The following is a 41,489-nucleotide window of genomic DNA, read 5'->3' as shown; positions in this document are numbered from 1 at the left end:
CCACCGTTACCAGTGATGCCCTTGGAGATTGAGGATAGGTTTGGACACTAGCCTAGAGAAGTTACCTCCTCACTCACAACATGCGACATCGTGTCGCGCCCACAAAATCATCTGCATATCTCACTAAGGTAAGGGATTGCGCGCTGTCCCGTTTACACATCTTCTCCCCATTGGGGTATCGGATATTAAGAGTTTCTGCAAACTTTTTGATGTGATTTTCCAGACCGTGGAGGGCAATATTTGCCAGTAGCGGAGAAATCACTCCACCTTGCGGCGTTCCCTCAGATGTGGCAGTAAATGCTCCTTGGTCTATTACCCCAGATTTCAGCCAAGCTTTAATTTGCTGCCTGACCTTTCCTTTGATGTTCAACTTTTGGAGCAAGGCTTCATGGTTGATGCGGTCAAAGCACTTGGCTATATCTGCATCTAGTACAAATTTAGCTTTATCCTTGATGGCATTTTTTATTTGCCATACCGCATCGTGGCATGACCTTCCTGGTCTAAAACCATAGGAACTTGGCTCGAAAACCGCTTCCCATTCTGGTTGTAGGGCGGTTTTTATAACCGCTTGCAAGGCTCGGTCGTACATTGTTGGTATTCCTAATGGTCGCTTCTCATCTCTTCCGGGTTTTGGTATCCATATCCTACGAGTGGGGCGGGATTTTCCGGTTAATTTGAGTTGACTTGCTAGCTCAAAACGTGCTGCTGGGGATAAGGATTTTACCCCGTCCACTCCTGCGGTTTTCTTGCCAGTATTGTCTTGTGTTACCCGTCGTACCGATAAGACCCTATTAGACCAAGACCTCATCAACGTCTTTTGGAGCTTACGAACTAGCTTGACATCCCCGCGACGTGAAGCAGCGTAGATTCGCTTGTGTAACTTAAAGACGTACCTTTCGGCATTGTGCCAATTGATAGCCTTCCATCCCTCTGTATTCAGTTGTGAATCAGATTTAGGTTTATTCATCACTACTCGTGACTCTAGCTTTCACACATTGCGGCTCACGTCTGCTTATCCCGGTAATTACACCATCCCTTTTCAGGCATTACCCGTCGTTTCGGGTTGGGCATTTGCTTCTTGAACCATCCCACCTATCCATTGCATCTGGTTTGACTACCTACCTTATCAATCGACCTTGATAAGGAGCGTTGGAAGGTTACTTCGTTCCTACTATCCATTTGTTTTGAGTCTTTAGGGCGTGTCTCTCCACCGGGGTTCTTGGTAGTGCGATATCTCGGTTCTAAGAAACGGATATACCTTTTCCCTTGTTGGCTATTTCCAACCCAGGAGTTAGATTTCTCTATTAGCTTATATCCCCTGGCTAATCCTTTCGATGGCTCATCGACACTTCGTTTGTTCTACCCATAGAACTCTTGCTTGCAGTAAGTGCTTTCAGCTATTACCACTTGTTCCTGCTTTCACCCCCGCTTTACAAATTTGATGGTCAGTCTCCTCTGTAGGGGCTACCTTTAATTGGTAGTTTGTGTGCTTTCAACCCCGCACCTGGGCGGTAGGATTTGGTGTTTTCTGGATTAGGTTATGATGTCGGTGTGACCCTCCATTTCCCTTTCTTCCCCTAGCTGTCTTCGCTTTTGCTTGGCTAGGTTTCCTCACCTACATGGATAGTAAGTTGTCATCAGTGGAGGATTAAAGTGCGAACTCTACCCTTTTGGGTTACTCCACTGAAGCCTGGAATCTTCCTATTAGGTTTCTCCAGAACGAATCGCACTTAGATTGGATTACGCAACGCGCCAGTTTCTTGGCGTGTTCTTCACGTTGCCGACTTATTTTGAGGTGTACTCGTCCTAATCGATTAATTGCTTTCTTTCGGTTGGCAGAGCCTTTCTTTTTGCGAGAAACACGGCGTTGTCGAAACTTCAACTGTTTCTCGCTTGTTCGATAAAACTTGGGATTCGGTTCAGTACGACGGTCAGAGTCTGTATAAAACTCTTTCAAGCCAACGTCCAATCCAACTGTTTTACCTGCTGGTGCTGCATCTACTTTGTTGTCGGCGCTGATTGCAAATTGAACGTAGTAACCATCAGCGCGATGTATCAAAGGAACTCGTTTAATCTGATCGATTTGGTAGAAATTGAGATCCCACGTTCCTTTTAGTTTGAGCTTGCCAATTCCCTTTTTATCGGTAAATGTGATTTGCTTCCGAGTTTCTGAGAGTTTCCAGCCGCTGACTTTATACTCAACTGAGCGACGGTTTTTCTTAAAAGTCGGATAGCCTTTCTTTCCAGGAACTGCTTTTTTGCAGTTGTCGTAGAATCGCGCAATTGCAGAATACGCTCTTTCCACAGAAGCTTGGCAGGCACTAGAGTTCAAGTCTTTAACAAAGGCAAACTCTTCTCTGAGCGCAGTGCTGTGACGGTACAAGTCTTTCTGTCCTACTCCTCGGTTGTCGATCCAGAAACGGACGCACTTATTCCGAACGAATTGAGCAGTTCTGATTGCTTCGTCTATTGCTGCGTACTGATTTAGTTTGCCGATCGCTACGCCTCTAATCGCCAATTAATTGGACAAACGTGGACTCAGCATACAAAAGAAAACCTTGGCACCTCAAAAGTGGTCATTCTTTTTGGCATACCTGCTGGCATCACAGGATAGAGGCTATTGATATTGTTCTGTGAAGACCCGCCTCAATGGGGCGTTTCTTGGGGATAAATCCCCCTCGGATTTCTCCGGTAATGTTTTCCTCGTCAATGTTAGCGAGGCTTGTCGTGCCGGAAACACTTCCTTAGCTAAATAGAGATGTTTAATCTCCGGCGACATAGCTATAAGCCCGAAAGCACTCGTAGGTGTCGTGACCTTACTAACGTAGCCTAGTTAAAGACTTAGACTGGCTATCTCGTCCACTTTTGAAAGAGTGTTTAGCGGATAGCTTTGAACTCTAGAACGAACATCTTACGTGGGAACTCGCTACGTTAAAAGTTTAACACAAAGCCGTCCTAGAAGGACGGGGCTTTAAACCCAAGTTTTTGGTAAGGTGGATAAGTGCTATCAGCGGTAGGTCTACAAACGGCGCGAGAGATCCGCCAGACGCAGTAAAGTTAAAAGCTTCCTGCTCTCTCGGCATCGAACCGCTGCCCAATACGAGTCTCAAGTTCAGCAGTTTTTGATTCAGACTCAAAACTAAAAACTCTTTTACTGCCATCAGCCACATTCATCGGCTGTAGCTTGTTCGGCCGCAGTCCCCTAATTGCCCCATGCTCGATCGTAATTTATGTCTTCAAATTCTCCCTCTTCTTGGCACACCGTAGCAATTGACAAAACTCTCGAAAAGCTCAGCAGCAACAAAGACGCGGGCTTGAGCAGCCAACAGGTGTCAGAACGCTTGCAGCAATACGGCCCCAACGAACTAGAAGAAACAGGAGGCCGCAGTTCTTGGTCGATTTTTGTCGATCAGTTCACCAACATCATGTTGTTGATGCTGATGGGTGTGGCCGTGATTTCTGGATTCTTAGACATCAAATCAAATACTTTTCCCAAAGATGCGATCGCCATTTTTGCGATCGTCATACTCAACGGCATTCTCGGCTATTTCCAAGAACAAAGTGCCGAAAAAGCCCTCGCAGCCCTCAAAAACCTCGCTTCCCCCCTAGTTCGAGTCCTGCGAGACGGCAAAACTTCGGAAATAGCAGCCAAGGAACTCGTACCCGGAGACGTGATGCTGTTGGAGGCTGGGGTAAAAATAGCAGCAGACGGACGCTTGATCGAATCGAACAATTTACAAGTTAGAGAATCTGCTTTGACGGGAGAAGCGATCGCAGCTACCAAGCAAGCAGAGCTAGAACTTCCCGAAGATGCTTCCTTGGGCGATCGGCTTAACCTAATTTTTCAGGGTACAGAAGTTGTTCAGGGACGGGCCAAGGCGATCGTCACCAACACCGGAATGCAAACTGAACTAGGCAAAATTGCTGCCATGCTTCAGTCAGTAGAAACCGAACCGACTCCCCTGCAACAGCGGATGGGACAGTTGGGAAATGTTCTAGTTTCCGGCGCCCTAGGCTTAGTGGCAATTGTCGTCATCGGCGGCATGATTACCTTAGACAACGGCAGTATTGGGTTCGATACCAGCAGATTTGAAGATTTGTTAGAAGTTTCTCTCAGCATGGCAGTTGCTGTGGTTCCCGAAGGACTCGCCGCCGTCGTGACAGTTACTTTGGCACTCGGAACTAGGCGAATGGTGAAGCGAAACGCCTTGATTCGCAAACTTCCGGCTGTCGAAACTTTGGGTTCAGTTACTACTATTTGTTCCGACAAAACAGGTACTCTGACTCAAAATAAAATGGTAGTGCAGCTAGTGTCTACGGGTGACTGCACGATCGGCGTTGCAGGCGATGGCTATGCCCCGATCGGAGATTTTATCGATCGCCATACCTCGACCCAAATTACTAATTTAGAGGAATATCCAGAACTCGAATCTTTATTAATTGCCTGTGCAGTTTGCAACGACGCAGTATTGCAGCACGAACAGCAAGAATGGAAGATTTTAGGCGATCCCACGGAGGGAGCTCTGCTATCTTTAGCGGGAAAAGCAGGCATTTATAGGGAAAAACAATCTCAATTGCTGCCGCGCGCGGCCGAGTTTCCTTTTTCTTCCGAACGCAAGCGGATGAGCGTGATTTGCGAAGTTCCCGGACATTCCGGACATTCGGGATTTCCGGCAGAACCAGGACAGCAGCAGAATTATTTGATGCTGACTAAAGGTTCTCCCGAGTTGACTTTGGAGCGGTGTCAAGGCATTATAGTCGGCGATCGAGTACAACCTTTAAACCAGGAAATTCGCGATCGCATCCTCGCCGAAAACAACAACATGGCCAGCGCAGGTTTGCGAGTCCTGGGATTTGCATACAAAATCTGGGAAAACTTGCCGCCCTCCGGTTCCGAGGAAACCAGCGAACAACAGATGGTGTGGCTGGGACTCGTCAGTATGCTGGACGCCCCGCGCCCGGAAGTGCGGGAAGCTGTGGCGAAGTGCCGCGATGCAGGGATTCGAGTGGTGATGATTACCGGAGATCACCAGTTGACGGCAAAAGCGATCGCTTATGATTTAGGTATTGCGACAGAGGGCGATCGAGTTCTCACCGGTCAAGAATTAGAAAAGCTCAGCCAAGAACAACTCAAACAACAAGTCGAGCACGTCAGCGTTTACGCCCGCGTCTCCCCGGAACACAAATTGCGGATTGTCCAAGCTTTGCAAAGTTTAGGCAAATTTGTCGCGATGACCGGCGACGGAGTTAACGACGCCCCCGCCTTGAAACAAGCCGATATCGGCATCGCCATGGGGATTACCGGCACCGATGTCAGCAAAGAAGCTAGCGATATGGTGCTTCTCGACGACAACTTCGCAACTATTGTCGCCGCCGCCGAAGAAGGGCGAGTCGTTTATACCAACATTCGCCGGTTTATTAAGTACATTTTGGGAAGTAACATCGGCGAAGTTTTGACAATTGCGGCCGCACCTTTATTGGGTTTGGGAGGAGTACCGCTGACGCCGCTGCAAATTTTGTGGATGAACTTAGTCACAGACGGCGTTCCAGCTTTAGCGTTGGCCGTGGAACCTGCCGAACCGAACGTGATGAAAAAGCCTCCTTTCAGTCCGCGAGAAAGCATTTTTGCGCGGGGTTTGGGTTCTTACATGATTCGGATCGGGATTATCTTTGCAATTTTGACGATCGCGATGATGTCCTGGGCTTACGGATATACTCACACTCCCGGACACGGCGATCCTGATGCTTGGAAAACAATGGTGTTTACAACTCTGTGTTTGGCGCAAATGGGTCACGCGATCGCCATTCGGTCTAACACTCAGCTTACTATTGAGTTAAACCCCTTGACTAATGTTTTTGTGTGGGGAGCTGTAATTGTGACTACTGCTTTGCAATTGATGCTAATTTACGTTCCGCCACTGAGAGCATTTTTCGGGACTCACTATTTGACGCCGTTTGAATTGCTGATTTGCTTCGGTTTCAGCGCCCTAATGTTTGTCTGGATTGAAATGGAAAAACTGTTTGTGCGCTTGTACAAAGCTCGTAAATAGTGTTAACGGCTGACGGATAATGAGCGATTTCTCATTATTCGTTAGACCGCTGGCATTGGGCAAGATTCTCAACATCATCAAGTGATAGCAAGCGCAACGATCCGCAGCGAAAATCGTAAAAGAGATTCACTGTTACCAACCAGTAAGGTGCGCAATGCGCACCCTACAATAACGAATAACGAATAACTGTTACCAACCAGTAAGGTGCGCAATGCGCACCCTACAATNNTGTTACCAACCAGTAAGGTGCGCAATGCGCACCCTACAATAATGAATAACGAATAACTGTTACCAACCAGTAAGGTGCGCAATGCGCACCCTACAATAACGAATAACCAATAACTAATAACCAATAACTAATAACCAATAACTAATATTATGTATTTGAAAACGCTGCACCTACGGCAGTTTCGGAACTACTACGATCAAAAAGTAGCGTTTGACGCTCCCAAAACCATATTACTAGGAAATAACGCCCAAGGAAAATCTAACTTGTTAGAAGCGGTAGAGTTGCTTTCCACCTTAAAAAGCCACAGAGTATCGCGCGATCGCGATTTAATCCTCGACTCAAAGCCGATCGCCCAAATAGATGCTACACTCGAACGTCAAACCGGAGCGATCGACCTAGCCTTAACACTGCGCTCCGGGGCGCGCCGCAGCCTGAAGCTCAACGGCGAACCGCTGCGCCGCCATTTAGACTTCTTGAGCGTTCTCAATGTAGTACAATTTTCTTGTTTAGATTTGGACTTAGTGCGCGGGGGGCCAGAAGGAAGGCGCAATTGGATCGATCGGCTAGTCATCCAACTAGAGCCGATTTACGCTCACATTTTGCACCAGTACAACCAAATTTTGCGCCAGCGAAACGCTCTGTTAAAACGTTCTAGAGCAGTCAGGAAAGCAGAATTTTCGGAAAGTTTGGACACAATGCGATTTCTGGAAGCAGAAAATCCCGAACCGGAAAATACAGAAGACTCACCAATTCCCAACTCCCAATCCCCGAATTCCAGTTCAGAATTAGCGTTGTGGGATGCTCAGTTGGCGACAGCGGGTGCTCGCGTGATCCGCAGGCGCGATCGAGTTTTGGAACGATTGATGCCATTAGCTCGAAATTGGCACGGTTCAATTAGCGGTTCCACAGAAATTTTAGATGTTAAATACGATGCTAATATTGAAGTAAGCTCGGAATTAATCGGTCAAGACAATCTCGAAGGAGTGCGGCAAGCATTTTTAGAGAAAATTCAAAAAAGGGCGATCGCAGAACAGTTTCAAGGAACCACCTTAGTCGGCCCCCACCGCGACGACATTACATTTACAATTAACAACACTCCAGCGCGTCAGTACGCCTCCCAAGGTCAGCAGCGAACTCTTGTACTAGCATTAAAATTAGCCGAATTGCAGCTTATTGAAGAAGTCGTCGGCGAAGCACCTTTACTGTTGCTCGACGACGTACTTGCAGAACTGGATTTGAGCCGCCAAAATCAACTTTTAGAAACAATTCAAGAACGATTTCAAACTCTAATTACTACAACTCACCTAGGTGCTTTTGACAGTCAGTGGCTGCGCCAAACTCAAATTCTCTCCGTCGTTTCCGGGAAAATTAATCAATTTTAGATTTGAGAATTGATATTTATAAATCATATTATGTCCGCTCAATTACCCTAATAAAAACAGTTTGTAGTGAGGACTTTAGTCCTCTCTTGGATGCGGACTAAAGTCCTCACTACAAACCAATTTGATTGTGGTCATTCGCTCGGATATGATATCAATCTATGTGAGATTGACAAATATTACTTTTCATGGTATTGCTGGAAAAATAATGAAAATTTGACATGATTAGCTCAATTCAAGATAGGATAAAGGTTAATTTTGATTGCCGCTTTCGCTTCCAATTTTCTAACCCTTATGAAGCATTACATTTCCCGTCTGTTAGCCCTGGTATTAGTTGTTGTCATCGGCGTAGCAGGCTGTACCAATGTTCCTGCCACCCTCACCGGAGACTACAGCAAAGACACCTTAGCATTAGTCAACAGCTTGAGAACAGCGCTTACTTTGCCAGAGGGCGCGCCGGAAAAAGCAGCCGCTCAAGCCGCTGCTCGCACAAGTATCAATGATTTTTTCGCAGCATACCGCCGCGATCCCGCTCTTACCAAGCTGGCATCTTTCACGACAATGCGGACGGCATTAAACTCTTTGGCTGGACATTACAGTTCCTATCCCAACCGTCCAGTTCCTGAAAAGTTGAAAAAACGTCTTGAGTCAGAATTTCAGCAAGTAGAAGCTGCTCTAACCAGAGGAGCTTAATCTCAAATATTAGGGATAAAAGATAATTTGAAGAATTCATCTTTCATCCTTGATATTTGAGTGTTAACAATTTTTAGTAGAAATATCAACTGCTTTTAGCGCCCAGTGTACCCAGGCGCTTTTTTGCTGGATTTTGCTGTAGCTGTAGGGTGCGGATCCATCGACAACCCATAAATAAAAATCGACAACCGAGCGAGCGACGCACCTTTGCTTACAGGGTTGAACTAATACCATTTATAAAAATTTATGTTAGAAAAAAAGTTGGGAGTTTGTTTCCACCGACTCACGTGTAAGGTGCGTCGCCGTGAGATTACCGATTGAATGCAAGCGATATTTAAGGCGACGCACCCTACGAATGCTGCATTTACTGAAAAAATACTGAAACATTGAACTGAATATGATACCAAATCCGGATTTTTTACCTTTTTACTCTTTAGTCCGCGCAGGCGGACATCGTTTGTATAGCAGCGGTTTCAACCGCGCCCGTCTTATCCTTATTTTATCGCACGCGATATAAATAGCCGGCAGACAAAATTTGCATTGTGCGATCGACTTGTGCCATAACTAGGTCAGTCGATTTTAGATTTTAGATTTTAGATTTTAGATTGACTCCACCGATTAATCTGGGAGATTTAACAGGAGTCTAAAATTTGGGATCTCCACAACTTAAGTCGGGGGCTTGTACCCGTGTTTGGGCGGGGTTAACCTAAAAAAAGTAGAAAATTTGTAGCTGTGCGTCTGGGCGATCGCCAAAAATGCGATCGCCACCCAATTTCAACTAAAAAACCCGATTCAATTATCCCATGAAAATTGCACCAACTCGCATCGCGAACTTTCAACACCAGCGACGCTGTTTAAGTGCGGTAACTGCTGTTTTAACCAGTAGCTTCATCAGCCAGCTTGTTTTGCCCTTTATCGAAAATCAACCAGCTTTTGCCGCAACATCAGCCTATTGTCAATTATCCAAAGAGCAAGTAAATCAAAAAGAAGACTTGCGCCGCGCCGCCCTGTCAGGAAAACCAGAATCCCAGCAAGCATATTTTGCCGTTTTGAGCAAACACGCGCAGGAAATCGCAGAATGCCGCCAAAAAACTTGGCCCGAAACCCAAGCAGTTTGGCTGCGTTTGTATCCCTGCGATGTCAGGCCTGGAGAGCTCGATCGCGTATTAGACAAAGTTGTCAACAAAGGCTACAATCAAGTCTACGTGGAAGTGTTTTATGACGGTCAAGTGCTGCTCCCAGCCGCTGACAATCCGACTGTTTGGCCTTCGGTTTTGCGAAATCGCGGCTACGAAAAGTATGATTTGTTGGAAAAGGCGATCGCCAAAGGCAAACAGCGAGGGTTAAAAGTATACGCCTGGTTGTTTACCATGAACTTTGGCTATACCTATTCTCAGCGTTCCGACAGACAGCAAACCCTCGCCGTCAACGGTAAAAATCAGACAAGTTTAACAGTAATACAAGACGCTGGTTTAGACGACCAAACCGGAGAAAGTCACGCCACCCACGCCTTTATCGACCCCTACAATCCGCAAGCAAAGCAAGACTATAGTTTGTTAGTAAATCAAATAGTCAAGCGCAAGCCGCAAGGAATGTTATTCGACTACATTCGTTATGTGCGGGGCGTCGGGCCAGCTTCAGTTGCTACCAAAGTTCAAGACTTGTGGATTTACGGCACAGCATCGCAGCAAATGCTTTTGCAGCGGGCTAACAATCAACAAGGGCGAGATTTAATTCAGCGATATTTGACTAAGGGATTTATCAATACTAATGACGTTCAAGCAGTAGTCAAACAGTATCCGACAGAGCAAGAACCTCTTTGGCAGGGACGAATTCCGCGACCAATACCAGTAGCAACTCCAGCTTCTAGAAGGGGGAATGCCGCATCAAAAGCAGCTTCAATAACTCCCGCTACAAAATCGCCAAACCCTGCAACTCCCACACCAAAACCGACACCAACACCGCCGCTTCCCGATACCGGCCTTCTGCAAAAAGACCTCTGGCAACTAAGCGTTGCTCACGCAGTCCAAGGAATTTTAGATTTTTTTGGAATGGCAACTCAACCAGCTCAAAGGATGGGGATTCCTGTAGGAGCGGTGTTTTTTCCTAATGGAAATGAAAAGATAAATCAAGGGGGATTTGATTCGAGATTGCAGCCTTGGGACAGGTTTCCGGCTGGGGTGGAATTTCACGCGATGTCTTACGGCAATTGTGGGAATGTAAGCTGTATTGTCCCACAGGTGCAGCGGACGTTGAGTTTAGCACCTCGGGGAGCAAAAATCATTCCGGCGATCGCCGGAGACTGGGGAAAATCTCTGAAAAATCGTCCGTCTTTAGAGATTCAAATGCGGGCAATTCGTGCTGCAACACCGCAAATTAATGCGGTGAGTCATTTTTCTTTTGGCTGGCAAGAACCGGAGGATGAAAGGGCGCGGCAAACTTGCCGGATGTAGTGGAATTATTTGTAGAGACGCAATTCGTAGCGTCTCTATAAAGTAGCCTTTGGGAAGGAAGCTAACTGTTGAACAAACTCTTGATGTGCGTCACTGTTTAATCCGGCTTGAAGAGTTGCGATCCTCTTCGAGGGCTTCGCTAACGCACTTGGTATATCTCCATCTAGAAGTGCTGAGGCTGCCAGCCACAATCCCGGAAAAATTATGCTGCGGATAATTCCTTCAGCATCCGGTAGAAGAGCCATATATTCTTCTTCCTGCAAGGAAAACCAATCGATCCGGCGATTCATTATACCATTTTTTTAAAGTTATGACAGACTTGAGAAAACAGGGAAAGTCTATAATTTTCAATGTCTTGTCGCCCTCAATCTCTATCGGATCTTTAGAAAAATGGTATTACTTGCCAAACCAGATATTCTTTGACTCCATTGCGGCGGTAAACTCGCTTTTTGTCGCGCAGATCGATCGTCGCGGTACTAGCCGCAATTTCGGCAACAAATTCCGGCGCGCCTTCGATGTAGCCATCATCGCTGAGGCGAGTTTGACCGCCATGTCGGAGCAATACAGCATCGGGTTGGGGTTCGTTATCCGTGTTGAGACGCACGGTGACGAAACTTATGAAACAGATAAATTTAGTAGTCTATTTTACCGAACCCCGGTGCAGGTAAAAGCGGCCCAGTAAAAAGGGTGAGAGAAAGGCTTTGATTCTTGACAAAATTTATCTAAATTTCTGAGAGCTTTATAAACTTGGTCAGCAATTTGGGCGATTTTTTTGTACTCTTCATCCAGTTGCTGATAAATCGCACAATCTACTCGATAGGTATCTCGCTTTATTTTGGCTTTTTTACGGATTTGATCTATTTCTTTAAGTTTCTGTTTCAAAAGTTCTGTGAGCTGGGTTTTGTAACTAGCAGCTAAGGTATTGCCCGCAAGCGATCGCAATTTAATTTGAGCTTCTCTAATAGCTTCGAGACGATTCTTTCCCTGCTGCCATTCTTGATAGTAAAAAATCGAAAAAAGCGCTGTTGCTAAATCATCTACAGCCCAAAGTGTACTGATAACACTTCTGGCTCCCCCCGACAAAAAAGCAGTTGAAAAAGTGAGGATATCACCAGTAATTTCACTCACACCCAATCCAGTTTCGCAGCAGGAAAGAAATACATCCGACAACTGAGGGAGACGCCATGCAGGAGTCATTAGCTGACCTAAAGTAATGCAGCCATCTCCTAAAATTAATGTCGATTCTAAAGGATTGTCAAAGCGTGACTGGGCGTGGTGGCTAGAGTGGAGGATTTGCACGGTTTGCGCTAGTTCTCGATAGTTACTAACCGTTGCTTGACCGCGACCTTTTAAACGTCGATCGTCCGGGATGTTATAAAGAACTGCCAGTTGCTCTCCTTCAAAGCTGGCGCAAGGCAAGTCGCCCGTCGCATCTTCAATAGTGCCACATTTAAGGTTATTGCCTAATGAAGGGCGTTGCTGGCAGAATTCTAGGACTTGACAACTCGGTGCGTAACGAATCAGAAACTTATCTACCAAATATCGATTGTCTCCAATGGGCAGTGCAGCGAAGGGGATTTGGTGAAGGGCAAAATGAGGAACTATAATCAGTTCAGAAATTCCTTCTAAATGCCACAAAATCAGGTCATTCAAATTTAACTGTTTGGCGATTTCAGCTAGCATCCCAACTAACTGTTCTTTCCAAGAATCTTTATCCTTAACATATTGTCCTAACCAATTTTGGAAAATCCATCCGTGCAAAGCCTCAAATCCTAACTCAGCGCAACTTTGCAGGGTAATCTCGTTTTGCCGCACGACGAAGATAAAGGTGTCGCTAACAGTGGTGTAAAAGCTAATAATTGCAGTGGTGGGTTTGTCGATAAGCTGCTGGATGGATGGGAATTTGAGAGGATTAACTCGAATTTGACCGGCAAGCACTGGATCTAGGCGGCGGAGTTGTTCCCAAATTAGGAGTTTTTCAGCTTCAAGATCAGCTATTATTTGATTGTAAGCTGCTAGGGCTGCACGGCTGTTATCAAGTTTGCTATTATCAAAGTCGTTGCTAGGTTGATTGCGCCCTCGTTCCTTGTCAATTTGCTGCTGTAGCTGTTCAAAATCTTGTAAATACTGTTGAATTTCAGCAGGAATTTCTGCACTTGAGTAGAGATCATTGCTTGCCATCAAGTCTACGAGGCGTTTAGAGCGCGATCGCTCTACATATTCAAGGGCTTTATCTAACTGCTTATTATTGATGCAAGCTTGCACGATGTTTGCGTAAATGTCGATCGCCTCTTCCATAATTTCTTGGCGGCGAAATTCGGAAGTTGCCCAAGTACGGCTGGTTTCTACGGCTTCGATCGCGATACCGTATCCCTCAATGGCTAATTTCCAATCTCCAGCTACAAACGATACATTTCCTAGAGTTGTGCCAGCCTTCAGACAATCAACTGGGAAAGCAGTTGGCGTGAAGACTTCCATTGCTTTTCGATAACAGGCGATCGCCTTTTCGTTTAACGCTAGCATGAAGTAGGCACTACCAAGATTCATTTGAGCCATAGCCCACTCTCTAGGAAACTCATCCGGGTTAAAGACTTGTAAAGCAGCTTGATGGGCGGCAATAGCCATTTCTAAATTCTCATTTCGATCGCCCTCAAGTCGATGCACGTAAGCGTTGCCCAGATTCGTCTGCACTCCTGCCCAATCTGCGGGAAAAGCGTCTTGAGTGTAAACTTGCAATGCTGCTTTGTTAGCTGCGATCGCCTTCTCAACATTTTCTACCGGATCGCCATGAAGTCGGTGGCGGTAAGCAGAGGCAAGATTCATTTGAGTTTGCGCCCAAAGTTCCGGGAAATCTTCGCGGGTGCGGAATAACAGGGCATTTTCATAACAGGCGATCGCTTGTTCCAAGTTTTGGGCCTTGTCGCCGCAAATGCGATCGCGGTAAATAATACCCAGATTGTTTTGAAGTTGAGCCCATGATTTCGGATTTGCTTCGCGGGTGTCAACTTCCATTGCTGCAAAACAAGCGGTTCTTGCCAATTCTGCATTCTCTAATTGATCTCCGCGAATTCGGTTGCCATAAGCAAGAGCCAAAGTATTTTGAATTGCTGCCCATTTTTCGGGAAATGCTTCGCGGGTATATACTTGTAGGGCATTTTGACAGCAGGCGATCGATCGTTCTTGATTCTCGGCCCAATCTCCTTTAAAGCGGCGGTGATAAGCATTGCCAAAAAACATCTGACAAAGTGCCCATCCTTCTAGAGTAGATTCGCGGGTTAAGACAGTAGCAGCAATTTCATAACCTGTAATCGCAATCTCTAAATTATTAGCTTGATTTCCTTTTTTAAATTCATGGATGCACAGGCTTAAGCCTATAATGCTAGCAGCGAGTGCTTTTTTATCTTCTGGTGGCACTTCAGATAGTATCGCAGACGAGCGAGATCGCAACACCTTAATAAAGTGTTCGTCGAGTTGAGCTTGATTAGCTTCAAGCACGACGTTAACTTCTGGCATTCCCGTGAAAAAATGCTTGTCGAGTCTATCTGCATTGGTTTCAACCAATCTGTTAACGGTATCGAGTCTATCTGAGTTTGTTTCCACCAATCTGTCAGCGGTGTCGAGTCTATTTGAGTTTGTTTCCACCAATCTGTCAGCGGTGTCGAGTCTATTTGAGTTTGTTTCCACCAATCGATCGACAGTTGGGAAATTCCTTTCACTTTCATGAAAATTCCTTTCACTTTCATTAAGAGCTTTGAATAATTGAAACAATAAACGATCGCGAGTTTCCTTTTGGATGGCATCCCACTGTTCGGGAAATTTATCTTGGGTAAAAACATTGGCAGCAACTTCGTAGCCTGCCTTAGCAATCTTCCAGTTGTTCTCTTCATCACCTTTATCAAAATGTTGAACCAGCCTGCTAAAACTGAGAATTGCGGCTGCTATATTGATTTCTTCGGCTGGCCCCAATTCAGATAAAAATAATTTTATAGTGTTTAATCTTTCTACTAAACTGTCGTTCAGTTGCTCTAGGTTATCTTCCAGAAGTTGGTAGAAGGCTTGCGGATTAGTCTCGCTTTCGACAACTGTTTGCAAAGCTCGATCGAGAAACTGCCCAAATGAAGTTATTTGCTGGATTTGAACATCTTGCAGTAGGCCTACAATCAAAGGAGAGCCGGAGCGATCGGCATATTCTCTAGCTTTTTCGCGCTCTCCACAGGCAAGGCAAAGCGTTACTATTTGTAGGTAAGTAAAATTTGTTTCGGGAATTTCTTGATGTAAATATTCAGAATTACCCCAGCGGTCGAGCGTCTCTACAGCTTCAATAACCGTCGCAAAACATTGAAAAGCTTCCGCCTTTTTTCCAGCAGCCAATGTTAGCTTGCCCAACTCAAGTCCGGTGTCGGTGCACTCTCTAGGGAACGAATCAGGAGTAAAGACAGTTAATGCTGCTTCAAAACAGGTTAAAGCGTTAGCAATTTGTCCTATTTTGCGGTAAGCTTTGCCCAAATCAGACTGGGTATTAGCCCATCTTTCTGGATAGGTTTCGGGAGTATAAATTTGTAAGGCTGCTTGGTAAGCCGCGATCGCCCGTTCCAGATTCTGCGTTTTATCCCCTAAAATCCTTTCGCTATAAGCAGTGCCGAGGTGCCATTGACTGCTAGCCCAATCGGCATCAGTGCGAACTTTTAAGGCAACTTGATAACAGGCGATCGCTTTCTCGAAATTTTGCGCTCGATCTCCTTCAACTCGGCGAGTGTAAGCAACTGCGAGATTATTTTGCAGTGTTCCCCAAAGTTCAGGAGCTCGATCGCGACTAACAACCTGCAAGGCTCCTTCAAAACAGGCGATCGCCTTTTCTAGATTCTCAGTTTGATCTCCGACGATTCTGTCTCTGTAAATATTACCGAGATTATTTTGCACCATCGCCCACTCTTGGGGAGAAGTATCGCGAGTGGAAATTTGCAAAGCATTGGTGCAAGCGGTGAGGGCTTTTTCAAGGTTTTCGGAGCGATCGCCCCTCCTCCGATGGCGGTATGCTGGAGCTAAATCAGTTTGGATTTGCACCCACACTTGTGGGTCAGCCTCATAAGTTAAAATTTTGGCAGATCCTTCCAAACCTGCGATCGCAATTTCCAGGTTAATTGCCCTATTGCCCAGTGGAAACAGCCAGAGCATTTTGCAGAAAGATATCAGAAAAAGTGCGATCGGTTTTTTTAGTTTTTGCTGGGTTCTCAGGAGCGTACAATCTATCCAGAGGCGAAATTGCAGCAAAAAATATTCATTCAGTTTGTCTGAGTTAATTGCTAGTATCTGGTAAGCTGTTTGTTCGTCCCCTTTTAATAAAATTGCTCGCAATACTTCCCACAATAAAGCCGGAGCTTTAACAAAAGTGCCTGTTACTGGCGACCCATCTGTTTCTATGTAAGAACTGTATAAAAAATCAGCCAAATCAATTAAAAATTCAGCACTATAAAACTCCCTCTGTCCTACCAGAATTGTAGCTACCATTTCCATCATTTCCACCAAACCAACATCTACCAAATCCGGGTGCTTCCTTAAAATCTTCAGTTCCTTACCGCGAGGACATTTGAGAAGCGCTTGAATCAGCTTGAAATAAGCTGTCTGACGTTTTGTCGTTTGGGGAGCTTTCTTCGGGCCGAATCCTTTTGCCATATTCTTTACAGGTTACGAAGGGGAGACTACATATATACATCAGCCATCCGCTCCAAAATTACGCAGCATCTCTCCATATTTCTGCTAACTTTTCCAGCAGTGCTTCGGCTAAATCTTGTAAATCAGTGTCGGCGCTATCGGCACTTTCACGAGTAAACTCCCCTCCTGCGGTACTCCCGGCTAACATCTCTCCCCCTGCGTACCGCCACTCGTACTCCTCGCAAGTTCGATAAATACGCTCTAATTGGGCAACAATATTGCTCTGCGATTGAGTTTGGATCGTGGAGCGCACCTTTACCGCCACTGGATCGTCTGTTTCTAAGAAGGCGATCGCTTCTTCTAAACGAGTAATCTGTTCAATTAAAGCGTCAATCGGCATCAGTTCTGCTACCGCGAGTTGTTGCGGTGGATTTGAGCTATCTAAGCTGGGAGCAAATCCCAATAGTTGCACGGAGTCAAGGCGATCGCTAAATTGTACTCCCACATATCCAATCCGATTTTCTATTACTTCTTCGGGTAAGAAGATGCTTGTTTCACCAGGTAAAACTGGGCGGCATTCTAGGGAGCCAATGCCAGGAATTAGCAAATCCGCGATATTAGCTAGCGCTGTTTTTACTTGATTGAAGCTATCAGAAGCTTCCAAATCGGTTTCAATTTGCAGCCATTTTAAATAGCTGTGAACTGCGTAAACTGCCAGTGCATTCAAGTAAACTCGTTTTCCTTTTTGGACTGTACTTTGAACGGCAGCCAACTGTCGCGCCATTTCGTGAGCTTTTAATTCTAGCGGTACTGTTAATAGAGGGAGTTCTGCAATGTTCATGGTTTTGGTTCCTGCTCATATCCTAGAGTGCGGGCTATTTCTTGCAACGAAGGTTCACATTTTCTATCCCAGTGAGAATTCAGAGTTGTGTACTTAACGTTTAACTCTTTTGCTAAGTCTTTAAACTTGTCCGGGGGTTCTTTTAACACTCTTCTCATGCTGAGAAATTGGCAGTTGCACTCCGGGTAAGAGCGAGGGTAGCTATTTTTTAGCTTGCCTTCTGGATCTTGCTCTATGTAAAGTTCTAGTTGGAGACCAATTCGCTGAGTGGTTTCTTTCTGAGCGTTTTCGATCGCGCCATCCAACCCGCTGAGCGTAAAATCGGGTAATAGTTCGAGCCGAGTTGTTTCCCCAGCATCTATCGCAATCGGAGCATCTAAACTAATAGGAGCATCTTTGTCAGGAGAATACAAATCTTTAATTCGCCAACCCAGATAACCGTTAATCCAGTTAACCAAACTTTTTGAAACAGAAGGCGGGCGCGGCTCAAATTTAGCAATCTCGCGACTAACCCATTCAAAAGTACGATTGAGGGCTTCAGGATAATCTGGATGAGATGACTTTTTGAGTCCTGGTAGTTGTTGAATTTCCAATAAGAGCTTGTGCATGGCCGCTCGCCATTTTCTACTGTTAGCTGAATTTTGACGTACCTCTGCTATTAGAGCGCTTAACCGTCGATCTAGGTCATCCATGCGACTTTTTTGAGGAGCAAGTTAGTTTGTTTATTAGCTATGAAAATTCGCGATCGTGCGAAAATCCTAAGCTATTTTCTCATATGGTTGAGTTCCTTGTGTGCGTAAATTCTTGCCGGGAGGAGGGAAGAGGCTATTTCCGCGCGAATTATTGCAACTAAAGCAGGCTAAACGCAGGTTGGAGAGCGCGTTAGATCCGCCTAAGCTTTTCGGGAGTAAGTGTTCGATGGTTCTTTCAGATTTCTGCATCGGTTTGTCGCACCAGTGGCAGTGATTTCCGTACAGTTCCAGAAGTTGGCGTCTCTTAGTGCGTCTTGAAGCTGGGGACATAAAGCTTTGGGAGCCTCACGGCTGTTACGTGTTCATTTACGTATCAGCTCCCTGCTAAAAATTTACGCAGCCATAATTTACAGGACGGTTAAGAGTTCTCAAACCTTGATGGACAAAGCTTTTAGCTCAGTCAACCCCTCATGGCTATAAGTAAGCTCAAGCTTTTAATCCACGTCAATCGGCTGTCTAATCGGCTCTGAAGGTGGTAAAGGTTTTTGTGACTGTGCTTTCAAAATTCCTTTGCCAATACCCCAAGTTTCTCAAGCTGACATAGCTGTAAGCGATAATTAAATCGTTAACAGCAAATCCTACAGTGCATGACTTCCAAATTTATTAAAAAATCTGCAATTCAAATCTTGATAATTATCGGATCGATCGCACTTATCTCACTTTTCTCTGAAATCCGACAAACTGCGAATTCAAATTCGTTAGCCCAAATCCCCCGTTTTGGCAATCCTCCGCCCAACCTCCTGAAACCTCCGAAACCCCAAATACTTCCTTCTGGCGCCCCAACTCCGTCTCCCAAACCTCCCGAACAACCTTTAGTATTCGCACCGCCGGCGCAATTTCGCAGCCAAATTGTTTATAAAGCAAGTATCAGCGACTCAAAAGTTATTGCCCTGACTTTTGACGATGGCCCAACTGCGGAAACTTTGCAAATATTAAAAATATTGCAGAAACATAAGGCGGTAGCTACGTTTTTCTGTTTGGGTGCAAATTTGCGAGAAAATCCAGAAATTGCGAAGCGAGTTGTGCAAGCCGGAAATGCGATCGGCAATCATACTTGGCATCATTTCTATCACAATGTTACGGAAAAAACAGCAGCGGATGAAATAGATAATACTGGCGTTCATATTTATCGATCGACTGGCGCGAAGAGTTTGTTGTTTCGTCCCCCCGGCGGGCGCTTGAATAACGGTTTTGCGGATTATGCTAAAAAGAAAAATTATGTGGTGGTGATGTGGTCGATCGATCCTAAGGACTTTTCGCAACCTCCGGCGGCTGTTATAGCCCGCAGCGTGCTGTCTCAAGCGACATCGGGGGCGATCGTATTGTTGCACGACGGCGGGGGCGATCGCCAGCAAACAGTCGAGGCCGTATCGGCAATTATTCCCAAACTCAAACAGCAGGGATACCGTTTTGTAACCGTGCCACAATTGCTGCAAATGCAAGCATCCCAAAAACAGCAAACTGCCGACCAAAAACCTAAATAAATTTGATATAATATTCTCCTCTGACTCCATAGCATTAATTTATGGTACAAAAACTTCAAGCAAGAGAAATCAACCTCCGCTATTTAATCGATAACTTCGGCTTACAGCGAGTTCGGAAAGATGATTTCTTCCCAGAATGGCAAGAAATCTTGCCAGAAGTAACTGATTTCGAGAAACAATTGCTCGATCGCGTGCAAGAAATCTACTACAACTTGGTAGACTCCCCGCCCGTGTTGGAAAATGCAGTCAAGCTAACAATTGTCAGCCCGATTCTATTTATTGCCGGTCTGTACGAGTCTCCTTTTCAATTCAAAGCTGAAAAGTCTATCGCGATTCAAGAAGAAGACGAAGGCAGAATCATCGAAGGCAGAATAGATATTCTGATTATGAAAGACAACTTTTGGGTGACAGTAATTGAATCCAAACAACTTTCATTTTCAACTGACGAAGCACTTGCCCAACTACTGACATATATGCTGGCAGATCCCAATCCCGAAACTCCTACTTTTGGGATGGTTTCCACAGGTGCTAACTTTACTTTTGTCAAGCTAGTCAGAGGGGAAATTCCTCAGTATGCCTTATCTCCCGAATTTATAATCCGCAATCCCGGCAATGAATTGTACCGCGTTTTGCAGATTTTAAAACGGCTGAGCCAACTGCCACAATAGCCATAAAAATTATTTTGAGTTATCATTTAAAAATGACAATATCTCAGCTCGTATCCTAAAAAAACCATCAAATTGGTTTGTAGTGAGGACTTTAGTCCGCATCAATCAGAGGACTAAAGTCCTCACTACAAACGGTTTTTATGATGGGTAATTAACCGGACATGATATAATATCTCAAATTTATAAATTCTGCGAGCATGGTAAATTACTGGATAGTCGGCGCTGTAGCAATAGCTTCTGTCTTTTGGGCAGAAATCATCCGAGACTTTTATCACGTCGCGTCTCATTATGTGCCGCCTTTGCAAAAGCTGCACAATTGGCATCACCGGGTTTTCCGCCCGAATTTGACCCCCGTCAGCGAGACAATTTACAAGCAAGCACACTGGCGTCACGATGTGCCCGAAGCTGCGGCAATGATGGTTTTGGGCTTGTTGCTGTGGGTTTTAGCTTATTTTGCGTTGCCGGAATATCACTGGGGCGCAGCAGCGGGTTGTATTTATACTTTAAGCTTTTTGTTGAGCGCGATCGCCCGCGCGTGTGGCATCAAAGGCGCAGACGAGTTAACCGACATCACCCACCAACCCGGAAACTTCCAAACTATCCCCGGTAACTGGTTCGTGAATAAACCTTACCACTGGAAGCATCATTTCGACAATCAAAATGCTTACTATTGCGGTACTTTCACCTTAATAGATAAACTTATGGGTACAGCACTTTCACTCAAAGGCAAAACTGTCGCCGTCACCGGCGCATCGGGAACATTGGGGCGTTTGCTTCTCAAACACCTGCACAAAGCTGGTGCAAAAGTTATCGCCCTTTCTTCTGGAAATGAGGAAATTACTGTGAATGTAGACGGCGAGATTTTGCCTGTAAAAACCGTAACTTGGCGCGCTGGCGAAGAGGCAGATTTAGCTAAATTGTTAGAAAAAATCGATATTCTCGTCATCAATCACGGGATTAACGTACAGAAAGAAAGAACCGGAGAGGCGATCGCAAATTCCTACGAAATTAACACTTTTTCTGCGTGGCGGCTGATGGAACTATTTTTCTTAACAGTTCGCACTAACGAAAATATAGCTTGCAAAGAAGTCTGGATCAACACTTCCGAAGCCGAAGTAATTCCCGCCGTCAGTCCCCTGTACGAACTCAGCAAACGCGCCCTGGGAGATTTAGTCACTCTGCGGCGGCTGGATGCGCCCTGTATCGTCCGCAAACTGATTTTAGGGCCGTTCAAAAGTAATTTAAACCCGATCGGCATTATGTCTCCTGACTGGGTAGCGCAGCAAATTGTCAAACAAGCTAAAGCCGATGTCCGCAATATCATTGTGACAATCAATCCTTTAACTTTGATAGTTTTCCCAGTTAAAGAATTCTTTGTTTCTCTGTATTTCCAAATTTTCAGCCGCAAGGCGATTTTAGAAATTAAAGAAGCGACGGAAAAATCCAGCGTTGAAGCAAAAATTAATTGATATCGGAATGGCGCATCTATTTGTAGGGTGCGCGCAGCGCACTTTACAAAATGTTAGCAAGGCAAACTGTTAGATAAGCATGGTTCAAAGTCTGTTACAAGGCTGCTAATGTCGAGCCCCTAAATTAAATTGTCCGATCGCAAAATTCATAGCTAGCGACGATCGCAACAAAAAATTCACAGAATCTTTACAATTTATCTGGGAATTCCCAGAGAATCTTTATAAATTTGTCTTGACAGAATAGTAATTCTGCTAAACAATTAAAAATTAAAGTCATTGAGCATTGCAGCAGTAACAGGCGAGCGAGCGACTGCGGCAAAGCCAAGGTGAAAAGTTTAAGTAGGGGTTGTGTTTGTTGGAATGCTTGTCGGGCGAAAATCGCGATCGTCCGTCAGGTACTGTTTCAAATTGAAAAAGTCGATCGACTCGGGTTAAATAGTTAGAAATACTGTAGGGTGAGTTCGCGTCCGGCATACAAGATCGGCGAAAAATTGACTCAACCGACACCAGTCTAGTACACTCGATCGACCGGAAGCGATCGGAGTTCAAGTTTGCAGTTCGATCGATCGCAGCAAATATCCGTGACTCGCTATTTTTTTAGCCAAAAACAGTCAATTTACTCCATTAGGGACAGCTACCATGAACAACCAAAGACTCAACAAAATATTCGGAATTATTAGCGGAACTATATTGACAATCGCGGCTGGATTAGTTACCGAAATCCCCAAAGCACAAGCAGCAGTTCTCACCTACAACTTCACGGCGAGCACAACCGGATGGACTACAGGTAATTACAGCGGTTTCTTTAAGTTTGACAACTCATCCCTCACGGGCATCGGCGAAGAAATTGTTCCTATATCAGAAGGCATTTTTAATTTTGTCGATGCTGAAAACAAGCCGGATTCTTACAATCTTAAGTCGGCAAAAAAATCAAATTTTCAAGGCGGGGTTGGCTTTTGGGCAGCTCCTGGCCTAGAATTTGTAGAGATTGCTGCATACCTGCTCGACGGGAATTTTTTGGGACTTTCTTTTGGGCGATCGACTAATAGTAATTTCTCTACTACGTCACTAATAAATAGTTTTCGCCATCGGTACGAAAGGAGGTACTTCGATATAATACTTGTAGATTACCTTTCCGACAGTCTGTATTTGACGATCGATCCTTATACTGATGCTATTTACGGCCGTCTTAATGAATCGCTCAATCACTTTGCCACTGTTAACAGACCTTATCAAGGTACAGTGACTTATACAGGCCCAGCCAGAGCAGTTGGTGAAATAGCTGCCGAAGCAGTTCCCGAACCGATGACTGTTGCTGGTACGGCTTTAGCATTTGCAGGTTTTGCAGCACTCAAACGCAAGAAAAACCAACAGCAATTATCTCAATCTTTGGGCGATGTAGAGAATTAAAATCCCGCAGTGCTGGCCACTAGGCTGTTAGCTTTAATGCCAAATATTTCTCAATAATTTGTCCTGCCCATCGACCCATATTGACATTATCGCTCGGTTGATAAAAACGGATTTGCGAGATGCCATCATTGGGTTCAGGAGTGCCAATAGCCTCGATGAAGAATACTGCATGATGATTTTGGCACTGTCGATTGTTAACAGAGTGTATCCTGCCAAAATGCTCGAAGAGAAATCGCACGGAAACAGCATCCAAATCTGTTTCTTCTTTCAGTTATCGAATTGCGGCTGCTTCCCGTGATTCACCTTGGTGTACTCCACCACCCGGTAAGTTATAAAAACTATTGTTTTCTTCGACAATTAAAATACCTGCGTTGGTTTTAACTATGGCTGTGGCCCTGTGTCAGATGTTAATTTGCATTTGGTATAACTTAGAAAGTTGACAATCTAGATCGCCCGCACATTTGAAAAAAAAGCAAAGGGCAGATATTTTACCTGCCCTACAATAGTTGTTAGAAATGTCTAAAATCGATCGCAATTAATTACTAACCTCAGCCATTTCAATCACGCGGCCGTCATAATCCTTAACCAAGAAATTAAGCGGCTTTTCCCGGCGAATTTTATAACTAATCCCGCGAGTTTGCACTCTCATCAATAGCTGATCCAAACAATCGCGATCGAAACAAACATGACGTTCGCGATTTTTTTCCCCTACACCAGCCCCGCTAATAATGTGCAGTTGGGTATTTTTCATCAACTGATACCACAAACCCTCGGGACTCGCCATCGTTTGAGAACTCGTTCCCCTCCCGACATTCGGCGACAAATACAGCGGATCGATACCAGTTGTTCCCAAGGTTTGCTCGTAATTGTAGTAGTAATGCAGCGGCACTTCTGCTACGGGGAGGCTTAGCATACCTTCATAGAACTCCCTGGCTTGTGCGAGATCCGATACCATCACCGTGTGTACCTTGGGAGCACTGGTGAGAAACATCCACATCGCCCCCGCATAGGCGGCCAGCAGCATCACCATGATCCCTTGAGTCGAAAACAGGCCGTCCAAAGCGGGCAAAAAAGAGCTCAAGTACAAAGGCCCAAGTCTAAAAGCAATAAAACTAACTGCTAGAGTCATGAATTATAAGAAAGGGTAAACAACGAAATTTATCAAGATTGCGGTCGCGATCGCCCGCGAGACTTAAACTATTAGGCATCTAATATAGCAAAAACTAGCGGTTAGGCCCGCGCCAGATGAAAGTCTTTGTCTACGGCACTCTCAAACCGGGGGAGTGCAACTATCTGCGCTACTGCGAGGGAAAGGTTGTGGATGCTTTGCCCGCGATCGCCCGCGGTCAACTTTTTGCACTGCCGATCGGCTATCCTGCAATGGTGGCCGGAGAGGGCACTGTCTGCGGTTTTCTGCTCTGTTTCGCAAATTCCGCTATTTTGGACGATTTAGACAGGCTTGAAGACTATCATCCGCTGCGGGAACCGACGGAAAACGAATATCAGCGGGAAGAAATCGAAATCTGCGATCGACACCTCAAACCCTTGGGCACGGCTTGGGCATACTTTATGTTACCCGATCGCGTTCGTGCTCTAAGAGGCATCTGGCTGCCCGATGGGACGTGGGAAAATCGGTTTTTGACAAAATAAGATAAAACGGTCGTTTTCTTATTCTTCAACCCGCGCACCATCCGGGTTTTGTGTGTATCGACGCGGTTTCAACCGCCCGGTCTTCCGATCGCATATTGGGATCGAACCTGTAACCGTAATCCCGAACAGTTTGAATAAAATTTGGCACAGTGGCATCGACTTTAGCCATTTTCTTGCGAATCTGGCCGATATGCACCTCCACAACTCGCTCTTCGGATGTGCAATTGGATTTCCAACCCCAGATTTTTTCGATTATTTGTTGGCGACTCCAAGATTCACCCGGATGACTTGCCAAAAAATGCAATATCTTAAATTCCATCGCTGTTAACTTGTAAGGATTCAGGTAACATAACTCCTTGCTGGGCAAAGACTTTAGATTTGGATCTCCATCGTAAATCAATCTCTATTCTCAATAAACCGCAAAAAACTGTCATTTTTCGCCGTTTATTGATAATCTATCGCGAAAGACAAAAACCCTTATTTTGCCCTAAAACCCTTGCTAGACAATCGTTGGAGCCGCAAGTTTTTAGACCTGAATCCTTAGGAAGCCCAACAACGTACCTCACCTTTTTGAGAAGTGCTATATGCAGGTTACAACGTATCTTTTTGTAAAAAAACCCGGTTTCTGGCCACCCGTGCGTACAGTCATGTTAGCGAAGGGTAAATCCCAGCTCGTTCCAGCTAAACGGACTTGTTTCTGCCAATTCTCCTTGCAATTTCGCTTCCAAGTCAAAGGGCTTCCCATAATCCCAGATTTTGATTTCTAGGCGAGCTGGAAATACTGTTATTTCTAGCTCGATTGGAGTTGCTAATGGCAGGTCTTTGTGAGCATGGCGAACAGCATTTGTAAATCCTTCGATTGTGGCAAGTTTCCATTGGTGAAAAACTGCTTCTGGAATCGGTAGAGCCTCTAATTGATCGACCCAAGTTAAAACTTTAGCAACCGCCTTGATATCAGAATTGCTCGTAAGGCTGATTTTTTGAAGTGGCTGGTTTGAACTGGCCTCGGATTGGGTATCTCGTTGTTTTTGAAACCATTTATTTAAAACATCGCTCGGTCGCTTAACACCACTAGCTTTAGTGCTGTCTTGGGGCTGATAATGTTTCATCAGGAACAAACAGTTTCGACTGTCAGAAGTGGGGGTATAGCTTAGCTCATCGGCTATTTTGCCAAGGACTTTTATGCCTATCCCACCTGACGGAATTTCATCCATGTTATCTCTCATTTGGTTGCTATCCTTTGTCATTATTTAATGGGTAATTTTTTAGTTAAAAAAGGAGTGGCTTTCTTTGGCTGGAGTGCGAACATCTCGATCCCTGGAAATATAGAGCCAATTTGGCATATACAGGCTTAGCTGTGAGGGACGATCGCACTCAAGCACAAAAAACGAACGGTTTTTACGAAATGGGGATGCTCCCGTTGTTGTCCTTATCATTGTCTCTTGGTTGCTCGCGTCTTGACAAACTCAGTTGGCCATCGCTAAACTGCTCGAAAACTGACATTGACAAATAAATAAGTAAATTATACAATGACGACCCTCAAAGCCTCTTCTGAGGGACGAGAAAGAATTAAGCAAGCTAGAAGTGAGAGGGGATGCACTATAGAAGACCCCCGATCGCTAGTAGAAGCGACTCAAGAGTTAGAGGGTAGAGGGCGATCGCGCTTGGACAGAGGCCCGCAAGCCCTATGCCGACGGCCTCTGGCTGCCAACTTCGAGGCGTTTTTTAGGAGGACAAGAACCCATTAAAGCCAATACTTTCAAGGCTTTCTGCACGGTTTTGCGCTTGAATTGGGAAGAATGAGAGATTGTAAAAGGATGCATCCACGTTGAAAATTTTGGAATAAATGCAAAAAGCCCCCTTTTTAGGGAGCTTAACAACTTCCGTTATTGCTCAAAACAAGAATTTTACTGCGCTTTGGGCAATGACTTGTGAGGGCTTGCTACAGCTTTCGGAATATCCATCACCGGTGCATTCACCCCAAGCATCAAATCGTTGGGATTAACAATCTCCAGTACAGGCTCGTTCAAAGCCACAATCAAACCGTCAGATTCAGCAGGAACGGGGGATGTAGCAAACTGGGGAGCAAACAATTGACGGCTGCCAGCGACACCAGCCACTGCTGCAATCAACAAAGCTGCGATCGCACCTCCACCCAAAACCCAAGTCCGTTTCGTCTGGCGTTTCTCCCCCTGCACAATCTTTGCAGCCAAATCCTGTGCAGATTGTTCCGCAGCAGGTACGGGCATTGACCCAAAAGCCTGCTGCATCATCATCAGTCGCGAGTACAAACGCTTCGTCGTGGGGTCATTTGTCAGCAATCCCTCAACTTCCCGGCGTTCTGCCGCCGTCACTTCGCCATCGATGTAGGCACTTAGCAATTCAAAGCGATCGCGCATCATAGTAGTTACATTCCCTTGGGGATAACTGTTGTTACCTTGACTTTGGGCGAGGGAATCCCCAATACCTTGATGATTCTGATTTTTATCCGATTCAAATTTAGAATTCATATTTCACACCACTTGTAAAATTAGCGTCAGCACCTGTTGGCTATTAGAATGATTTACTGCTTATTTATATTGTAAAATAGAAGCTTTGATGTCACAGCAAACTTCACCAAATCTTCTTTACCAGACCCAACAACGGATATAAGTCGCTGACTCTAGTCCCGGATCGCCCCTAATTTTAGACTTTAATTCTTCAATCTAAAATCTAAAATCTAAAATCTAAAATCTAAAATTAACTGACCCGCCTCGGAAATCACTCTTGCTAATGACCGTCGAGATATTTTTGCAATTGCAACTGCAACCTTTGGCGAGCTCTAGCAATTCTTGACTTGACCGTTCCCAGAGAAACTCCGGTCATTTCGGCTATTTCCTCATAGGCTAAACCTTCAATTTCTCTCAACACAATTGTCGTGCGGAATACTTCCGGCAAATCTGCGATCGCCACTCGCAACTGCTCGTAAAATTCTCTGGTTGTCAAATCTTCATCAGGCCCGGGACTGTCGGCCGGAAGTTCCCAATCAATCTCCCCATCTTCCAGAGCGCGGGGTACGTCCAGCGACAGCGGAGTTCGCACCCGCTTGCGCTTCCGCAACTCATCGTAAAACAAATTAGTGGCGATGCGGCTCAGCCAGCCCCGAAATTTAACAGGCTCTTGCAAGCGGTTAATATTGCGATAGACTCGAATCCAGACTTCCTGAGCTAAGTCTGCTCGGTCTTGCCAGTCAGGGGCCAGGTGATACAAAACCCTGTCTACGTGGGACTGATACCGCTTCAAAAGTTCTGCAAAGGCAGTGCTCTCAGGTCGATTTCCTTCCTGACACCGCAACACTAAGTCATAATTAGACAGTTTTTCGGATGGCAATTGCACTCTTTGAACGGTCGCCACAACCGCAGACCAGGACACGGAAATAAATTCGCTCATGTGTGGAATTGGCTCATCGAACATTCCACAGTTTTTGACGCTGCCCGATCGCGATTGGTTCCTGCACTCGGAAACTGCGATCGACTTCTAACTAATGACCGGTAACTTCGCACGCTCCAATACTAACCCAACTGCTAGAACCGTCTGCCCAATGTTCCTTTTTCCAAATCGGTACATTGTGTTTGAGCGTATCTATAGCGTACTGGCAAGCTGCAAAGGCTTCGCCCCGGTGGGGACAGCCCACAGCCACCACTACGCTGATTTCCCCTACCTGCAAGTGTCCGACGCGGTGGTGAATGGCGACCCGATTGACATCAGGCCACTGGCGGCGGATTTCTGTAGCGATTTGCTGGAATACTCGCACCGCCATCGGTTCGTAGGCTTGATATTCTAGGGAAACTACAGCTTGACCGTCAGTTTGGTTGCGGACTGTACCGCTCATCATTACCACTGCTCCGTTCGCTGGGTCATCTGCCAAAGTGTAGATTTCCTCCACAGACAAAGGAGCTAAGGTAATGGCAAAACTGTCTTTACTATTCCGTTGAGGAATTGTGCCGGTCGAGAGTGCAGAAAGAGAGTTCATTACAAAAGAAATGGTGCGAGAGAACTCGATCGATCTTGACACAAATCAAGTTGCGAGCGATCGATCTTGCATCTTTGTCATGGATACACAAAGGTCAATCTTTAGCAAGATGTCGATGGCCCCGAAGGGCTGTAACAGTGCGATCGGGTCAATATAACTCACACGAACCAAATTCACACGGTGCAGGAAGGTGAGTACGAGACTTGTGCGATCGAACAGTCGATCTGGCTGTAGCAACTCAATCAGTAACCACACCAAAATAAGCAGTATCATGCCCAAGTCGCTGTCAGCTATCTCCAACTCAAAGCGATGACTGCGTTCCCTTTTGAATGACACAGTTAAGTTGAATTCTACCCTCATCGCGATCGGCGCCGTCCAAATTTTCAGCAGAAAATGTAAACTTTATTTATTTTTTGCTCCACCAAGCTACTTAAATGACATGATGTACCTGTGCAGAGTTGAGCCAAAGCAGGCCTATACTCGGCAAAAGCAAGACGGTAACAACCTCTTGCGCCTGTTCTTACCAAAGAACCAGATGCAAGCCCCGGGCTACCGACACCGGGAAAATTCCGTTGCGGTTTCAACCCTCTTGAATATTTCTTTACACACTAATCGAAATAGTTGTGTTAAAGTCACCAAAGCAAGTAGGAGAAACCATCTACGTGTTGAAACATCCTAGTACGGAGAAATCCCGGCAACTGACCTATCCGACCCAAGAAGATTCGGAATAGTTAAAGGGCAAATAATGGCAGGTTGTAGAGCGTAGCATATCTGTTGGCTAGCGATCGGCTAGCGATGGTCTGAAAGCGTCAAAAAACTATACGCAATGTTTGGAGAAATCTAAACTGAGCGGGTAGGGGCGACTTGATAGCCACGAGTAAAAATCCAGATTCGGATTTGTCAAGAATCCCTTCGCCTTTAGGCATGGGGAGTATAAAATGAGTCTGCACGAAAAAACGTTAATCACAATCACGAGGAAACTATGGAAGCACTAGCATTGAGCCACTCTTTTGTTGCTTATGAATCTCCAGAGTCCGAGCTCCAACTGGAATTGAAAATTCCTAAATCTGCCGTGGTAGGCGTTGCAGGTCTGGCAGTAGCCCTGTCTATTCTGAGTGTGAGTGGCGAAGCACAGGCAGGTTGCCACTACAAGCGCTGCGGCGGCGGTCGCAGCCATCACAGCTACGCCGAAGTTGCCACCAATGGTGGCAGACTGAATATCCGCCACCGGGCCAGTCGCTGTTCTCATATCATCGGCAAGTTACACAATGGAGACAATGTGAAATTGACCGGTCATTACAAGCACGGCTGGGCTAAACTTGCAGGTGGGGGCTGGGTTTCTACTGCGTGGCTTGACTAATTCTTAACTAGAGTAATTTACATTTCTAGAAAGAGTTTGAATCGTTACCAAGCTGGTTTTGGTAACGATTATTTTTCATGAGGCCCTTGATGGTGACAAATAATCGAAGATCCAAAGTTATAGCCTTTCTCAAAAAGATGAGGTATGACTGACAGCTTATATAAGCCTTAAACGTATAGGGTTCTCTTGGCAACAACGTCCGCGAATCTTTCGCTAGATCCGCTATATATCGTTAACAACTGACAACGTGAACTACCACACACTCACCCTCGATCGGGTAGAGTGTGGGCTTCTCCCTTCAACAACCACAGCCGCCACAGTAGTAGACTTACGCCCATACTGTTTTGGTCTTACATAGCCTTCAGGAGCAATAACGCTGGTTCCCAACGTCAGTACGCGCAAGCCTTCATTTTTGATATTTATCGCCGCGTTGATATCTCTGTCATGTCGCTGTTTACAGTGCGGGCAATCAAATGCACGCACAGACAGATCCATTTTTGGCAATGGCTTCAAGGTATTCGAGCAAAGATGAGTTGAGGCAAAAAATCGACCTATTTCTAGATAAATCTTGCCCACCATTTCGGCTTTGTACTTAAGCATAGTGCAGAACATTCCCCAGCCAGCATCGGATATTGCCTTGGCTAGGCAATGATTTTTTACCATGTTTCTCACTGCCAGATTTTCTACTACTATGACTTGGTTTTCGTCTACTATCCTGCGCGATAGTTTGTGTAGAAAATCCTCGCGGACTCTTTTGATTTTAGAATGAACCTTAGCTACCGCCAGCTTTGCTTTGCGACTTTTGTTAGTCGTCTTATCCTTTTTACGAGCTAGTTTTTTCTGCTTACGAGCTAGGTTCTTTTCATGTTTTTGGGTTGCTTTAGGATGTTGATATTTAGAGCCGTTAGATGTCACCGCAAAATCAGTTAGACCTAGATCTATCCCAATTATATTCCCATCACTACTGGATTCTGGCGATTCAGTCCCATCATCTAATAGCATCGAAGCAAAATATCTGCCGTCAGGATTTTTGGATAAAGTCACAGTTTTAACTTTGCCTTCAATATCCCGATGAACTATGGCTTTAACCACACCCAATTTACCAGGGAACTTAATCTCACGATCGCTCAAGATTTTAACGTTTTGAGGGTATTGAATAGATTGTTTTCCTTGGCGTTTCTTGAATGTTGGGTACAGGGATCGACCATCAAAAAAGTTGCCAAAAGCCACGCCCAGATTCAAAACTGACTGTTGAAGGCATTGTGAGTAACACTCAGACAACCACTCAAATTCAGCTTTCCACACAGGTATGGACTTCTTCATTGTCATAGCTGTAACGCCCTTACCAGTCTCTTGATAGGTCGCTGTCATCGTAGCCAAAGACTGATTCCAGACCCAACGAACACAACCAAAAGCTTGAGCCAGGTGTACTTGCTGGGCAACGGTAGGATAGATTCGGACTTTGACAGCTTTTAACACGAAACTTAGATTACTTCTTTGATTGCTCTAAGAATATTGTAGCTGAAAACATTGGCAAGTGCAAGGGATTTGTTCGCATCATCATACACCCGCGCATCTCCCGCAGGCTACGACAAGAGCGTCTTGTGAGCAGGTGCAATCGTCAGCTTACACAGCTTTCATCCCACGCCAACCCTCGATCGGGTATGGACGCGGGGATTCCCGCCTGTCTAGCTAAACTTTACCGCCACCGATCAAATACAGTAAGGCCATCCGCACCGCTACGCCGCTGGTAACTTGCTGAGAAATCAGGCTAAATTGCGGATCGTCCATCAAATCCGAGCTAATTTCCACGCCGCGGTTGACCGGGCCTGGGTGCAACACCTTCACATCCGGCTTGCAGAGTTTCAGCCGATCGCGCGTAACTCCATACAAAGCATGATACTCTCGTAAACTCGGCAGCAAATGCTGGCTCATCCGTTCCTTTTGCAGCCGCAAAGTCATCACAAAATCAGCATCGACCAAAGCAGGTTCAAGCTGCCAGTGCAAAAATAACTTACCTTCCCTACCATTGCCACACTCAGCAAACAACAGCGGCAACAAAGTCGGCGGCCCGGCTAAATGAACCTCAGCCCCCGAAGCCGTTAAACTCCAAATATTAGACCTCGCTACCCGGGAATGCAAGATATCCCCCACCACAGCAATTTTTTTGCCCGCTAAAAGTTCCAGTCGCGGACGTTCGGCATCTAACAAAGAACAAATAGTAAATAAGTCTAGCAAACCTTGCGACGGGTGTTCGTGCTGGCCGTCTCCAGCATTGAGAACGCTGACTCTCGAACCCAAGCGATCCATTTCTGAAGCAATTGTACTGGGAACTCCAGCCTGTTCGTGCCGGATCACCATCAAATCCGTTCCCATCGCCAGATAAGTCTTAGCCGTATCCAGAATAGTCTCCCCCTTCGTCAGAGAAGAACTGCCTGGGGTAAAATTCAGCGTATCCGCCGACAGCCGCTTCGCCGCCAACTCAAAACTGTTGCGAGTCCGGGTTGAAGGTTCAAAAAACAAATTCGCGACCACTTGACCCTGTAGGGCGGGCACTTTCTTGGTGCGGCGGCCGAGCACTTCCCGAAAACTGGCGGCAGTTTGCAGCACCGTGTCGTATTCGTCGGAGGTAAAATCAGCCAGAGTGAGAATGTGTCGCCTTTTCCAAGTCATACAATTTTAGATTTGAGATTTGAGATTTAGGACGATGGGTTGGGAACTTACTTGCGCGCCTGTGTCGGGCGGTCTACAATGGTCGATCGACAGTCGCGGGGATGCCGATCAACAGTATCCAACAATTTTTGACCACCTTTGCCGTCAATAGAGTTATAATTCAATACGGTTTACTTAAGAGATCCCCCCTAGCCCCCCTTAAAAAAGGGGAGTAGGGGGTGGGGCAAGAATGCTCTCTTTCGTCCCCCAAGGGATCGGGGGATGCGAGGGGGATCTCCGGCGCATAAATAGTGTTAAGTAAACTGTATTGAGTTATAATTAGGTAGATGGCGGATCGGACTCCCCTCTTACAGCAAAGCCAGCGTTGAAGCTGAAACAAGTGCGTGGGGTTTAGTTTACTCGCCCGAAAGCGGAAATTAAGCTGTAGCAGCGCTCAAGCAGTAATTGCAGTTTCTCGGAACCTCAGCCTTGTCAAAAACCAGCCTTCAGCAGCCATTGCATCTGCTATTATGTGGAAATAATCGAGGAGGTCAACCTCCTACTGCCGATCGACAGCATATAGCGGGACATTCCAAAGATGATTAATTCTTTGCAGTCGGTCTTGACTCTTCAGTCCTGCTTATAGCCCCTTGTCAAAATGAACTGTGTTAAGATACAAGTTGAATATGTAGCTTCCCGACAAAAATCTACACGTATCTTGGCGAGACTGTTCTTGGCGAAACTGCGGTAAAAAGTGTGCGCTGGGAAGTGGTAATTACACAAGATTTAAACAATTCAAGAGGTATTATGAGCCAGCAGGTTATACAGCCGATGGTTAAGTTCCAACGTCAGGTGCATTCTCTCGTCACGTCTGGCATTATCAAGCCGACAGACAGTATTTGGAAAATAGCTCTGCTTTATGGGGATGAATGGCCTTACTGGAAACAGCAACTCCTAGAGTTTGATTTTTCTATGCAAGACCCCGTGAGCGAGTTGATAGCTGTAGAAGCTTGGGACGAGGAATAACACAGGAGCAGTCAGCAGTCAGCAGTCATTAGTCATTAGTCGTTAGTCAGAAGGAAAAAGTCCGCTGTCATTCGTCATTCGTCATACAATTTTCGATTGGGGATTTTCGATTAAATAATTGGCAATGACTGATAAACTAAGGGTTGGGCACAGGGGCAAAGCAGTTGCATTATTTTTTTTAAATGGTGTCACTAGGAAGAGGCCCGAGGGAAGAGGAAGAGGGAAGAAGTTAGCCACGGAAAATTTATTTAGAGAATTTAGCCGATCGGCTTTTAATTTCTCCCAGACACCAAAGTCTTCCCTCTGACTGCTGACTGCTGACTGCTGACTGCTGACTACTGACAACAGGACTACTGACTAATAACTAATAACTAATGACTAATGACTAATGACTAATGACTTCTGTTAAAGGCAAGCTGCTAAAGCTCTAGCTAATTGTTGAGCAGTTTGAAAGCGATCCCCAGGTTTAGCTGCGGTGGTTCGCACAATGACCTCCCGCAACTTCGGGGCGATTGTCGGAATATTATCGAGTTTAAACCCGTAACCTCTAGCAATTTTTCCGTAAAACTTTTGAGGGCTTTGGGCTGTCAGCAAAAAAATCAAAGTCGGCCCAATAGCATATAAATCTGACTGAGGAAGAGGCTGTCCCCGGTCTTGTTCTGGTGCGGTGTAACCTTCAACGCCGATGCGAGTGCCCGGAGGAGTGCCGATTTCTTTAACGGCGCCAAAATCCAGCACTGTAATGCGATTGTCGCGGTGGCGCACTAGCAAATTAGCAGGTTTAATATCCCGGTGGACGATCGGGGGTTTTTGAGAGTGAATGTAGTCCAAAATTTCACAGGTTTGGATCGTCCACTCGATCGCCTGTTGGGGAGCAACAGGCCCTCGGTTGTAGATGCGTTTTTCTAAATCCTCGCCGTGGAGCATTTCCATCACCAAATATTTTTTGCCACCTTCGACAAAAAAGTCAAAAAACTGAGGAATCCCTGGATGGTGGAGCGCTTTGAGGGTTTTAGCTTCACGTTCAAACAGTTCTTGAGCTTTGACTATTTGAGCCATGTCAGCATTCATTTCCTTGAGAACTACCAGAGAAGCTGCGGGAGAACTTCCCGGTTGTTGATCTCTGGCTTTCTGCCGATCCCAGGCTAAAGTTGTTGTTCCCATACCGCCTTGGCCCAAAGTTCGCAGCACTTGGTAGTGGCGGATTGTGCGATCGACTTTAATCGGTTCCCCACAGTGGATGCAGAATAAATTAGCAGGCGGATTTCCCGCGTGGGTACACCGCGGTGTGGCGGCGTTAAAGGTAGGGATCGGCTCAATTTTGCCGCCGAATTCAATAGTGATAACTTGGAAATGCAGAATTGGGCCGCCCCGCGCCAATTGGATCAGGGCACCGTCGGATATCCAACCCTGAGACATCAGAGCACCGTTAACAAAAGTGCCATTTGTCCCGGAATTGACTAAGTACCACTGGCGGTTAGCACCGCTTTTAACTCTTTGCAATTCCACGTGATCCCGCGACACCAAAGCATTGGGAATCACAACGTGATTTTCAGGAGACCGGCCGATGCGGACAATGGACTCCTTCTCGAAACTCCACTGTTGCAGGGGGGTATTGTTTTCTGGATCTAAAAGAGTCAGCAGCATTTTAGATTGATGTGATTAATCTGCCACATAAAATTGATACAAAGTTGACAATACTGATATCTACGACACATAAGAAACTTATTTCCTGCTGCTTTCTAGGTAGGCGGCTATTTCTAGTCTACAGGGTCAATTCAGAACAACGTGTCTTGACTCGCCGATAATATCATGTCCGGTTGATTACCATCACAAAAACGGTTTGATCGTTTGGACTTGAGTCCGCTTTATGCTGCGGACTCAAGTCCAAACGATCAAACCTTGCTTATTGGGGTCAATCGATCGGACATGATATAATGGGAATGAGAAATTAAATAATGGCTGCGTTTAAGTCCCGATCGATCGACAGACTGCAACATTCACAATCAAAAACTGGTTGTTTTAATGACATTACTTGAATATCGCGGCAAGCCGAACAAGTTTTTGATTGCGGATGCCAACGTTAATCTTCCTTTGCCATGCAACAATTCCAGGTTTAAATCTAACGATCTCCGCCACCGCCTTTAAACAATTTGGCTGCATCCAAATTCTAAAATCGAAATGGGCCTACCTGCGCCCGAATGATAATTGCCGTGATATTGTCGTGACCGTTGCGTTTGTTGCCCAGTTCAATCAACTCAGCAACTCCCTCATCGAGATTAGCTTGGGGATTGAACAGAGGTTCGAGAGTGTCACGCCAGTGAGTTTCTAACAAATCATTATCTGTCAAACCGTCGGAGGCCAAAATCAATAAAGTATCTTCGCACAAGTCTAAAAACTGCACGTCAGGCTTGAGAAAATTGCCGTCTCGCGGGCCGATGGCTTGAGTTAGTTGATAGGCGTCGGGACGGGAATAAGCAGTTTCCGCGTCAACCCCGCGCTTAATTTCGCGCTGGCCTACTTCGTGATCTGAGGTTATTTTTTCGAGTGTCTGTCCCTTTCGGAGTCGGTAAAGACGGCTGTCGCCGACGTGAGCAACGGCGAATTTGGTGTCTTGAACTAAGACTGCGACTAGGGTTGTACCCATGCGGCCACTGCCGGAGCGACCGTCCTTTTGATTGATTTCAAAGATGGTTTTGTTGGCTAGCAGCACTCCCTGGCGAATGGTATCAGGCTCGGGTAGTTGATTTTCCCAACTGGTTTGAAAGAATTCTCTGAGGGTTTCAGCGGCTAATTGACTGGCTACTTCTCCGCTGTCATGTCCGCCCATCCCGTCGCAGAGAATGTAAAGCCCTTTGGTTTGAAAGATGCGACCGAAGGAGGTTTCGAGTTTGTTGAGTTGAGTCCAGATGCTGAAGAAGTCTTCATTGTGCTCGCGGGTGCGGCCGACATCGGTGAGGCCTGCGTCTTCTAAACTGTAAATCTGGACGGGCATGGGCTGGGTTAAGACTTCGCCAACAACTTCGGGGGGCGAGTTGTCGGGGATGTCTGTTTGGAAACGGGTGGGCGTTAAGGTTGGTGGAGGTGCGGGTTGGAGTTCTAGGGGAACGGTTTCTAGGCGCGATCGCAATTCTTCTATGGTGTTAATCTCGCCTCTGTACATTTGTTGCAGCAGTTCGAGCAATGCGCCAAACTGAGTGCGATCGGACTGATTAAATATCGCCTGCCACAATTGCCCCAAATCTATTAGTTGCAGGTTTGAGCCGGCGGGTTCGGGGTAGAGGTATTGCAACCGCAAAGAGGCAAAGGAAAAGGAAGAGTCGGGATTGACCCGCAAATTTGTCAGTTCCAACAAGCTTTGGCGGCAGCGCCAGGGTTCCAGGGCTGCCCAGAGTTCGGTCATTTCGTGCAGCCAGTAGACAATTTGCTGGATGGAGGTTTCGGGTTGACTCCACCGTTCTACCAGCAGCGGCCATTGCGAACAGTCTTCTAGCAGCAGCACGGCTTGTTGGTTGTCTGACCAGCTATCGTGAATGACTGGCAGGTTGTGAGAGAATTGCCACCGCAGTGCGAGATAAGGTTCAGCTATGCCTTGGCAAAGCTCTGCTAAGGCCCCATTGGTCGCATTTTCTCCGGGTTTGATTGCTGCGGTGTAGGGGGAGGTGCGTTTGGCGACGCTGGCAGAGTTGGCTGCTAGCATTGCTTTGAGGGGTGACATTTGCAGCGGCTGACAGTCTAATACTGTTACTGCTACTGTGTCGGAGGGTTTTCTCGCGGGCAGGGTTTCTAGGAGTTGGTAGCGCTGCTGGCTGTCTAGATAAGCTCCTGCGGGCTGGGAAGGGATTAAATATTCTGAATAGGGGAGGGGGATTTCTGGGGATGGGGGAGATGCGCCCTCGGGGCTGTCGGTTTCTGGCTGTGGTGCGGTTGTGAAATTGTTTTCAGATGGGGTTATTTCGCCGTCTGGTGCTGTGTTAGAGCTTTTTTGGTCTGTTTGAAAGGATTCGGTGGCGATCGCCCCTAGGACGATTGGGGCACCTTTAATTTCTGGGCTGCTGGATTCGGCCGCATCAAGTTGTGGAGAATCGGCGGTGATTTCTGTTTTAATGTGGTCTGCGATCGGTTGGGGAGAGTTTTGGGCCGATCGGGTTTCTGGAAAATTGTCGGTTTTTTGTGTAAGCTCGGCTGATGGTATGGTTGACTGCTCTAGCTGGACTGCTGGAAAGTTCGATCGACCGCAGATAATCGCCCGCCACACTTGACCTGTTGTGACGCCACAATTCTGACATAATTCGGCGCTAACAGCGACTTGGGTTCCGCATTGGTGGCAAGCTTTGTAAGTTAGGGAATTTCCGCATTGTTGACAAAACTTGTTTAGATTGGGATTTTCAAATTGGCAGCGGGGACAGAGGAGCATAGGGGTTTTATATTGGAGATGTGCGATCGAGTGAAAGCGGTGGGGGAGTTTTGGGTTTGGGGTGTAAGTTATGAGTTATGAGTTTTGGGCGTGACTCGCAACAGATAACTCCCATTGCCCTATGCCTTATTTTATCGGCATCGATTCAGAACTAAGATATTTCTTAAAACTGAGATGTGGCATCCGCGTCAGGAATCAGCCCTGCGAGGGAGAGGGGGAGAATGGGAGAATGGGAGAGGGGGAGAATGGGAGAGGGGGAGAATGGGAGAATGGGAGAGGGGGAGAATGGGAGAATGGGAGAGGGGGAGAGGGGGAGAATGGGAGAGGGGGAGAGGGGGAGAGGGGGAGATGATTGAGATATATAATTTAAATTGAGTACAGTCTGGAAGTATTTCCTATTTAAGATTTTCCCTGCTTGCCTGACAAAAAACTGATTCGATTGGTGGAAGAGGCCCGAAAGCCTGTTATATCGTTTCCGGTTGTATCGTCAGGTGATTTAACCGCAGAGAACACAGAGGACACAGAGAGAGAAGATAGAGATGAATACAGGAGGATGCAATCGGATTTGATATTACGGAAAAAAGTGGAAGGTCTCAATTAGAAGAGAGTGTCTGTATAATCTTCTTGGAAAACGGTCTCTCGGGCGATCGACACAATGGTAGAAAGAGGTACTTCACAGAAATATTTTCGCCGGAATTGTTCTTCCCAGACTGCTGCTAGGAATTGCGCTGCATAACGGGAGGCGCTGGGGGAATTTGGCACTGAGAATTGAGTTGAGGGGCTAGAGGTGTGAACTCCGATTTCTCTGGTTTCGGGTTGTCTGGTGATGTGAAAAGCCCGATCGCGATAATTGACTTTGAAACCCAGATGTTTTAATGTTGTGAATCCAAGTTGCAGCGACGTGTCGCTGATGGCGAGTTTTTGGCTTAGTTGCTGTCTGGTGACGGGTTTGTTGGTGCGGCTGAGGTATTTGGCGATGCCGATTAGCTGTTGGCAGATTTGCTGCGGCGGTACCAATGGAGGTAAAGTATAGGCGATCGCGAGTTTTTTCTGAGTGTGCTGGGCTTGCCGAAACCAGACGCGCAATTCGTCCCAGCTTGCGGGGCATTGTTTGAGGATAATCGAGTTTTCGCGATCGAGCATTGTTGAATTATAAGCTAGATTGTCGATCGGCATTTCAGATTCCAAGTTTGTACTAACTGCTAATAACTCTTCATCATCTTGATTATTATTATTTCTATTGCGCCAGTCCAATATCCAATCTATTTTAGTCTGCGAACTAACTTGTTTGTCATCCGTGCGTTCCCGCACTGCTATCAACCGCACTTCATAGTTCGACGTATAAGTATTGAAATCGAGTTCGACAGTCGCATCGCACCGCCCTTCGGGAACTTCATCTCGGTAATGTCCCCACCAAATGCCGGGAAATCCTGCATGAGTTGATTCATCCCAAATTTCAAAAGAAGTTTTGATATACTTCACTTCTTTTCCCTGTGAATCTTTAATATTTCTATTGTAGATATTCTTAAACCAGCAATTTTCAATCAGCAATTTTGGTACGGGATTGCCCATACCGCAGGGCTCAAGCAATTTTAGTTCTTGAAACAACTCTTTGCCTAATTCCGCGACATTAATTTTCAAATCCGCTAGAACAGGTGCGGCTGTAAAACTATCTATGCTGTATTGTTGTCGGAGTTGCTGATTGACCGCATCGGTAAATAGCGGGATATTTTCAACTGGGAGACTCAAGCCGGCCGCGAAGGGATGACCGCCGAATCTATCCAATAAATGCGCTTGGTCTTTGACTAATTGGTAAAGATCGATGTGATTTGCAGAACGGGCAGAACCGCGGGCAATTTTAGATTTTGAATTTGGGATTTTAGATTTAGAAAGTGTTTCTGAATCAGAGTCAAAAGAATCTATAAATTTAGTTTCTGGAATACTTTCTTTGATTTCTTCGCTTCCTTCCGTGCAGAATAAAATTACCGGGCGGCCGTATTCTTGGGCAATTTGTCCCGCCACTAATCCTAATACTCCTACGGGCCATTGCGGGTCGCTGAGGACGATGACGCTGGTGGTTGATAGGTCGAGTTTCGCTAGTTTTTCGGCTGCATCTTTGGCGACATCTTTTTGCAAAGATTTGCGCCTGGTGTTGGCAATTTCGGTTAGATTTGCTAGTTCTTCGCAGCGTTTTTTGTCGCGGCTGGTGAGGAGTTCTACGCAGAAGCTGGCGTCCCCTTGAATGCGACTGACGGCGTTGATTCGGGGGCCGAGGCCGAAGGAAATGTCGGTTGGGCGATCGCCCGCTCGTTTGCACAGTTCGAGCAATTTTGCAACTCCCGGACGGGTGGGATTTGCAATTTGTTTTTGCAGTTGTGCGATGCCGAGTTGTGCTAGGTAGCGACAATCTCCTGTAAGTTGGACTAAATCGGCAATTAAGCCGATCGCCACTAACTCCAATAAATCAGTCAGCGGTCGCTGCGGAATATCTGGCAATGTGTGATATAGTCCTTCGATTAATTTGTAGGCTACCGCCACGCCGGACAGGTTAAATAGTTGGTGGTCAGGCGAAAAGTACCGGGGATTGATGATTGCCGTTGCTGGCGGGCGATCGTCCGGTAATGTATGGTGGTCAGTAACAATTGTATCAATACCTAGACTTGTAGCATATTCGATTTCAGCAATATTTGTACTGCCAGTATCGCAAGTAATAATTAGGCTAATTTCCGATTTTGCTAAAGCGTCTATTCCCGGAATATTGAGACCGTGAGATTCTGTTAAGCGATTGGGAATATAATAAGTTAGTTGGTCATTTTGAGTAAAAAACTCTCCCAGTCCGTCCCAAAGTACCGAAGTTGAAGTTATGCCGTCCGCGTCGAAATCTCCCCAAATTGCTACTTTTTCGGCGCTGTTTCTTGCTTGCTGAATTCTGGCGATCGCCCAGTTCATTTCTAGTCCGAATTCAAAGAAACTTGCTGGTTGGTAAAGTTTGGGATTTAAGAAACCTGGTATTTCTTCCGGGTTTTGAATGCCTCTATACCATAGAAGTGCAGCGGCATAATTTCCTGGGAGTTCTGGCGCGTGGTTTCTGACAGATTGGATCAGCCAATCTGGGGGTTGAGGTAAGGGTTGATTTTGCCAATTTCGATCTATTTCTGCCATAGGTTATACGATTTTTTAGTCCATCGCCCACAATCAAGGTTCGTAGTAAGGACTTTAGTCCTAATTAGCCAAAATAAAAGTTCCCAAATCAAGGTTCGTAGTAAGGACTTTAGTCCTAATTAGCCAAAAT

32 protein-coding genes and 5 pseudogenes are annotated in these 41,489 nt (G+C 45.9%); 12 read left to right on the top strand and 25 right to left on the bottom strand.

All coding sequences use genetic code 11. The features are described from left to right. Positions 1-100 precede the first annotated feature (100 nt). The 3 genes and pseudogenes from JGK39_RS17700 to JGK39_RS17690 form a co-directional block, all read right to left on the bottom strand. Positions 101-967 (bottom strand): annotated as a pseudogene (locus tag JGK39_RS17700) (reverse transcriptase domain-containing protein); the annotation flags it as partial. A gap of 771 nt (positions 968-1,738) precedes the next feature. Then, positions 1,739-2,518: pseudogene (locus JGK39_RS17695) on the bottom strand (transposase); the annotation flags it as partial. Positions 2,519-2,939: 421 nt separating this feature from the next. Beyond that, on the bottom strand, positions 2,940-3,161 hold the full coding sequence (locus JGK39_RS17690) for a hypothetical protein (RefSeq protein ID WP_293257527.1): 222 nt from the start codon (positions 3,159-3,161) through the stop codon (positions 2,940-2,942). 69 nt (positions 3,162-3,230) lie between these two features. On the opposite strand from JGK39_RS17690, the gene JGK39_RS17685 reads away from it, so the two are divergent. The 4 genes from JGK39_RS17685 (at position 3,231) to JGK39_RS17670 (ending at position 10,804) form a co-directional block, all read left to right on the top strand. Beyond that, positions 3,231-6,050, top strand: a complete 2,820-nt coding sequence (locus JGK39_RS17685; protein WP_293257530.1) for a cation-transporting P-type ATPase — start codon at positions 3,231-3,233, stop codon at positions 6,048-6,050. A gap of 378 nt (positions 6,051-6,428) precedes the next feature. Then, positions 6,429-7,661: a DNA replication/repair protein RecF gene (recF, locus tag JGK39_RS17680; RefSeq protein WP_293257533.1), complete on the top strand. Its 1,233-nt coding sequence runs from the start codon at positions 6,429-6,431 to the stop codon at positions 7,659-7,661. Between the two features lie 291 nt (positions 7,662-7,952). Further along, complete coding sequence (psb27, locus tag JGK39_RS17675) at positions 7,953-8,351, top strand: photosystem II protein Psb27 (RefSeq protein ID WP_293257536.1); 399 nt, start codon at positions 7,953-7,955, stop codon at positions 8,349-8,351. Between the two features lie 803 nt (positions 8,352-9,154). Further along, positions 9,155-10,804 (top strand): family 10 glycosylhydrolase, encoded by a 1,650-nt coding sequence (locus tag JGK39_RS17670; RefSeq protein ID WP_293296972.1) that lies wholly within the window; start codon positions 9,155-9,157, stop codon positions 10,802-10,804. A 35-nt stretch (positions 10,805-10,839) separates the two neighbouring features. On the opposite strand, the gene JGK39_RS17665 is transcribed toward JGK39_RS17670, so the two are convergent. The 6 genes and pseudogenes from JGK39_RS17665 to JGK39_RS17640 form a co-directional block, all read right to left on the bottom strand. Next, positions 10,840-11,094: a hypothetical protein gene (locus JGK39_RS17665; protein ID WP_293296971.1), complete on the bottom strand. Its 255-nt coding sequence runs from the start codon at positions 11,092-11,094 to the stop codon at positions 10,840-10,842. A 107-nt stretch (positions 11,095-11,201) separates the two neighbouring features. Further along, positions 11,202-11,432, bottom strand: a pseudogene (locus JGK39_RS17660) (Uma2 family endonuclease); the annotation flags it as partial. A 17-nt stretch (positions 11,433-11,449) separates the two neighbouring features. Then, positions 11,450-16,477, bottom strand: coding sequence for a CHAT domain-containing tetratricopeptide repeat protein (locus JGK39_RS17655; RefSeq protein WP_293296969.1), 5,028 nt, complete (start codon positions 16,475-16,477; stop codon positions 11,450-11,452). A gap of 58 nt (positions 16,478-16,535) precedes the next feature. Further along, positions 16,536-17,297, bottom strand: a complete 762-nt coding sequence (locus JGK39_RS17650; protein WP_293296967.1) for a DUF1822 family protein — start codon at positions 17,295-17,297, stop codon at positions 16,536-16,538. After that, complete coding sequence (locus tag JGK39_RS17645) at positions 17,294-17,905, bottom strand: hypothetical protein (protein WP_293296965.1); 612 nt, start codon at positions 17,903-17,905, stop codon at positions 17,294-17,296. Before JGK39_RS17645 ends, JGK39_RS17650 begins: the two co-directional genes overlap by 4 nt. A gap of 150 nt (positions 17,906-18,055) precedes the next feature. After that, positions 18,056-18,319 (bottom strand): HNH endonuclease, encoded by a 264-nt coding sequence (locus tag JGK39_RS17640; protein ID WP_293296963.1) that lies wholly within the window; start codon positions 18,317-18,319, stop codon positions 18,056-18,058. A gap of 317 nt (positions 18,320-18,636) precedes the next feature. Here JGK39_RS17640 and JGK39_RS17635 point away from each other — a divergent pair, with 317 nt between their 5' ends. The 3 genes from JGK39_RS17635 (at position 18,637) to JGK39_RS17625 (ending at position 21,670) form a co-directional block, all read left to right on the top strand. After that, on the top strand, positions 18,637-19,533 hold the full coding sequence (locus tag JGK39_RS17635; protein WP_293296961.1) for a polysaccharide deacetylase family protein: 897 nt from the start codon (positions 18,637-18,639) through the stop codon (positions 19,531-19,533). Between the two features lie 41 nt (positions 19,534-19,574). Next, positions 19,575-20,201, top strand: coding sequence for a restriction endonuclease subunit R (locus JGK39_RS17630; protein WP_293257554.1), 627 nt, complete (start codon positions 19,575-19,577; stop codon positions 20,199-20,201). Between the two features lie 197 nt (positions 20,202-20,398). Further along, positions 20,399-21,670 (top strand): bifunctional sterol desaturase/short chain dehydrogenase, encoded by a 1,272-nt coding sequence (locus JGK39_RS17625; protein ID WP_293296959.1) that lies wholly within the window; start codon positions 20,399-20,401, stop codon positions 21,668-21,670. Positions 21,671-21,943: 273 nt separating this feature from the next. Here the strand turns inward: JGK39_RS17625 and JGK39_RS17620 are convergent, their stop codons facing one another. Next, positions 21,944-22,144: a hypothetical protein gene (locus JGK39_RS17620; protein ID WP_293257558.1), complete on the bottom strand. Its 201-nt coding sequence runs from the start codon at positions 22,142-22,144 to the stop codon at positions 21,944-21,946. A 165-nt stretch (positions 22,145-22,309) separates the two neighbouring features. Between JGK39_RS17620 and JGK39_RS17615 the strand changes: the two genes are divergently transcribed. Continuing rightward, positions 22,310-23,080, top strand: coding sequence for a PEP-CTERM sorting domain-containing protein (locus JGK39_RS17615; protein ID WP_293257560.1), 771 nt, complete (start codon positions 22,310-22,312; stop codon positions 23,078-23,080). Positions 23,081-23,099: 19 nt separating this feature from the next. Here the strand turns inward: JGK39_RS17615 and JGK39_RS17610 are convergent, their stop codons facing one another. The 3 genes and pseudogenes from JGK39_RS17610 to JGK39_RS17605 form a co-directional block, all read right to left on the bottom strand. Then, positions 23,100-23,333 carry a hypothetical protein gene (locus JGK39_RS17610; RefSeq protein ID WP_293257562.1) on the bottom strand — a complete coding sequence of 78 codons (234 nt, stop codon included), beginning with the start codon at positions 23,331-23,333 and terminating at the stop codon, positions 23,100-23,102. Positions 23,334-23,351: 18 nt separating this feature from the next. Next, a pseudogene (locus JGK39_RS33620) lies at positions 23,352-23,468 on the bottom strand (NUDIX hydrolase); the annotation flags it as partial. A 147-nt stretch (positions 23,469-23,615) separates the two neighbouring features. Next, positions 23,616-24,209 carry a glyoxalase-like domain protein gene (locus JGK39_RS17605; protein WP_293257564.1) on the bottom strand — a complete coding sequence of 198 codons (594 nt, stop codon included), beginning with the start codon at positions 24,207-24,209 and terminating at the stop codon, positions 23,616-23,618. 116 nt (positions 24,210-24,325) lie between these two features. On the opposite strand from JGK39_RS17605, the gene JGK39_RS17600 reads away from it, so the two are divergent. Continuing rightward, positions 24,326-24,730: a gamma-glutamylcyclotransferase gene (locus JGK39_RS17600; protein WP_293257566.1), complete on the top strand. Its 405-nt coding sequence runs from the start codon at positions 24,326-24,328 to the stop codon at positions 24,728-24,730. A gap of 25 nt (positions 24,731-24,755) precedes the next feature. Here JGK39_RS17600 and JGK39_RS17595 read toward each other — a convergent pair whose 3' ends face one another. Together JGK39_RS17595 and JGK39_RS17590 are read right to left on the bottom strand one after the other, a co-directional pair. Next, on the bottom strand, positions 24,756-25,130 hold the full coding sequence (locus JGK39_RS17595; protein WP_293257568.1) for a helix-turn-helix domain-containing protein: 375 nt from the start codon (positions 25,128-25,130) through the stop codon (positions 24,756-24,758). A 250-nt stretch (positions 25,131-25,380) separates the two neighbouring features. Further along, a complete protein-coding gene (locus JGK39_RS17590; RefSeq protein WP_293296957.1) occupies positions 25,381-25,977 on the bottom strand; it encodes an ATP-binding protein in 597 nt (198 codons plus the stop codon). A 282-nt stretch (positions 25,978-26,259) separates the two neighbouring features. On the opposite strand from JGK39_RS17590, the gene JGK39_RS17585 reads away from it, so the two are divergent. Then, positions 26,260-26,478 carry a hypothetical protein gene (locus JGK39_RS17585; RefSeq protein WP_293257572.1) on the top strand — a complete coding sequence of 73 codons (219 nt, stop codon included), beginning with the start codon at positions 26,260-26,262 and terminating at the stop codon, positions 26,476-26,478. Between the two features lie 159 nt (positions 26,479-26,637). Here JGK39_RS17585 and JGK39_RS17580 read toward each other — a convergent pair whose 3' ends face one another. The 4 genes from JGK39_RS17580 to JGK39_RS17565 form a co-directional block, all read right to left on the bottom strand. After that, positions 26,638-27,240, bottom strand: a complete 603-nt coding sequence (locus JGK39_RS17580) for a zf-HC2 domain-containing protein (RefSeq protein WP_293257574.1) — start codon at positions 27,238-27,240, stop codon at positions 26,638-26,640. A 259-nt stretch (positions 27,241-27,499) separates the two neighbouring features. After that, positions 27,500-28,159, bottom strand: coding sequence for a sigma-70 family RNA polymerase sigma factor (locus JGK39_RS17575; RefSeq protein WP_293257582.1), 660 nt, complete (start codon positions 28,157-28,159; stop codon positions 27,500-27,502). Positions 28,160-28,250: 91 nt separating this feature from the next. Then, positions 28,251-28,742 carry a molybdenum cofactor biosynthesis protein MoaE gene (locus JGK39_RS17570; protein WP_293257584.1) on the bottom strand — a complete coding sequence of 164 codons (492 nt, stop codon included), beginning with the start codon at positions 28,740-28,742 and terminating at the stop codon, positions 28,251-28,253. Between the two features lie 45 nt (positions 28,743-28,787). Then, the gene (locus JGK39_RS17565) at positions 28,788-29,015 is read right to left on the bottom strand and encodes a hypothetical protein (protein ID WP_293296955.1); all 228 of its coding nucleotides are present in this window, start codon (positions 29,013-29,015) and stop codon (positions 28,788-28,790) included. Positions 29,016-29,739: 724 nt separating this feature from the next. Here JGK39_RS17565 and JGK39_RS17560 point away from each other — a divergent pair. Next, positions 29,740-30,102 carry an SH3 domain-containing protein gene (locus tag JGK39_RS17560; protein WP_293181972.1) on the top strand — a complete coding sequence of 121 codons (363 nt, stop codon included), beginning with the start codon at positions 29,740-29,742 and terminating at the stop codon, positions 30,100-30,102. 252 nt (positions 30,103-30,354) lie between these two features. Here JGK39_RS17560 and JGK39_RS17555 read toward each other — a convergent pair whose 3' ends face one another. Then, complete coding sequence (locus JGK39_RS17555; RefSeq protein ID WP_293181974.1) at positions 30,355-31,581, bottom strand: RNA-guided endonuclease TnpB family protein; 1,227 nt, start codon at positions 31,579-31,581, stop codon at positions 30,355-30,357. Positions 31,582-31,794: 213 nt separating this feature from the next. Then, the gene (locus JGK39_RS17550) at positions 31,795-32,775 is read right to left on the bottom strand and encodes an aspartate carbamoyltransferase catalytic subunit (RefSeq protein WP_293181976.1); all 981 of its coding nucleotides are present in this window, start codon (positions 32,773-32,775) and stop codon (positions 31,795-31,797) included. 786 nt (positions 32,776-33,561) lie between these two features. Between JGK39_RS17550 and JGK39_RS17545 the strand changes: the two genes are divergently transcribed. Continuing rightward, on the top strand, positions 33,562-33,780 hold the full coding sequence (locus JGK39_RS17545) for a DUF4327 family protein (RefSeq protein ID WP_293257578.1): 219 nt from the start codon (positions 33,562-33,564) through the stop codon (positions 33,778-33,780). A gap of 405 nt (positions 33,781-34,185) precedes the next feature. On the opposite strand, the gene JGK39_RS17540 is transcribed toward JGK39_RS17545, so the two are convergent. The 4 genes and pseudogenes from JGK39_RS17540 to JGK39_RS17525 form a co-directional block, all read right to left on the bottom strand. Then, entirely contained in the window at positions 34,186-35,427 is a 1,242-nt protein-coding gene (locus JGK39_RS17540) for a protein kinase (protein ID WP_293257580.1), read from the bottom strand. 304 nt (positions 35,428-35,731) lie between these two features. Beyond that, a pseudogene (locus tag JGK39_RS17535) lies at positions 35,732-35,836 on the bottom strand (hypothetical protein); the annotation flags it as partial. Between the two features lie 114 nt (positions 35,837-35,950). After that, a complete protein-coding gene (locus JGK39_RS17530) occupies positions 35,951-38,197 on the bottom strand; it encodes a serine/threonine phosphatase (RefSeq protein ID WP_293296954.1) in 2,247 nt (748 codons plus the stop codon). Between the two features lie 597 nt (positions 38,198-38,794). Continuing rightward, a complete protein-coding gene (locus JGK39_RS17525; protein WP_293296953.1) occupies positions 38,795-41,359 on the bottom strand; it encodes a DHH family phosphoesterase in 2,565 nt (854 codons plus the stop codon). Between the last annotated feature and the right edge of the window lie 130 nt (positions 41,360-41,489).

Origin of the sequence: Microcoleus sp. PH2017_12_PCY_D_A, assembly GCF_020738565.1 — a bacterium.
Classification (GTDB): domain Bacteria; phylum Cyanobacteriota; class Cyanobacteriia; order Cyanobacteriales; family Microcoleaceae; genus Microcoleus.
Note: the sequence above shows the minus strand (reverse complement) of the source record. Positions and strands in the feature narration are given on the sequence as shown.

Bases quoted from the DNA above. Each gene is read 5' to 3' on its own strand.
- JGK39_RS17690 (WP_293257527.1), bottom strand. From the start codon at position 3,161: ATGGCAGTAAAAGAGTTTTTAGTTTTGAGTCTGAATCAAAAACTGCTG.
- JGK39_RS17685 (WP_293257530.1), top strand. From the start codon at position 3,231: ATGTCTTCAAATTCTCCCTCTTCTTGGCACACCGTAGCAATTGACAAA.
- recF (WP_293257533.1), top strand. From the start codon at position 6,429: ATGTATTTGAAAACGCTGCACCTACGGCAGTTTCGGAACTACTACGAT.
- psb27 (WP_293257536.1), top strand. From the start codon at position 7,953: ATGAAGCATTACATTTCCCGTCTGTTAGCCCTGGTATTAGTTGTTGTC.
- JGK39_RS17670 (WP_293296972.1), top strand. From the start codon at position 9,155: ATGAAAATTGCACCAACTCGCATCGCGAACTTTCAACACCAGCGACGC.
- JGK39_RS17665 (WP_293296971.1), bottom strand. From the start codon at position 11,094: ATGAATCGCCGGATCGATTGGTTTTCCTTGCAGGAAGAAGAATATATG.
- JGK39_RS17655 (WP_293296969.1), bottom strand. From the start codon at position 16,477: ATGGCAAAAGGATTCGGCCCGAAGAAAGCTCCCCAAACGACAAAACGT.
- JGK39_RS17650 (WP_293296967.1), bottom strand. From the start codon at position 17,297: ATGAACATTGCAGAACTCCCTCTATTAACAGTACCGCTAGAATTAAAA.
- JGK39_RS17645 (WP_293296965.1), bottom strand. From the start codon at position 17,905: ATGCACAAGCTCTTATTGGAAATTCAACAACTACCAGGACTCAAAAAG.
- JGK39_RS17640 (WP_293296963.1), bottom strand. From the start codon at position 18,319: ATGTCCCCAGCTTCAAGACGCACTAAGAGACGCCAACTTCTGGAACTG.
- JGK39_RS17635 (WP_293296961.1), top strand. From the start codon at position 18,637: ATGACTTCCAAATTTATTAAAAAATCTGCAATTCAAATCTTGATAATT.
- JGK39_RS17630 (WP_293257554.1), top strand. From the start codon at position 19,575: ATGGTACAAAAACTTCAAGCAAGAGAAATCAACCTCCGCTATTTAATC.
- JGK39_RS17625 (WP_293296959.1), top strand. From the start codon at position 20,399: ATGGTAAATTACTGGATAGTCGGCGCTGTAGCAATAGCTTCTGTCTTT.
- JGK39_RS17620 (WP_293257558.1), bottom strand. From the start codon at position 22,144: ATGCCGGACGCGAACTCACCCTACAGTATTTCTAACTATTTAACCCGA.
- JGK39_RS17615 (WP_293257560.1), top strand. From the start codon at position 22,310: ATGAACAACCAAAGACTCAACAAAATATTCGGAATTATTAGCGGAACT.
- JGK39_RS17605 (WP_293257564.1), bottom strand. From the start codon at position 24,209: ATGACTCTAGCAGTTAGTTTTATTGCTTTTAGACTTGGGCCTTTGTAC.
- JGK39_RS17600 (WP_293257566.1), top strand. From the start codon at position 24,326: ATGAAAGTCTTTGTCTACGGCACTCTCAAACCGGGGGAGTGCAACTAT.
- JGK39_RS17590 (WP_293296957.1), bottom strand. From the start codon at position 25,977: ATGACAAAGGATAGCAACCAAATGAGAGATAACATGGATGAAATTCCG.
- JGK39_RS17585 (WP_293257572.1), top strand. From the start codon at position 26,260: ATGACGACCCTCAAAGCCTCTTCTGAGGGACGAGAAAGAATTAAGCAA.
- JGK39_RS17580 (WP_293257574.1), bottom strand. From the start codon at position 27,240: ATGAATTCTAAATTTGAATCGGATAAAAATCAGAATCATCAAGGTATT.
- JGK39_RS17575 (WP_293257582.1), bottom strand. From the start codon at position 28,159: ATGAGCGAATTTATTTCCGTGTCCTGGTCTGCGGTTGTGGCGACCGTT.
- JGK39_RS17570 (WP_293257584.1), bottom strand. From the start codon at position 28,742: ATGAACTCTCTTTCTGCACTCTCGACCGGCACAATTCCTCAACGGAAT.
- JGK39_RS17565 (WP_293296955.1), bottom strand. From the start codon at position 29,015: ATGATACTGCTTATTTTGGTGTGGTTACTGATTGAGTTGCTACAGCCA.
- JGK39_RS17550 (WP_293181976.1), bottom strand. From the start codon at position 32,775: ATGACTTGGAAAAGGCGACACATTCTCACTCTGGCTGATTTTACCTCC.
- JGK39_RS17545 (WP_293257578.1), top strand. From the start codon at position 33,562: ATGAGCCAGCAGGTTATACAGCCGATGGTTAAGTTCCAACGTCAGGTG.
- JGK39_RS17540 (WP_293257580.1), bottom strand. From the start codon at position 35,427: ATGCTGCTGACTCTTTTAGATCCAGAAAACAATACCCCCCTGCAACAG.
- JGK39_RS17530 (WP_293296954.1), bottom strand. From the start codon at position 38,197: ATGCTCCTCTGTCCCCGCTGCCAATTTGAAAATCCCAATCTAAACAAG.
- JGK39_RS17525 (WP_293296953.1), bottom strand. From the start codon at position 41,359: ATGGCAGAAATAGATCGAAATTGGCAAAATCAACCCTTACCTCAACCC.